Here is a 57671-nt window from a genome sequence, read left to right as displayed (position 1 = left end):
CAATTTTTGCTCCCATAATTTCCATGATTTCGACTAAACTTGCGACATCAGAAATATCTGGAACTCCTTCAAGCGTTACAACATCGTTAGCCAAGATAGTTGCTGGAATCAAAGCGACTACTGAATTTTTTGCGCCAGAAATTGGGATGGTTCCTGAAATACGCTTCCCACCATTAATTACTATTTTTTTCATATTATTTCAAAATCACTTTTCACATTTTTATTGTCTTAAAAAAATTATATTTTTAAGAACCGCTCTCTATTTTAACATTTTATAGTAGTTTTTCATAGACTTTTTTATCTAAATAAAAAATCACAGCTAAAATTTTAACTGTGATTTTATTTTCCATTGCTTAACTGAATAATCTCTTATTCAAAAACAAATTGATTGTGATAAAGTTCAGAGTAGAAGCCACCTTGAGCAACGAGTTCATGGTGATTTCCTTCTTCAATCACTTCACCATCTTTAAGGACAACAATCTTATCGGCATTAAGAATTGTTTTCAAACGGTGAGCAATAACGAATGAAGTACGACCAGCAATAGCAGCTTCCATCGCCCATTGAATTTGTTGTTCAGTTACTGTATCCACATTTGAAGTTGCTTCATCCAAAATCAGAAGTTCTGGATTTGTCAAAATGGTACGTGCGATAGAAATTTGTTGTTTTTGACCAACTGAGAAGACTGATTCATCATCTGAAACATGTGTTTCGTACTTGTCAGGTAAGCTATCAATGAAATCATGAATGTGAGTTGTCTTAGCCACTGTTTCAATTTCTTCTTGAGTAGCGTTTGGTTTACCAAACTTGATATTATCAGCAATCGTTCCATCAAAGAGAACAGACTCTTGCAAAACAATTCCGACATTTGAACGCAAGCTATCTAAATCAAATTCACGAATATCAGTTCCATCAAATTTAATTGCTCCACCATTAACATCGTAGAAACGGTTCATCAAGTTCATAACTGTTGTTTTACCTGAACCAGTTGGACCAACGAGGGCAACCATTTGTCCTTTTTTAACATCAATATTAACTTTTTTGAGGACTGGTTTTCCTGGAAGATATTCAAAATCAAGATTTTCGATTTGAATTCCGTCTTTAATCGTATCAAATTTCTTACCATTTTCAGGACGAACTTCTTCTGGTTCATCAAACATGACATTCAGACGAGTTGCCCCTGTGATGGCAAGTTGAAGTTGACCAAAGTTTGATGAAATTTGCATGATTGGGTTGTAGTAACTTTGAACGTATTGAACAAAGGCAACCAAAAGCCCTAAACCTGTGGCAATTGACATGCTATCATCGTTAAGAACATAGGCCGTTCCACCAAAGATAACAATGGCAATTGATAAAAGTTGGAAACCATTCATCAATGGGAAAATCATACCAGACCATGCTTGAGCAGCAAAGGTACGTTTTTTAACATTTTCATTGTGTTCCAAGAAACCATTAATAGAATCTTCTTGCAATCCTTCAACGATAATTGCTTTTTGCCCAGAGATTTTTTCATCCATATAGGCATTAAGTTGTGAAACTTCTTCTTGTTGTTTGTCTGTTGCTTTTTTCGATTGACGAATGATAATCACAGCAGATAGAATAGCAACTGGTGAAGCCGCCACAGTCAACCAAGCAAAAGTAATATCTTTGTTGAAAATTTGGATAATGACACCGATGAAGACGGCAGCATTTGAAACAACCGATACAAGCGCTTGGTTCAAAGTATTTTGAATGTTATCCAAGTCAGAAGTAAAACGAGCAAGGATGTCCCCGTCTTGATGACGGTCAAAATATGAAATTGTCAAACGTTCAAGTTTACCAAACAAACCTTTACGCATGCGATTTGTTGAATGAGCAACGATACGGCTAAAGAGGAGGGTATAAATCAACATTGACACACCAGTTGCGATGTAAACCGCAAGCAATTGCCACATTCCTTTCATGAAGGTCCCTGTGCTTGCTGCATGAGAAGTTGCAACAGTGTAAAGACTTTGCAAAGTAGTCCCTTTTGGTAATTGAGAAGTCAATTGTTCTTGGGCAGCTTGTGGCAATGATTTAGCAAATTCTGGAACGTGTTGCCATGTAATATTTTGGTGAGTTTGTTGACTCAAAGCTTGAGCCATTTGTTCCAAGGCTTTTCTGGCATCATCAGCGTGTTGATGAGTAAAGAAATCCCCAACATATTTACTCAAGTTCGTAATAGCATCCCCCAAAAGTGACGGAGCAATAACTTGAAGCCAAGTTGCAGCAATGATGAAAATCATAATTACAGCAAATTGAAGTTTATATTTTTTGAGATAGAGGTAAAAAAAACGGATGGCACGTGTGGTGTCAGACATTTTTTTTGTTGATTTGGTATTTTCCATGTCTTAGTCCTCCTGTGCTTTCTGTGTGTCGTAGATTTCTTGGTAAATTTTATTCTCAGCAACTAATTCTTGGTGAGTTCCTTGACCAACAAGTTTTCCTTGGTCAAGAACCAAAATATTATCTGCATGAACCACTGATGAAATCTTTTGAGCAATAATAATTGTGGTTGTGTCTTTAAGGTCTTTATTCAAAGCTTCTTGAACAAGTTTTTCAGATTTAGCATCAAGGGCTGATGTTGAGTCATCTAAAATTAAGACATTTGGATTTTTTACAACTCCACGTGTGATTGAAAGTCTTTGCTTTTGACCACCTGAGAAGTTATTTCCGCGTTCTTCAACTTCAGAATCATATTGACCATCCTTAGTTGTAATAAATTCTGCGGCTTGGGCAATGCGTGCAGCACGAGTCATTTCTTCATCAGTTGCATCGGCTTTCCCTTGTTTAATATTTCCAGCAATTGTTCCTGAGAAGAGAATGGCTTTTTGAAGAACAATAGAAATATTTTTCTTCAATGTTCCACGACTAACTGTTTTAAGATCTTTTCCACCAACTGAAACGGTACCTTCTGTTGGGTCAAAGAGTCTTGGAATCAATTGTGCCAATGTAGATTTACCAGCACCAGTCGCTCCGACAATCCCAACCATTTGACCAGGTTCTACTTCAAAGCTAATATCTTTAAGTGTTGGTTCTTCATCATTAGGATAAGAGAATGACACATGGTCAAATTTGACAGAACCTGAAAGAACTTCGTCTTTAGCATTTTCATCAAATTTCATGGCTGGATCAGTATTTAACACTTCATTAATACGTCCAATTGATACCATACCACGTGAAGCAAACATTGAAATCATACCACCCATGATAATGGCAAACATAATCATTCCCATATAAGTCATGAATGTAGCAATCCCACCAATACTATCTTGGGCAACTGTTGTTGACTCTGTTACAAAAGTTGAAACAAAGTAAATAGCAAGCCAAATTGCTCCTTGAGCAATCACAGTAAAGAGTGGAATCATTGCTGAGAAGAGTTTTCCTACTGCCCAGTTATGATCGTAAAGTTCATCAGAAGTTTCATCAAATTCTTTGATTTGATTTTTTTCTTGAACGAATGATTTAACGACACGTGAACCACGCAAGTTTTGTTTAGCAATGGCGTTAATACGGTCCATCAATTTTTGGAAAGCCATAAAGTGAGGGCCCATGCGTCCCATTAAAACGGCTGTAACTAATACAATTAAAACAATTAAAAGAACTGTAATCCACCATAATCTTGGAAGAGTTGTGATAGAAAGAACAACCGCACCAATCAAAAGGACTGGAATCCGCATCAAAATTTGGAAAACCATCATCATCAAGTTTTGAACTTGTGTGACGTCATTTGTCATCCGAACAACAAGGTTTCCGGCATTGAACTTTTCAACATTTTCATAAGAAAATGTATTGATTTTTTTGTAAGTCGCTTCACGAACGTCTGCTCCAATTTCTTGGGCAATACGTGCCGCTGAAAGTGTACTAAAGATAGCAAAAATTATCCCTATCCCAGCAACAACCAAAAGCTCAACTCCATATCCTGAAACCTTGTCAGCCATTTGATGACGGCTATAAGTTGCTGATGACATTACGGTCATAATTCGTTTCATGATTTGGGGCTGGTAAAGCTGTACTCCTGCATAAATAAAGGTTGAAACGATTGAGAATAAGGCAACCCATTTATGCTTCATGATTGATTTGAAAATCATAAAATTCCTTTCTAGAGTTAAATAATGTAAATAAGTTTACATTAAATTGAATTTTCAATTTCATTTTACTTCAAAATAATTTCAATAAATTTTTTGAGAAAATAATTATAACATTATTTTTTTTAGTAAACAAGCATTAATTGTTAATGCTGTTAAATATTACAATAGTTAGTTTCACAAAAGATAAACTAACAAAAATATTGTAACGCTTTTCAAAGTTTAAGTCAACAATTTGCGACGAATATTTTTTACCTTCATCCCTTATTTAGTAACTTAAATTTTAATTGGAAATTATTTATTAGATTCATCTTTTTTATTTGCTTCTAAATTTTCAATAATTTCATCGACTCTAGACCAAGATTCAAAAGCAAGTCGCATATTTTCATGACCAATTTCTGTCAAGCGGTAGTATTTACGACGACCACCTTGGCTTTCGTCTCCCCAATAAGAACTGATAATCCCATCCTTTTCAAGTCGTTTAAAGATTGTATAGAGCGTGGCTTCATTAAGCTCCATTTCTCCATTTGAGGCTTCTTTGACTTGCTTGATAATGCCATAAACATAATTATCCCCTTGTTTTAAGACATTGAGCAAAATGACATTGGTTTGGGCGCGTAACATTTCCTTTGGTATTTCTGCCATTCTTTTTCCTTTCTATCATTTTAAACAAAATATATTATACTTCACATTACTATGTAAGTCAAGGTACTTGAATTTTTTATATAATTTTTTTATTTTTTGACTGATTTCTACTACATTAATATAGTAGAAAGTGGGCATTTTTATATAAATTAGTCAGCCCTTATTTTTTATTTATATTTTGTGAGTCCTTGTTATAAAAGCTTTTTTTGGCAATAGATACAAACTTTCATTCAAAATTTTGTTATAATGGAATGATGTAAATTTGGGAGGATTCATATGGCAGCTTCAAGTACAAACAATCTGAAACTCGCTGAAAAAGGAGTTTGGGTTTCTATTATCGCTTATATTGTTTTATCCATTGGACAAATTGCTTTTGCAGCAATTGTGCATTCTAGTGCTCTTCAAGCTAATGGTTTTAACAACGTGACTGATATTATGGGAAATATTGCAATTTTGATTGGTCTTCGACTTGCTCGAATTCCAGCAGATAGTGATCATGTTTATGGTCACTGGAAAATTGAATCAATCGCTAGCTTAATTTCTAGTTTTATCATGTTTTTCGTTGGTTTTGAGGTTTTAAGAGAAACAGTTATGACACTTCTTTCTGGTAAAGAAGAAGCCATTGATCCACTGGGAGCTCTTGTTGGTTTATTCTCAGCTTTTGTCATGCTGGGCGTTTATCTTTATAATCGGGCATTGGCTAAAAAAACGAATTCACAAGCACTGTCAGCAGCAAGTAAGGACAATCTCTCTGATGCAGTGACTTCTATTGGAACTGTGGTTGCTATTTTAGCAAGTAGTGTAGGCTGGGAGTGGCTTGATACTGCGATGGCTGTAGTTATTTGTGGTTTCATTTTAAAGACTGCCTATGATATTTTCCATGAATCTGTTTTTAGTCTCTCTGATGGTTTTGATGAAAATCTTGTTGAAGAATATCGCGAAGCAATTTGCTTAGTTCCAAAGGTAAAAGGGGTTAAGCTTGTCCGAGGTCGTTCTTATGGAAGTAATATTTTCCTTGATGTAGTGGTTGAAATGTCTCCTGATTTAAGTGTTTTTGAGAGTCATGAAGCGACCGAGTTCATTGAGAAAATGTTAATTGACAATTATGGTGTTTATGATGTCGATGTCCACGTTGAACCTGCTGCCTTACCTGAAGAGGAACATTACGCCAGTCGCTCACTTGAACTTTTGGCAAAAGAAGAACAGTTTTTAAATCTGGAAAATTTGGACAAATTAACTGACAGCACTTTTCAAGAAATTCTTGCTGATGGAAAAATCATCAGTGCTTCTGATAAATTGAAAGATTTTGCAAAAATTACTGACGAAAATTCTGTCAGTAAAAATAATGACTCTAAAAATTCATTGACAAGTCTGTCAGTAATCCCATTAGCAATAAATCACTATAGTAGTTCACAAGTCAGCAAGAAAACATTTATTTTAACTTATGATTACTGGAAAAATGAACAAAATTTTGTGGTTACAAGTATCTGGCGACGCAATGACTATTGGCGCTGTATTTATAGACAGACAACTTTAAAAAGAGAGGAAAAGTGATTATGACCAATCTTCAGCAAAATCAGGAACAAATTATGACTTCTTTAACTGATTTATTTAATAAGATTGATGCCTATTACAAGCCGCAAATGGAGGCTGAATTCTCAAATATTTCGTTATCAGAAATTGAAACGATTGAATTTATTGCTAAAACCCCTTATCCAAATGTGACCAAATTAGCCCATCATCTCTACATGACACGCGGTGCTGCCAGTAAAATCGCTAAAAAACTGCTCAAAAAAAATCTCGTTGAATCTTATCAAATTCCTCAAAATAAAAAGGAAATCTATTTTCGCTTAACAAAAGAGGGTCAAGAAATTAATGACCGTCACGAAAGTTTGCACCAAAAATTTTCAGAAAATGATCAAGTTATCTTCGATGAATTAACTGATGAGTCTGTCAACAATATTTTAGAATTCCTCAATAAATACAATAATCATCTTGATTCTGCTATCCGGAATAATATTGAAAAATAATTCTGTCAGTAAATTAATTTTTACTGACAGTTTTTTTGTTTGCTTTTTGTTGACACGGAAACAATGTTATGGTATACTATTTTTGTTTCCGAGGAAACCGTTTAGAAAAGTGAAATCACAAGTCTATAGATTTCACTTTAGCAGACGCAAGTCTGCGCAAAAAACTTCCTAAGAAATCATCATCAATTATTGTAATTGAATTCACCCTCCTTGAAATGAATGAAATTAGACAAATTGGGAACCTGCCTGTTGGGTAGAACCACCAATTTTTCTAAATTTCATCACTTCAACACAGTCGGGCTCATATCTTATGGAGGTTTTACCTATGAAAATTAATAAACATGCCCTCACTTTTGGGCTTATCACCACTTTCCTGACAGGACTTGGTTTTACAATCATCTCACCAGTCGTTCCTTTTATGGTCGCACCTTTTGCTAATGCTCATGACCAAGCACTCATTGTCACTAGTTTAATGGCAATCTATGCACTATGTACTTTCTTTGCCGCTCCTGCTCTTGGTTCTTTATCAGACCGCTTTGGTCGTAAACCTATCTTACTAATTTCTTTAGCTGGCTCTGCTCTTGGTTATCTTATCTTTGGCTTAGCTGGTAGTCTCTGGATGCTTTTTCTCGGACGAATCATTGATGGTTTAACTGGTGGAAATATCGTGACCCTTTTTGCTTACTTCGCTGATATTACTGATGAAGAAAATCGAACTAAAGTTTTTGGTTGGACAGCCGCCGCTGTTGGTGTTGGAACAATTTCTGGCCCAACAGTTGGAGGACTTCTAGCTCATTTTGGCAATTCAGTTCCCTTTTACTTCGGCGCCCTAATCTCAATCGCCAATCTTCTTTACGGTGCATTCGTAATGAACGAGAGCTTACCCGAAACTCATCGCACACGTAATTTTTCCCTTCAACAACTCAATCCTTTCACTCAACTTTTTCAGCTCTTACGCATGAAAAATCTCAATCGTCTGCTCTTTGCCGGTATCTTACTTTGGCTACCAAATGGTGCACTCCAAGCAATTATTAGTCAATTTTCATTAGATTCTTTTGCTTGGACGCCTGTATTAATTGGTCTAGCCATATCCATCATGGGTTTAATGGATATCTTGACTCAAATCTTTATCATGCCCAGACTTCTAAAATTAGCTAATGAAGATAAACTCATCCGTTTGGCACTAGTCTGCGAAATTATTGCTTACCTTCTTTTCGCACTTTCTGCTTTTTCTAAAATGTGGCCCTTCTTCATTCTGGCAATGTTTATCTTTGCTTTTGGAGATAGTATTTTTGGAACTGCCTTTAACGGTAAACTTTCAAAATCAGCGACTTCTTCCGAACAAGGTAAACTTCAAGGTGGAAGTCAAGCACTTCAAGCACTTACTCGCGTGATAGGCCCTTTAATTGGTGGACAAATCTATATCAGCCTTGGTCATTTCGCTCCAGCACTCATGGGATTTATCTTTCTAATTATCGCTCTACTTGTGTTATCAAAAACAAAGTCAGACCAAGAATGAATAAAAAAAATCACCTCAAAAAGGTGATTTTTTATTTATTATAATTTTTCAGAAATTTCTTTGATTGATTTATCAACGTCAGCCTTTTGGCTATCAATCAAAGCAACACGTGCTGTGATTTGCTTGATTGCCATTTCGATTGAACGTTTCAAACCTTGATTTTCTAATTTTGGCTCAAAGAAAGCTTTATATTCTGCTAATTTATCAGCAGTTTTAAAAGTATTTCCTGGATAGATAACAAATTTATCATAACTCATATCTCCACCCAATTTTTCTTCAAGGAATGCCCAGTTTGCTTTTTCCCAAGCCCAAGCAGCATCTTGTGAGAAATCATTGCGCAAAAGGTAGAACCAAGAGAAAGCAATATCTTGTGGCTTAACAATATCAGCATTTTTGAAGCTTTCAAGCAATTCAGCAATGACTTTTTCATCCTTGATTAATGCGACAGCCCCTTCAAGCTCACGTTTAAATTCTTGCAAGCTAGTTTTAACATAAGTTTCACGATAAGTTTTAACCAATTCAGCAGAATTTGTCGTCTTAATTTCATTATTTAAAACAATTGGACGAATATCAGCCGGAATTCCTGCTAGATTTTCTTTATGTGCTGCAAAGATTTGACTGGCTTTTGCTTTGGCATCTGCATTCTCAGCATACAAAGTCTTACTCAAAACAATTCCACGAAGGCTCTCATCACCAGCAGATTCGCCAGCAACTTTATCCCAACCTAAGCGAGCATAGTTTTTAGCGAAAAGTTTTCCTACCAGACTTTGGAAAGCTTTTTCAGTTTCTGAATCTTCATCAACAAAAAGTTCCAATTCGCTAATGAGTTGACTCAAACCAGTATTGACAAGGTAAGATTCTTCATTAGTAAATGCCGGCAAGATATTTACGACATCCGCATAAGAAATTACACCTGCTTTAGCCAATAATTTACGATCTTGCAAGATTTGGAATTTAGTGACATTCTCCAAAGTCTCAACTTCTGAGAGAAGGTCTGTTAACAATTGTCCTTTGTAATCAATAATGTAATGAGCCATATTTGCATCATTCAAAAAGAGGGCTTTACCATTATTTTTTGCTTTCAAAGCAGCAAAACCTGGAATTTCAACTTTTTCAGAAGAAAGTAAGTCTGGCAATCCTGACCAATTTGTATTCAAAGGAACATTCCACAAACGTCCTTTATCAGCACCCTCACCAACGAAGAATTGTTTTTGACTCAAAATTAAAGTATCATCAATGACTTCGGCAGTAACGACAGGGTAGCCTGGTTGGTTAACCCATGAATGCATAAATGCTGCTACATCTTTTCCAGAGACTTCAGCCAAGGCATCCCAAAGATTATCTCCGACTGTATTTCCATATTGGTGGCGTTTGAAGTAAAGCGCTAAGCCAGCAGCAAAATCTTCATCTCCAAGCCATTTACGAAGCATAACCATCAAACGTGAACCTTTGGCATAAACGATTGCTGGGTCAAAGAGTGTTCCAATTTCATCTGGGTGAGTCACTTCAACGTGGACAGATTGGACGCCATCAGTTGCATCACGATTCAGTGCCATATTGGCTTCTGAGATTGAGAATGATTCCCAAACGTTCCAACTTGGTTCCAAAGCATCCATACAAACATATTCCATGTTGTTGGCAAATGATTCATTGAGCCACAAATCATCCCACCATTGCATTGTTACAAGGTCACCGAACCATTGGTGTGCCAATTCGTGTGCAATAACGGTTGCTACATATTGTTTGCTTTGAATGGTTGCATTTTCAGGGTCAACAAGCATGCAGACTTCACGATAAGTGATACATCCCCAGTTTTCCATTGCTCCTGCCGAAAAGTCAGGTAAGGCAATGTGCCAACTGTGTGGGAGTGGATATGGCGTTTTATAGTAGTCTTCATAAAATTCAATTGAACGAATAGCAATATCAAGCGGGAAATCAAGCGCAGCTTCACTATGAGCTTTCGTTGCAAAAGCACCTACTTCAACACCAGATTTTGTTTTTCCTTTTTTATATTGAAGTTCACCGAATACAAAAGCCAAAAGGTAAGAACTCATTTTGACAGTACGTTCAAAAACGTGAATTCCATTAATATTCAAGAGTTCTGGCATGTTTGAAACAATAATGTCGCCTTCTTCTTCATCGAATTTTACTGACAAATCAAAGGTTGCTTTTGCTTCTGGTTCATCAATAGAAGGAAAGGCTTGACGAGCAAAGTGGCTTTCAAATTGTGTACCAATGAGCATTTTCTTTTCGCCATTGACTTCATAGTATGAAGGATAAATTCCCATCATGTTGTCAGTCAATTCAGCTTCATATTCAAATGAAACAGTCACGCGCCCTGTTTCACCAATTTTAACAACGATTTCTTCATCTTCTTCATTTTCAATGAAGTTTGTGTCGACACTAAAAGCACGAACTTTATTAAAGTGTAAACCTTTGGCATGAAAGGCAATAACACTATCTTTCGCTTCCCCAGTAATTGCCACTTGACCTTTTATTTTCTTGGTTTTACGGTCAATATCGAGGAAAATCTTATAATTTTCCGGAACAAAAGTTTCAATTAAACGTTTTACAGCCATGTTTTCTCCTAAATATTCAGTATTAATCTAATTATATCAAATTGAATAGAAAATTTCGAGTACAAAGAAAAATTACATCTATTCTTTTTACTACTAAAAAAGCTGCCTGTTGACAGCTTATAAATAGAAGACAAGCATCAATTGCAATTATCCCCTATTTTGTCATTTATAACTATTTAGTAGCTGCTAGTGCTTTTTCATAATTTGGTTCATCAGAAAGCTCTGACAAAACTTCACTATAGACAATTTGCCCATTTTTTATAACAAAGACGCTTCTGGCAAGACGTCCTTCAAGAGGACCACCATTTAAAATAAGACCATAAGCCTTTCCAAAAGTTCCATCATCAGCAAGAATTGTCATGTCAACATCTTCGGCTGCACACCAATTTTTTTGCTCATCTGCTGTATTATTTGAAATACTCAAAAAGTCAATTTCAGAATGTTTTGCTGCTTCAAGATTAAAATGTTTGGTTTGAAGTGAACAAACTCTAGTATTAATATCAGGAAAAACACTAATCAAAACAGGTTTTTCAAGTTTTGATAATTTAATTTTATTTCCTTTTAAATCTGTCAGTTCAAAATCAGGTGCATCACCACTTATTGTCGGATTTATTGTTGCTATTTTTTCACCATGAGATGTGATATTCATTGTCATTAATGCTCCTTTGTTAATCTTTATGACTTCATTTTATCATAGAATCTCAACTCATCTGGCTCTTATTGCTCATATTTTACTGTTAAATATTGACTTTCTAAAGGACTTGGAAGTAAAAGTGAGTCATCTTCTGATTTCACAAATTGATAATTGATTTTTGGAATTATTACTGTATGTTTCATGCTAGGCTCCTCCTTTTGATAAATAAAAGTATATCAGTAAAAACTTTAGAAAAACTTAGCTCATTCTCAAGTATAACTTAATAAAAAAAATACTGACAGATTTTTTTAGCACCTATTATTCTGCTAAAATTTCTGTCAGTAAATTTATTTTAGAACTGTGAAGTTATGATTCACACTTGCCTTAATTATCGGATGTTTCTTCAAATAATCAGCAATCAATTCGGTCATATCAACAGTAATTTCTCTAACAATCTTGTCCGCAGAAAACATTGGATAATTTCCACCCCCAACTGCGCGATATTGATTGACGACAATTTCTAAAATTTCGTCATTCTTTACCTGATGTCCCTTGAAATTTAAATGTACAATTCGCTGACCAATTTCTTTTTGCAAATCGATAGCATATTCAATTCCTTCATACATATCATAATTATAATATTCAGGTTTTGGTTCAATAAAGCGTGGACTAAAAACAATTTCGCCACTTTTGTCAAGTTCAAGATGTTCCGCTGTCCGCTCTAAGGCAGCCTTTAAATCTGCACCTGTCACTCTTAAAACAGCTAAAGTGTTGGGATAAATATAATTTGTCAGAATCGATCTCATCGTAATTTCTTTTGCAAAACCCTTAGCTTCATTATTAAAAAGTGCAGTCCCGGAAATATCGGTCCCTGTCGCTTCCATTTGTATTTTATTAATTAATTCAATATAAGGATGTTCAATCAGTCGAGCAGTCATTGGATCACGAATAATCATTTCTCCATGAACTTCTCCCATTGGCTGGTCTAACCAATCCTCTGCTTCTGTACTGACATCAGATATCAGCTGATTGACCTCCGATGAGACTTTGCAATTCTCCGTTTTATGAAGTCTAGCGTTTGAAGCCACAACTTTTTTATGATTGTCTAATTCAAGTTCTATTTCCCCAACAAAAGCACCACGATAGCCTGGTTGAATAACTGGAACTCCAAAAAGATGGTCAGCAATTTCACGATGCTGGTGTCCAGTCACTAAGGCATCAATATAATCTTTATACTCTTCAACTAACTGATAAGCCTCATTTTCCCCTGTCAAACTTTCTGTCGGAAGACCTGTCTGTAAATCTCGCTCAAAGCCTCCATGATATGCAACAATCAAAAGGTCAACTGATTGGCGCAAATCGGGCAGAATATCTTTTGCAGTTGTCAGAATAGATTGGAAAGTCAAATCTTTGATAATTGACGGTTTTTCCCAATGTGGAATATATTGTGTCAAAAAACCAACAATTCCAATTTTCACCCCCTGCGCTTCAATGATTTTATAAGCAGGGCCAAAAGCAGGTTGACCTTCATTATTCAATACATTCGCAGCCAAAATTGGATAATTTACCTGATTAACATAACTTTTTAAATAATCAATCCCATAATTAAACTCATGATTACCAAGCAATCCCACATCATAACCAAAAGAATTAGTGACATTGGCCAAGTCTTTAATACCGCGACTTGATTTTTTAGCTAGATAATAAGCCAAGGGTGAACCTTGCAATAAATCACCATTTTCAATTTTTACAATAATTTCACCCTGCTCTTGAGCCACTGCTGTCAGTTCATCTATTTTAGATTTGGCTTTGGCCATTGAAAATGGCAAATTCATTTCTCTTTCGGTGAAGTTTGTTGGGAGAACAAAACCATGTAAATCACTCGTTTCTAGAATTCTTATTTTCATATTATTTATCCCTTTGCTAATTTTTTCCGAATTCTTGATGAAATGAGTTCAACAAGGATAATTAAAACTAAAAGTCCCAACAAAATTGCACCAACGGCTGACCATTTATAACCAGACATTGCAAAACTCAATGGCGCACCAATTCCACCAGCACCAACTAATCCCAAAATGGCTGCATCACGCAGATTCATATCTAAACGATAAAGTAAAATCGAATATAAATCTGGTAATAATTGGGGTAAAACTCCAAAACGAATTTTTTGAAATGTTGTTGCACCAGCTGCGTCCATAGCCTCAATAACACCCATATCCAAATCTTCAATAGCTTCAATAAATAGTTTTGCAATCATCCCAATTGACTCAAAACCAAGCGCCATTACACCAGCTGAAGAACCTAAACCAACGACTGGAATAAATAAAAGGGCATAAACAAAAGAAGGAATTGTCCGAATCGCCATCAAGACAAAACGAATCAGATAAGCTAACCAATTCGGAACCAAATTAGTCGCTGCAAGAAAAGAGAGTGGAATGGCAACAATTGCACCAACCAAAGTCCCAAGCAAACCAATTGCAAAAGTTTGTAGCAAGAGATAAGGTAAACCAGTTTCAGTTAGGTTAAACATCAAACTGGTATCTGGATGAAAAATCCCTGTGAAAATATTTTTGGCGATTAAAGCTCCATGTTCTGAAACGCCATGATAATGGACGACTGAAGTCGACCAAATCGAAACTGCTAATAAAACAATAAATATCAAAAGATAATAAAACCAGTTTTTAGGTCTATGATTATATTCTTCAATAATTTGTGAATTCATTTTTCCTCTCATTCCTAGGCAATTTTCTTACGAATTAATGCGCTGATTGAATCAATAATCATGACTGTAGCTAGAATAGAAATTAAAATCATACCAACAGAGGAAAAGTCGCGAAAATTCACTCGGTCATTTAAGATATTTCCTATCCCTCCAGCCCCAACATATCCTAAAATTGCAGCATAGCGAACATTTCCCTCAAATGCATAAAGTGCAGTTGAAAGATAAGTAGGTAGGACTTGAGGAAAAACAGCAATGAAAAAGGCTTTTAAAGGACTGACCCCTAAAGCTTCTGCCGCTTCAAAAGGTCCCATATCAACGGTTTCAATCACCTCAAACAATTGTTTTCCTATGAAAGAAAAGGTAAATACAAAAATTGCAACAACTCCAGCAAAAGTTCCTAGACCAAAAATATAGGTTGCAATTAAAGCCAAAACCAAAGTTGGCAAAGTTCTTGCTAGCATGAATATCAAACGAATGATGCCATTAACAAAACGATTTTTAAGGATGTTATTTGCCGCTAATATCGCAAATGGAACTGACAAAATTGCTCCAAGTAAGGAAGCAAAAAAGCTCATCTTAATCGTATCTAATAATGGGGGAAGAACTTTATGAAAGTAAGCCCAATTTGGGGGAATCATACTTGCTAATTTTTGAAAAAAGAGACCACTTCTGCTAAGCGCACTAAAATCAAAATTTGTAAGAATAACAGAAAAAGCAATCAGTAAGATGATAATTAACCAAGTCAACCAAGTTCGACTGACTTTCTCTTCAACAACTTCTCCTGTAATAAGTTTTATTTTTTTAGGCTTAAAAATTTTATCGTACATTTAGGCCTCTTTTCTATAAACTTCATCCAAAATTTCTTTGGTTACCTCTTGCGAAGGACCATCATAAACAATTTTCCCTTTTTTTACAGCAATAATCCGCGAAGCGTATTCTAAAGCAAGTTCAACATGGTGAATATTCAGTAAAATTGTTTTATTGAATTCTTCATTAATTCTTTTAAAATCATCCATAACTTCTTTAGCTGTGACTGGGTCAAGTGCTGAAACAGGTTCATCAGCGAGTAAAATTTCACTTTCTTGACTAAGAGCACGAGCGAGTGATACTCGTTGCTGTTGCCCACCTGAAAGTTGATCTGCTCGGATATAAGCTTTATCTAAAATCCCTACCTTATTCAGAGAATCTAAGGCAACGAGTTTATCTTCTTTTGAAAATAAACCAAAAATGACCTTAAATAAACTCATATCTGGTACACGAGCAAACATTACATTTTTCAAAACCGTCACTCTAGGAACTAAATTATAGGATTGAAAAATCATTCCCACATGTCTCCGAAATTTTCTTAACTCTTTTCCTTTAAGTTTTGACACTTCTGTATCATTCACAATTAACGAACCCGAAGTAATATCATTTAAACCATTAACACAACGAATCAGAGTTGATTTTCCTGCTCCCGATGTTCCAATAATAGCTACGAATTCTCCTTGATTGATTTGTAAATTAACATCCGTCAAACCTTTTGTGCCATTTGGATAAATTTTTGACACATTTTTAAATTTTATCATTACTTCTCCATCCTTCTTCACTAATGAAGGCTTTTTAATTAATATTAGTCAATTTCCACAAAAAGAGTCTGGAACTCATTGAGTAACCCAGACCCTTATTAAATGATTTATTTGTTCATTAGTTGGCTTTACTCATTGAATTTGCCACTTTAATGGCTGTTTTATAGTCAGCTTTTGTTGAATCAACATAGCCATCATGTGAATAAATGGCAATGACTTTCTTTCCTTCATCAGTTTTAGCCATATCTTTAATTGCTGCTGAGAGTGCTTTTTTGAAGTCGGCCGTCATGATTTTTGATTTTTCTGAAACCATGATTCCATCATTGGCAATGGCAGGTGTCACACCAATCACATTTGTATCATCCCAAATACTTTCTTTTGCACCGAAAGTTGTGGTCCACTTAGTAGCGTCATCCATTCGTGCATCAGCATATTCTGGCATTACATCAATTTGACCTGAAGCAAGTTGAGCCATTGCTGAATCATAAGAATCCATAGTAACTGTATTTTTTAAATCACGAATTGAATGTTTAAAGTTCTCAGTTAACCATTGCGAAGGATACATATAGCCTGCCGCAGATGAAGTTGATTCAAGCCCCCATTTTGCATCGTTTAAATCTTTCCACGTCAAAGTTCCGTCGTTAGCTTCTTTAGCTAACTTTTTGCCCATTGGAGAATTACCAGCAATGATTAGCGAACGGTAAGAAGTCACTTCTTTATCAGTTTTAGTTGTTGGTTTATGTTCATTCCAATATTTTGCAGAATCTGAGGCATCATTTGAAAGTCCCTTACGTGTTGCCATCAAGAGTGGAGTTGAACCATCTTGATACATGGCATAGGTTGTCGCTGACATTCCATAACCGACGTCAACTGAACCAGCATCGAGTCCTTCACCAACCGCTTGATAATTTGTACCAACACTAGTATCAATATTTTTTACTGTATAGCCTTGTTTTTTCAATTCAGATTTCAAAATATTTGCGATTGGTTTAGTCGCTGTGGTAATATCATCCGGATTTTTGGATGGAATAAATGAAATCTTTAAATTTGAAATTGTTTTGCTATCAGATTTTGATGCAGAGCTACTATTTCCACAAGCTGCAAGTAATGATACTGCAATTAGTGCGCTTGCTGTAAGTCCAATGACTTTCTTCGATGTCTTTTTCATTATAAAAATGAATCTCCTTAAGATTTTTATCAATCGGTTGATGAATCGGTGTGCTTCACAAAATAATTCTAACCCATTTTAATTTATCTGACAATGACCTTTTTGTAAATATTCTGTTAACAGTTACCATTGTACGTAAATACCGAACTTTGTTTTATAAAACTACATTTTTTTGTTTTTTTAAAGATTTGTTTTTTATAAAATACAAAAAAACAGCTTATATTGTTTGTATATACCAAACTTTAGCTTAATGATGTATTGTTTGATAAGGCTGTCAAACTTTCTGCTATAATAAAGTTATGAAAAATTTAACTTTTACGGTCAGCATGTCTGACCTTGGTTTAGAAATTCGTCTTCCATCAACTGCCTTTTTACGTATTTTTGATCAAAATAACGCACGTTTTGATTTGCAAAATGATGAGCTATTCTTTTTACTAAAAAAAGGGCAGATTAAAATGATTGCCAATGATTTAGAATTAATTCCTAAGTTAGAATTTGATAAAGTCGTGATTTTAAATATGGCTGCCTATGATTTAGAGCTGGAATATCTAACGCAATATTTAGTTAATTTGGCTGAGGAAGCTGGCATTATTTTACGTGATAAAGCCGAGCCAATTAAAATTCCAAGCAATATCGAAAAAGCTTGTGCCATTTCTGCTGACGAGTTTTTGACCGCTTTAACTGCTTTTGGCATTAAATTAGAAAAGAAAAAAGCTTTTTCTCCTAAAGCACAACATCGCTGGAAAAAAGGACTTTCTGAAGTTGAATTTTTTGTTAATCGTTCCGACAGTAAAGCGACCATTATTTGGGAAAAATCCAATCAACTCGTGATAAAAGCCGGAGCAAAAATCGCCGAAAGCGGTGGAATGAAATCTGATGGTACACCAGGTTTAGCCTATCGTTTTACACAGACTTTAAGAGAAGAACAAAAAGCCAATTGGGATGCTAAAACATTCACAACTACTGAGGATATTGTCTTAAAATCAGTCAATGAAGTGGGACATTTCCTTTACTTCGCTGGAACAAATAGCTGGTTACAATTGGTCGATAAAGAAGGACGGACAATTCATGAATTATCTGTGGTCTAGTAATAATATGATTATGACAGACAAAAACTGTTCAAAGTTTAAAAAATTTATAGCAAAAATACTGATGGATAATCCTATCAGTATTTTTTGTATTCAATAAACTTTTTAAGTCTTCAATTTTTTTATTTCAACTTCCCAAAATAAATGTAGTGAATGTCCAATAAGCACCCATACCAACTAAAGCACCTAAAAGCGGTCCTAAAAATGGAATCCAAGCATAAGACCAGTCTGAATTCCCTTTATTGGCAATTGGCAACCAACTATGAATTAATCTAGGGCCAAAATCACGCGCAGGATTCAAGGCAAATCCTGTTGTTGTCCCTACTGAAAAACCAAGAACCATGATTAATCCACCAGTAAATAGTGGGCTGACTAAGGCGCTAAAATGATAAAAACTAAAAGTCAATATCATGCCAACAAGCAAGGCGGTGGAGAAAAACTCACTCATAAAATTTGACCACGATTTACGTATACTAGGAATTGTAGAAAAACATGACAAAATTTCACTTGCCTCCTTAGTTTCTTGCCAATGAGGATAAAAATAAATCCATAATATAATTGATGCAAACATTGCACCTAAAATTTCAAAAATGCTATACAGAAATGCTTGAAAAAAACTAATATGTCCAAGAACTGCAAAAACTAGAGCAATGGCTGGATTAAGTATTGCTGGTGAGTAAAACTGAACAGCATAAATTGCAAAACTCACAGCCAAACCCCAACCTATAATAATTGTTAACCAACCAGAATTTGTTGATTTTGTCTTCTTTAGTAGATTAGCACAAACTACCCCATTCCCAAGCAAAATCATCAAAAAAGTACCAAAAAATTCTCCAAAACAATTTTGTATCAGCATTTTATTTTTATCTCCATAAAAATTTTTCTTAATTCTATCATTTCACAGAAAAAAATAAAAGTTATCATTTACCTATTTACATTGAAAAATTATAAAATGTACCACTTTATTCATTCTAATCATAAACATTAGATATCTTACTTAAGGAGCCATATATGAGCATTTTTGGAAAATTGGATTTTACCAGTTTAACACCAACAGAAAAAGCAATTTACAACTATTTACAAGACCATATAAAAGAGATTCCATCCTCCAGTATTCGACAAATTTCAGCGGGTTCTTATGCTGGAACAGCTTCTGTTATGAGGCTTATTCATAAAATGAATTATAAGTCCTTTAATGATTTCAAAAATTTTGTCAAACAAACACAGAAAGATAATAAACCATCAAGTGACTTTTTTAATTCTTTATCTATAGACATTTATCCAAGCAATTTACTCCAAAAATTAGAAGCTCTTACTGAGATGATTTTACATTCAGAAAATATCTTATTTTTTGGAGTTGGAGCTTCAGGAGCAACCGCTACTTTGGCTACTCGTTACCTTGCAAATCTGGGAGTTCCTGGAGTTTTCTCATTACAAGATGCTTCTTGGCCAATTGCCAAGCAACTTCAAAATGTTGCCGATACACTTGTTATTATCTTATCTGTGTCAGGAGAAACTAGCGAAGTTCTCGAAGCAATGGCTGGTATGCGAAAAAACGCGGATACAAAAATTGCTGTGATTACGGCAAATCCCAGTTCTGAAGCAGCTCTTTTATCTGATTTATTTATTAGCTATCAGATTAATGAATGGCATGTTAATTTTTCCGATGATATGACCAGTCAAATTCCAGCAATGTTTATTTCAGAAAAACTTGCTAAAGCCGTTTATAAAAGGCTAAAAGAATTAATAAAATAAGGGAACACTCTGTCCCATTTATGGGACAGTTCCAAAATCAAAAAAAATAGTTTCAAAACGTTTTTACCTCTTGAAAAGGTAAAAACGTTTTTTTATACTAAAATTAAAAAAAAAATAAAGCGCTTTCTAAATGAAAAAGGAGAACTTTTTATGAACACATTTATAAATGAGACACTTATGCCTCCGATGATGAAGTTTTTGAATACTAAGGCAGTTACAGCGATAAAAAATGGTATGATGTATATTTTACCCGCAGTTATCGTCGGATCGATTTTTCTAATCCTTGGTCAACTTCCCTGGCAAGCTGGACAGGACTTCATGAATAAAATTAAGCTAGGACCACTCTTTCTTGCTATCAATAATGCTTCTTTTGGAATCATGGCTCTCTTTGCGGTCTTTGGAATTGCCTATTCTTGGGTAGAAGCAGAAGGTTACAAGGCTGCACCAGCTGGTTTAATCGCCATTATCTGTGATATTGTTCTTCAGCCAGATATCATGACCAATGTAACTTCTATTGCTACTGGAAAACCCAGCTCTAATTACTATATTTATAATGTCATTGACCGCACTTGGTTATCTGGTAAAGGAATGGTGCTAGCCATTATCGTCGGCTTAATTGTCGGTTGGCTTTACAGTTGGTTTATGAAACACAATATCACAATTAAAATGCCTGAACAAGTTCCTGAAAACGTAGCTGGTTCATTCACTGCATTAATTCCAGCTGCTGCAATTGTTACACTCTTTGGTATTTTAGAAGGAATTTACACAATTGCCTTAAATACTACTTTTGTTGAATGGGTTTATAAAGTCATTCAATCACCATTGCAACACGTTTCTGATGGACCTGTCGGAGTGTTCGTTCTTGCATTTTTACCTGTATTTATCTGGTGGTTCGGTGTTCATGGTTCTTCAATAATTATTACTGGAATAATGGCTCCTTTATTAGCTGCCAATGGTTTGGATAACGCTAAACTTTATGCCGAACATAAACTTTCTTTAGCAAATGGAGCACATATTGTTACTCAAGCTTTCAGCGACCAATTCATTATCAGTACAGGTGCCGGATTAACCTTTGGTCTCGTTGTCTATCTACTCTTTTTTGCAAAATCCCAACAAATGAAAGTTTTGGGGCGAATGGAACTTGGACCTGCAATTTTCAATATCAACGAACCGGTTCTCTTTGGACTTCCAATTGTTCTTAACCCCATACTTGCTATCCCATTTTTCCTTGCACCATTGCTTTCAGGATTTCTAACTTATTTTGCTATTTATTTTCAAATCATTCCGCCTTTTAATGGCGTTTATGTCCCTTGGACCACTCCTCCTATTATCTCAGGTTTGTTAGTGGGTGGCTGGAAAACAGCAATTTGGCAAGCTCTAATGCTTGTCATGACTATCTTTATTTATTTTCCTTTTGCTAGAAGTTACGATAAGATTTTACTGGCACAAGAACAAGAAAATCAAGCCGAAGAAGAAAGTTAGGAGATATTTATGCAAAGTAGTATAACTCATTTTAAAGCATGGAAAAAAGGAAAAGTTTGGCTTTATTCTGCAAGTTTAATTACTTTTCTCCTTTTGGGCGCTGTGACAACACAGCTAGCAAAAGCTGATGAATCTACTGCTTCACCGCTAACATCCCTTAATTCGCTAACCCCTAATTCATTAGATGCAAGTGCATGCTCAAGCAATAGTGAAACTTCTGAAATATCTACTGTTAGTTCAGTAATTTCAAGTACTCCGCAAATATCTGAATCCTCAAATAGCACCTCAACCGCTTCAATCAGTTCTTTATCAACCTCTCAATCATCGGATATGCCGACAAGTCAGGCTTTGGATTCTTCTATAGCTCTTTCGAGTTCATCAAGTATATCTAGTTCATCTACTACAGTTGACACATTAGATGCCACCACTTCTGCAAGCAACAGCAACATTTCTAGCCTAGCCGCTACACAATCAAGTCTGGCAGATTCATCTGTTAGAGATTCAAGCTCTAGTAATACAATCGCCAATGATATAAGTATCACTAATCCTGATACAACACTTTTAAATCAAACTAGTAATTCGGGTATTTCTGCGACTGACCAAACGACTCTTGCTAATACAACAACTCTTGATTTTTATAACATTGCAGGCGACGCTCTTTCTGTTGGTCAAGCCTATTCACAAGTTGCTAACCCTGGATTTAATTCTCTCAAAACCGGGGATATCCTTACTGTTCATCTGAATGGTCAAAGCACCGGACAAACTTATCAAATATTACTAGCCGTAGATTCTGATAACTCTCTTTCTGGCTATCCCGATAATGGCATGCAAGCAATGGCAGTTTCTCCAATCATAAACGGGTTTACAAATACTAGTAGCATTATTATTGCTTATGCAGCAACTAATCCCTATTTTAATGAAATTAATGATTGGATTACAGACATTGAAACTGTAGTAGGTGGAAGCCAGTATTTTGTACCATTAAATGGTGGACCCACCTTACCTAGTCAAGCTGTAACTGCTAAACAATTTGCTGACTCAATCATTTCACAATATCCAAAGTCTAGTTTTGCAGTAACAGGTATTTCTCTTGGGGGATATTTGGCACTAGCAATTGGGGCGCAAGAACGAATTCCAGTTGTTGCCTTTGTTGGACCAGACCCTTCAAATATTTTGTCAACTGCTGATATCGCTTATGTTCAAGCTCATCCTAATCTTTATTTTAATATTAGAAATATGTATGATGTCATACTAGGAGCTTATGGAGGAAATGGTTTAAACGCAGCAGTCTACTATGACGAAGGTAATAGTGGTCCTTTTTACAGCCATACACCTGACTATCAGTTTAATATCGATGGCTCACTTATAGAACCCGCTTCTCCAGTATGGGGACCAATTATCAACGATATTGTCACCGCTCCAGATTCTATCATAGCTCCAGTTGTTAGCCTGCTTACAACTGCTCTAAAGTATTCTAATGAAAACATTTTCCCTATTGTAACTCCGGCAATAAATACTATTGTTTCTTCAATTCAACCTATTACTACGTCCTTAACAAATGCTGTGGCAACAACAGTTAACACTGCAAATAATCTTATATCACTCGCAACGACAACTGTCACAAACACAATCTCTAGTGTCACAAATTCTATCGTTGCCTTACTGCCTAAATGGTGGTAAATTTGAATCAAAACATAAAAAAAATTACTGATGAAAATCGAACCTATCTGTAAAGTTTCAACAGTTAGGCTCTGACAATTCTGTCAGTAACTTTTTATTTATTTCATGAGTTCGTAGTAAAGTTGGCCCATATTTCCTTTAAAATCAAGGACTTCGTCAGCAATTTTTACTTCAACAACTTCAATTTCATCAGCAATGGCATTATAATCGCTTTGTTGAAGGGCTAGGAAATCGTTGACTCCGTCAAATTCTTCAGTAAAGGTCATGCCATTTTGAAGTTTTCCAATTAATTTCATCATTAAACTTCTCCTTCTTCTATGTCTTCAAAAACGAGACTAGGTTTTGCATTTAAATCTAATCCTGCTTGAACATTTTCCAAACCTTTTTTCCATTCAATATATGCTGCTGCTGCAATCATTCCAGCATTGTCACCACAGAGTCTTAAAGGAGGAATAATTAACTTTTCGTCAGCAATTTCTGCTGACAAACGTTCGCGTAAGCCTTGATTTGCTGATACTCCACCGCCAATTATTAGCGTTTTTACTGGATATTTTTCCATGGCTAATTTGGTTTTGGCCATAAGGACATCGACGACCGCAGCTTGAAAGGAAGCAGCTAAATTTTCTAAATCATCAGCAATCACGTCATTTCCTTTTTGATTTTCGTTATGAACGAGATTAATAAAGGCTGATTTTAAGCCTGAGAAGCTAAATTCTACTTCATGTGTGTTCATCATTGCTCGTGGGAAATTGTAAGTATCAGCTCCTTTGTGTGCTAATTCATCAATGACTTTTCCACTCGGATAAGTCAGGCCCATCACTCGACCAACTTTATCATAAGCTTCACCGGCAGCATCGTCACGAGTTTCACCAACTTTTTTATAGCTTCCTTCTTTTTCTACGTAAACAAGTTCAGAATGTCCACCTGAAACCAAAAGGGCCATAGCTGGATATTCAATGGTATCCACTAAACTTGCAGCCATCAAATGACCGGCCATGTGATTAACTGGAATCAAAGGAAGATGATTTGCCCATGCAAAAGTTTTTGCTGCCATGATTCCAACTAACAAAGCGCCATTTAAGCCTGGACCTTCGGTCACCGCAACGGCCGTCAGTTGGTCAGCCGAAATTTCTGCTTCTTCAAGTGCTGCTTCAATACAAACAGTAATTTGTTCGACGTGATGACGGCTGGCAATTTCTGGCACAACTCCACCAAAGCGTTTATGACTATTGATTTGACTGGCAATGATATTACATAATAATTCATTTCCATTCTTTAAAATTGCCACTGAAGTTTCATCACATGAAGTTTCAAAGGCTAATATATAATTATCTTTCATTTTTAAAATTGCTCTTTTCTCATTAACAAAGCATCTTCAAGAGGTTTGTCATAATAATTTTTTCTTGTATGATAAATCTTAAAACCAAATTTTTCATAACATTTTTGAGCGGCAAGATTGGACTTCCGAACTTCCAAAAATAAAGTCCCACTAAATGTTGACACTTCTGTCAGTAAAAAACTCGCTAGTCCTTGCCCCTGAAAATCAGGATGAATAGCGATATTTGTAATTTCTAATTCATCCATTATTGTTGAAATCGCTAAAAGACCAACAATTTGCCCCTCTTCTTCTAGGAAGAAATAATCGGAATTTTCATTGATTATATCAGCTAAAATGTAAGCTCGTGTCCACGGTGATTCTTCGTAAGCAAGTGACAAAAGTTCATAAATCTGAGCTGATAGGTTTTCTATGGTTGGAAAATATTTTTTATCTTCTAATTTTTCTTCAAAGTAAGAGAGATGTTTTAGTTTCATTTTTTCAATTTCTTAATCATCCAAATGGCATCAGCACCGTCTTCATAGTACTCTGGCAATAATTTGTCAGTGACAAAACCTTGCCTACGATAAAGTCCTTGTGCTTTAGTATTGTCACGACGGACTTCCAAAGTCATCTCATTTTTTCCGAGTGCGCTCATCAATACAATCAGTTGTTCAATCAAAGTTGAGGCAATTTGTTGTCCTTGAAAGGCTTTAAACACTGCGAGATTAGTGATATGTGCATCTTGACCATGGTGATTGATTCTAGTTCCAATAAAACCAATGACACTGCCAGAAATTTCGGCCACAATGAAAAAGGCTTCATCATTTTTGACAATTTCATGTTCAAAATGAGAGAAGGTCCATGGAATATCTCCATTGTAAACATCTCGTTCAATCGCAAGCAAAGCAACAATATCAACTCTGTCTGCCAATCGATAGTGAACACCTTCTCGGTCATGTTCAAGTTCAATGTCAGCCATTTCTAAATAACGACGAGGATTAAATTTTTTTCCACTAAACCCTTTGAACGTAGTCGTCAGGAGTGTTTTCAGCTTTTTCATGACTTTCCAACCATTTCTCTTCGGCCTCAACTTTTTTGAGGTAATTTGGCACAAAAGCGTGCACATTTTCAGGAGTTAATTTTTCGGCAATCTTAGCAATTTCATAGGCTGACGGGAGCTTTTCTAAACTGTCAGAAATGATTTGTTCTTCAGAGAAACCAGCATTTTGAATTGCTTCAACGAAATTATCAGTTTCTCCTGTGAAAATAATTTGTTCAAATGAAGAAACTTTTTCTGATAAATCAGCCAAAAATTCACTAAAATTACAATGTTGATCCGCAATTATTTGCTGACCATTTTTATAAAGAGCTGCATAGGCATTTCCACGTCTTGCATCAATTATCGGAAGCACGTAAGCATTTTTGTCTTGAACACGATTAGCAATTGCCAATAAACTTGATAGACCAACAAGCTCTTTATTTAAGCTAAAAGCCAATGTTTTTCCAACTGTCGCAGAAAGTCGCAAACCTGTATAAGAACCAGGGCCTTGTGCTACCGCAATCCGGTCAAGTTCTTTGGCTTCAAGACCAACTTGAGCCATCAAAAAATCAATGCTTGTCATCAAAGTTGTACTGTGATTTTTTTTCAAATTTAATGTTACTTCACCAAGTAATATTCCGTCAGCAACCACAGCTACTGACAAAGCCTTTGATGAGCTATCAAATGCTAATATTTTCATTTTTTACCTATAATATTTCTGAAAGTATGTTATTTTTTAATTACTGATAGACTTTTACTGACAGCCACTTATCCAATGCGACCTATCTACAAATAATTTTTATCTTCTCTGTCATCAGTTCTACTTCCTTATATTTTACCACGCTTGCCTTGCAAGTTCCACCATTATTTTTTAGGAAGCGCTTCATTTTTAAAATTAATGAACTCAACTTTCCATTTCCTTGCAAATATGCTAAAATGATAGTAATTGCAAAGAACAGCAAACACGAACTATTAAGAAAGGAACGAGCTTTTGCTCGTGATTTATAGAATGATTTTTAAAGTTTTCTACCAAAAAGATAATACCCGCTCACCACGTCGTGAGACTACTGAGGCTCTTTACCTCGACCTTGATGTCGCTACTAAAGAAGAAGGAGTTATCCTTGCACGCGAACTTCTTGCTAAAAATACTGCCTACCACGTAGAGTTTATTGACTCACTTTCTGATGAATCTGTCGAATATGAAAAAGAAACTGGCGTATTTGAAATCACAAGCTTCTAAGACTGACTGGAGTGTAAAGGAGAGCACTTTAGATTTTTGTCAAAAATGACAGCAATCTAAAGTGATTTTCTTGTACCTTTAAAATTCTGTCAGTAAATATTACATTAAAAAACCGAACTGACCAACTTGTCAGTCAAAAAATAAAATAAAAAATCCAAAGAATAGGAGAAACATGCCAAAGCAACTTAAAATAAAAGCTGATGAAGTCGCAGTTTACGCCATTGGCGGACTGGGCGAAATCGGTAAAAATACTTACGGCGTTGAGTATAAAGATGAAATTATCATCATTGACGCCGGAATTAAATTCCCAGAAGACGATTTATTAGGTGTTGACTACGTCATCCCTGATTATACTTATATCGTTGAAAATATTGATCGTATCAAAGGTCTCTTCATCACTCACGGACACGAAGACCACATCGGAGGAATTCCATTCCTCTTGAAACAGGCCAATATTCCAATTTATGCTGGGCCATTGTCACTTGCGCTCATTCGTGGAAAGCTCGAAGAACACGGGCTTTTACGTGATGCTAAACTTTATGAAATTCATGCAGATTCAGTCATTAAATTTAATCATTTAAGTCTTGACTTCTTCCGCACGACTCACTCAATTCCAGAACCTTTAGGGATTGTTGTGAATACTCCTCAAGGTAAAATTGTGGCTACTGGTGACTTCAAGTTTGACTTCACACCAGTGGGTGAACCTGCTGACCTTCACCGAATGGCTGAACTTGGAAGCGAAGGCGTTTTACTCCTTCTTTCTGACTCAACCAATGCTGAAATTCCAACTTTTTCACATTCTGAAAAAGTCGTTGGTGCAAGCATCATGAAAATTTTTGAACGTATTGAAGGTCGAATTATTTTCGCTTCATTTGCCTCAAATATTTTCCGTTTGCAACAAGCCGTTGACGGAGCAGTTAAGACTGGACGCAAAATTGTCGTTTTCGGTCGTTCAATGGAAAAAGCAATCGTGAATGGTTTGGAACTCGGTTATATCAAAGCTCCTAAAGGAACCTTCATTGAACCAAATGAAGTTAATCAATACGCTTCACATGAACTTTTGATTATGTGTACAGGTTCGCAAGGTGAACCAATGGCTGCCCTTTCAAGAATTGCCAACGGAATGCACCGTCACATTACCTTACAAATGGGTGATACGGTTGTCTTCTCATCAAATGCTATTCCTGGGAATACCCACGGTGTTAACCAATTGATTAACAAAATCGCTGAAGCTGGCGTTGAAGTTATTTATGGTAAAATGAACAACATTCACACCTCTGGTCATGGTGGGCAACAAGAGCAAAAACTCATGTTACGTCTCATCAAACCGAAATACTTTATGCCTGTTCACGGTGAATATCGAATGCTCAAAATTCACGCTGGACTTGCTCAAGATACTGGTGTCCCTAAAGAAAATTGTTTCATTCAAGAAAATGGTGACGTCCTTGCATTAACTGCTGACAGCGCAAGATATGCCGACCATTTCCCAGCCTCTGACACTTATGTTGATGGTTCAGGAATTGGTGATGTCGGAAATGCTGTTCTTCACGACCGTCATGAACTTTCAGAAGACGGAATTGTCCTTGCGGTTGCAACCGTTGACTTTGAAAAGAAAACCGTTCTTGCTGGCCCTGACATGCTTTCGCGTGGATTTATCTATATGCGTGAGTCTGGTGATTTGATTCGTAGTGGTCAACGTGTCCTTTTCAATGCCATTCGTGAAGCGATGCATGAAGAAAACGCAAATGAAGCTTCTGTGGCTCGTGCGATGCGTGAAGCACTCTCACCATTCCTCTATAAACAAACTGAACGCTCACCACTTGTTGTTCCAATGATTATGACACCTGATGAATAATATTTATTAATAAAAAAAGGCTGAATATATAATGATTCAGCTTTTTTTATTGTCCTAAAGCAACACCTTAGAAATAAAAATATCTAAATAAAGCTCATTCCAAAAATAGATTATACCCAAGTAGAAATATATTCTAAGATTATAGTAATCATAGCTAAATTTTACTTTATAAAAATTTACTGCTATTATTATAAAGTAATAAAAATGGAGAATAAATCTTATGAAAAAAACAATCCTTTGGTCAGCTACATTTTTGAGTTTATTTGCATTAGCAGCCTGTTCAAATTCTAAAAGTTCTGAGAATCAAACCAAAAAAGAAACTACTTCTAGTTCTAAAGTTACCTCAAGTTCAAAAACTAGCAATAGTAAAAATTCTGCTACTCATTCTACGAGCTCTTCTGCTTCAAGCAGTCAAGCAAATACCAATAATTCTGAAAAAGTACAAAAAATTTCTTCACCTTTATCTGGATATAGCGCTAAACAGGTTGAGTATGCACGCGTAACCGAAACCCTTCTAAGTTATTACAAATATGATTATCAACCTGTTTCTATCAGTGTTACTAAAAATGGAGCTAATCACCAAGTCTTTCCTTTTTCTGGTTCTGTAGTTGTTCCTCAGGACGCAGTAACATTATCTTTTAGTTCTGATAATACAATGGCTGGAACCACTTTTGTTACCTATAGTTCTAATCATAATGGGTCAATCAATTTTTATAAAGACCCAAATCATTACCAAGACGAAAGATATCTTAAAGATTCTGCTTGGGTAAAAGAAGAATCTCAAAAACTATTGGACAGTAGCCAAACGCTTGCCATTCCAACTTCATTTGATGAACAAGCTGCTCAAATCATTTCTAAGATAGAAATTAAATAATAATAATTCATCTAATATAAAAAACCTCTGATTATTCAGAGATTTTTTTGTATTCTTTGGTAAATCTTTGATGAAGTTCTTCTTTTTCTTCTTGACCAATAAAGGCGCCATCAATTGCGTAATGATTTATTTTTTCAAAATCAGAAAGTAAAAAATCTGGGTACCAAGCTGAGATTTTCTCATATTCTTTGCTTAAATTTGTAGCCGAAACCATTCGATTATCGGTATTTAATGTCACGTGTATTCCTTTGTCATAAAGTTCTTTAAAAGGATATTGCGCAAGCTCTGTCACCGCTTTTGTTTGAAAATTGCTAGTTGGAGCCATTTCTAAAACAATTTGTTTTTCAATCATCATTTTTTGTTCGGCTTCGGACAGATTTTTAGTCATAATTCCATGTCCAATGCGACTTGCCCCCATTGCAATTGAATCTAAAATATTTTGCTCACAGGCTGGGCATTCTCCAGCATGAAGCGTCACATTGACACCCTTAATTTTTACATCATGAATCAAATCTACAAATTTTTCCTGTGGATAATTTAATTCATCACCCGCCATATCAAATCCGACAAGATGTTCATCAGGAATCTTATCAAAAAGTGGCAGCAGTTTTTGTAATTTTTGAATTGGTTCTTGTTTTAATCCACAAACGAGTGCATTTGCTCTTATATCAAAATCATTTTCTGCACGTGAAAGTCCGGCGATGACAGCCTCTACTGCTTCTTCAAGGGTTAGATTTTCTAAGAGATGTTGACTTGGAGCAAAACGGATTTCAATATATTTAATATTATCATTTGCTGCCTGTCTGACAACATCATAAGCAGCTAACTCTAAATTCTTATAAGTTTGCAAAAGTGGTAAGACGAAATCAAAACGTTGCAGGTATTCTAGCAAATTTTTTGTATTTTCTGGGGCTTGTGCCTTTTCTAAAATTTCCTCATCGGACATTGTCATATGAATTCCAGCATTTTTAGCGAGTTCTTTAATGACTGACAAGCTAAGCGAACCATCAAGATGGCAATGAAGTTCAACTTTTGGCATTTGAGCAATAATTTCTGATTTAAGCACGAGTTTCTCCCTTTTCTTTTTCATCCAATATTATTTTACATGATATAAAAGATTTCGAGCTAAATAGCTCGAAGTCCTTTAAAAATGTATTTTTACTATTCTACGCTTTTTTGTGAGAAAAAGCAATTATCATCTTTACACATTTATTTTATCTTGTGGATAAGATTTTTTTTGCTCAATTAAGCCATTTTTTTGTAATTATCCCCAATTTATCTTAACTTATTCACAGTTTTTGGGGAAAAAGTGAAGAAAATGTGGATAAACTTCTTAATTCTTAATAAAAAACAAGCGGAATTTTTAATTTCCGCTTGTTTTTAAGATTAATTTCCCTCGACATTTTCCACAGCGATACTTTTTTGTATCAATTTTTCTTTGTCGAGGATAAAGTTGGCCGCAATTTTGACAGCTATAATAATATTTTATCTTCTTATCAATCACTGAGGGAGCATATCGTAAGCCACCAACTTGTGACAGAAGCCTTTTAAAATCAGCATCTCGATGTTTATAACCTCTTTTAGACCGATACAGATGATAATGAGTTAATTCATGAAGTATCACTCCTTCAAAATCTTTAAGTTCAGCCATTTTAGGATTAAAATCTAGATGTAAATCTTTGGGAAAGAAACGACCACCAGTTGTCCGTAAGCGTTGATTCCATTTTGCTTCGTGGTCAAATGATTGCTTAAAATATGTGAGTGATATTTCTTTTACTTTTGCTGTCAATTCTTGATTAGTTAACACTTTTCCTCCTTTGACAGGCTCGCACAAACGACTGTCAGTAAATTTTACTGACAGCTTCGCTTAATGAAACTAGAATCAAAAAAATTTATTGACAGATTATTTTTCTCGTGGGTTCACAAAGGTTAAATTAATTTTCCCTCTTTGTAAATCGAGAGATTTAACCCAAACCGTTACGATTTGCCCTACAGCGACAACATCACTTGGATTTTTGACAAAAGATTTACTCAAATCAGAAACGTGTGCCAAGCCATCATTTTTAATTCCGATATCAATAAAGGCACCGAAATCAACAACATTACGAACTACACCTTCAAGTTGTTGACCAATTTGTAAATCTCCAGCTGACAAAACATCTTGTCTTAAAATTGGGGCATCAAAACTATCACGCAAATCACGGCCTGGTTTTTGTAAATCATTGATAATATCAGTCAATGTTTCCTGACCAAGAGCAAGTTTTTCAGCCATTTCAGGAATATTTACTGACGAAAGTTTGGTCAGCAATTCTTCGTTACTGACAGGTTTATCAGCGGAAATTTCCGCCAAAAGTTGTTCCGTCACTTTATAAGATTCTGGGTGAACACCGGTGTTGTCAAGGAAATTTTTACCTTCTGGAATTCTTAAGAAACCTGCCGCTTGTTCAAATGCTTTAGCTCCCAAACGTGGGACTTTTTTTAGTTCCGCTCTTGTTTTGAGTGCGCCATTTTCTTCACGATATTTTACTACATTCTGTGCCAAACTTTTATTAAGGCCAGCTACGTGCGAAAGCAAACTAGGACTGGCTGTATTGACATTAACACCAACTTGGTTAACTACTGTTTCCACGACAAAATCAAGATTTTCTGTTAATTTTTTCTCAGAAACATCATGTTGATATTGACCAACACCAATGGCTTTTGGTTCGATTTTTACAAGTTCAGCCAATGGATCTTGCAAACGGCGTGCAATCGAAATTGCTGAACGTTTTTCAACAGTCAATTCTGGAAATTCTTCACGTGCCAACTCGCTCGCTGAATAAACAGAGGCTCCAGATTCACTGACAATCACATAATAAACATCAGAAAAATTATTTTCCTTGAGTACTTCTGCAACAAAACTTTCAGATTCGCGACTGGCAGTTCCATTCCCAATCGCAATCATATTCACACCATATTCTCGAATGAATTTTGCTAAATCTTTTTTCGCTTGAGCAATTTGACCTGCATTTGCTGGCTTCACAGGATAAATGACCGTTGTCATCAATAATTTACCTGTCTCATCAACAATAGCAAGCTTTGCTCCAGTACGGTAAGCAGGGTCAAATCCCATGACTACACGCCCTTTAAGCGGAGCCACCAACAACAGATTTTTCAAATTTTCGCCAAAAACTTCGATGGCAGAAGCTTCAGCTTTTTCTGTCAGTTCAGTCCGAATACTACGTTCCATAGCCGGAATCAATTTTTTCTTGACAGCATCTTTAATGGCCACTTGCATCATTGGATTATTTTGAGCAGCAAAACGGGCGGCAAAATAACGTAAAATTTTGTCTTCGTTATTTTCAAATTTTACTGACAGAATCCCCAATTTTTCACCACGGTTTAAAGCCAATACACGATAATTTGGTAATTCTGAAACTTTTTCTGAGAATTCATAATACATTTGAAAAACTTGCTTTTCATCAACGGCATCTTTTTTCAAACTACTTGTCAGTAAACTATTGTTTTTGATTTCACCAGTCAGCCATGAACGCAAACGCGCATCTTCAGAAATCGCTTCTGACAAAATATCCACGGCACCTTCCAAAGCTTTTTGAGGGCTTGTAAAATTCTCATTGACAAATTTTTCAGCTTCTTCTTCAAGATTCGCTGAATTTTTTACAATCAATTGAGCCAAAGGAAATAAACCATTTTCCTTTGCAATCGTTGCTTTTGTGCGCCGTTTTTCTTTGTAAGGCAAATATAAATCTTCAACTTCTGTCAGTTTTTCAGCAGCCAAAATTTGTGTTTTAAGCGAATCAGTCAACTTACCAAGCTCTTCAATTTTTGACAAAACAGCCGTTTTACGTTCTGATAATTTTGTCAGTAAATTATCTTCATCAATAATTTTTTTGATTTCAACTTCGTCAAGTGAACCTGTTGCTTCTTTACGATAACGAGCAATAAACGGAACTGTGTTCCCCTCTGCCGTCAATTCTAATACTTTTTCAACTTGTGAATTTTTGATATTCAACAATTCAGCAATTTTTTTAACATTTTCCACTTAGAAATAATCCTTAACTAGTTTTTGTCATCAATTTTAAAGGACAGTGTCCTACCTCTATTTTACCAAAAAAGTCACAAAAAAATCGCTCCCAAACAGGAGCGATTTCAAAATGCAAATAAGAAATTACATCATTTTGTTGTAGAATTCAACGATCAATGCTTCATTGATTTCTGGGTTGATTTCATCACGTTCAGGAAGACGAACAAGAGTTCCTTCAAGTTTATCAGCATCAAATGATACGAAGTTAGCGCGACCTTTAGTAGCTTCAACAGCTTCAAGGATTGCAGGAACTTTCATAGATTTTTCGCGAACTGAGATCACTTGACCAGGTTGTACGCGGAATGATGGGATATCAACGCGATTTCCGTCAACAAGGATATGTCCGTGGTTTACGAATTGACGTGCTTGACGACGAGTAGTCGCAAGACCAAGACGGAAAACAACGTTATCAAGACGTTGTTCAAGCAAAGTCATGAAGTTGAAACCAACAGTTCCTTCTTTAACTTTAGTTGCAGCAATGTACAAGTTACGGAATTGACGTTCAGAAAGACCGTATGAAAAACGAAGTTTTTGTTTTTCAGCCAATTGAAGACCGTATTCAGAAAGTTTTGAACGGTTGTTTGGACCGTGTTGTCCAGGTACGTAGTTACGACGAGCGATTTCTTTACCAGAACCAGAAAGTGAGATACCGTAACGGCGTGATTGTTTCCATGATGGACCAGTGTAACGTGACATAATTTATGTCCTCCAAATATTTTATTTGAAGAATATTGACAGCCTCGAATTCGTTCATTTTACCTTCGCTTATAGCTTCAGTTACTTGACACAAGGAGTATAATAGCTTACGCTCCCTGACATAACAGCAAAATGTTGACGAGCTTTCTAGCTGACTGCTATATTCAACTTTTCTATTATACCAAAAATCCTTATTTTGTCAATATTTTTCACATTAGAACGAGTGATTTAAATAAAAAACTCATCTGCAAGAGATGAGTTAGAAAATCAAGAGATTAGGATTCAATTTTAAGTAATTTAAAATTCCTAAACAAAAATTATTTTTCTTCTTTTTTAGCTTCTGGTTTTGGTGCAGTTCTTACGCCTACTGCGTTGAAATGTTTTTTACCGTTACGTTTACCAAATTTATGTGATTTATATGCCATGATGGCTCCTTTCATTTAATGCTCGCTTTTAGTAATTTTCTAAACTCACATTATCACTTGAATTTTATCATATCTTGATAACACTTTCAAGAATTATGGAAGATTATTTAATTTTGACATCAAAAAAACTCATCCACGAAAGATGAGTTAGGGTTAGTCGGTAATCGGGAAGACAGGATTCGAACCTGCGACACCTTGGTCCCAAACCAAGTACTCTACCAAGCTGAGCTACTTCCCGTAGCTAATATTAAATTTTTGAAACTTCTTTGTTCAGTATCTCCACTTTTAAAAGTACTTGTAAAGTAAATTTGCTTCGCAAATTCCTATCCACAGCCTCAAAGCATGCTTTGAGCTCTACCAAGCTGAGCTACTTCCCGGACATGAAGTGCTTGACGCTTTAGCGTTTAGCAATTCAGTTCTTCGCGCTTATCGCGAAGTTCCAAATATTATTTTAGAATTTTTAAATTCTTACCGATACTGATATTTTATATAAAATATCAGTATCAAACAAAAAAATGACTTTCGCCATATTCTGTTTATGCAAGCGGTAGGATTCGAACCTACAACCGCCTGATTCGTAGTCAGGTACTCTATCCAGTTGAGCCACGCCTGCGTTTCTCTCAAACGACTATATTAGTATATCAAGTTTCCCATAAGTTGTCAAGAATAAACTCATTGGATATGAATTTTTTAGAATAAACCTTCGTTAAAAACGAATAAAAAGAGCAGAATCACTTCTCCTCTTCTTATTTTATTATCTACCAAAATAAACTTGTTGAGCCTTAGCTCCCCCATCTTGTACTGTTAGCAAAGTGCTGACCGCTACAAAGGTATAACCTTGTGCTTTCAAATTTTGAATAATCTGCGGCACAGCATCTACTGACCATTGGTGAATATCATGCATCAAAATGATTGCTCCATCATGAGCGTAAGTCGAAACATTTTGAACAACTGGAGCACTTGTACGATAACGCCAGTCATTTGTGTCAACAGTCCAATTAACTGCACTTAAATTTGTTTGACTTAAAACAGATTTATTATAACTTCCATAAGGTGGACGGAAGAGTGTTACGTTTTTACCTGTAATTTTATTAATTAACTGATTTGCACTCTCAATTTCTTGCTTTTGTTGGTCTGGTGAGAGTGTTACCAAGTCTTTATGGTCCCATGTATGCGAAGCGACTTCATTTCCTCTATCAGCTTCTTCTTTAATAATTTGGGGGCAGGCTTGGGCTTGTTTTCCTAAAGCAAAAAAGGTTGCTGGAACTTGTGCATCTGATAAAATTTTTAATAATTGAGGGGTCGTATTAGGGTTTGGTCCATCATCAAAGGTCAAGGCAATCAATTTTTTATTTGCATATTGATTTTGAACGTTCGCAATACGCTCCGCTTCTTTTTGACGCTCAATAAGTATTTGTTTGTCAGCATTTACTTGTTTTGCCAATGCTTCTTTGTCTGATTTCTCATACGGAGCCTTTAATAATTCTAAAGCCTCTTCAGAGCTTTTTATTCCTTCTTCACTTATATTTTCATGGGCTTTTGCAACAATCTGGTTTACTTTGTCAATCTCTGACAAATAGTTTGTCAATTGGCTCATTGATTTATCTAAAGAAGTTTTATCTTTAACATGAAGCTTATCAATTAACTTATGAGCCTGTTCAATATCGTTTGCTTTTCTTGAATCATAGGCCTTGTCTTTTGCATTTCTCGCCTCATCTACTTGTTTTTCATAAGCAATTTTTTGCTTTTGAACTCCTTGATCATAATAATAGGTTCCTACTCCCGCTACCACTATTAATAACGCACCTATAAGCAAGGTAAGCTTCCAAAAAGCTTTTTTTGCTCCTTTTGATTTTAATCTTCTTTGTTTCATTATTCTTCCCTAAATAACTTTTATCATTTCAAAAAAGTTCAATTGTAACAATTTAACTACTGAATGATTTAAAAAAACTCTATTTTCCTATCTTAACATATCTATTCTTAAGATTAAAGCCATTAATTTATCGTTTTTTCATCTTCTGATAACCTATTAACTTTAAATTGTAAAAATTGGCTAATTGTATCAACAGCAAAATCAAGAACATTCTCGTCTGGATTCATTTTTTGTGAATGAAGGGGAGCATCACTATCAATTCCTAACCAGAACATGACTCCAGGAATTTTGCTCAAAAGGTAACCAAAATCTTCACCAGTCATGGCTGGAGCGATGTCAATAAGATTAGCCTTAGTTTCTTTTTTGAAAAAATCCATCAGTTCTTTAGCAAGTTCAGGATGATTTTCAACTGGAAGATAGCCGCCTTGTTTAAGTTTAAGCTCAATTTCCATGTTAAAAGATTGCGCGATTCCATTTGCAAGTTCTCTTAAACGTTTTTGAGTCAATTCATTGACTTCTTGGGTCAGACTCCGGATAGTTCCATGTAAAAAAGCACGTTCAGCGATAATATTATTTGTTGTTCCAGCTTCCATTTCCCCAAATGTAACCACTGCTGAAGCTAACGGATCCACATTACGGCTTACAATCGTCTGAACTTGAGTGATAAAATAAGCGGCTGCCACCAAAGCATCATTTGCTGTGTGAGGAAAAGCAGCATGTCCTCCTGTTCCAATAAAGGATAATTCAACTTCACAAGTTCCTGCAAAAAGCGTATGCTGATTCGTAGCGATATCTCCTACTTTTAAATCTGGTCTGACATGTAATCCATAAAATTCATCAGGAAGCCAATTTTCAAATGCTCCAGCATCATACATTAATTTTCCGCCCGCTTCATTTTCTTCAGCAGGTTGAAAGAGAAAGAGGAGATTATCTCTTGGTTGACTTTCTCTCATTTTTTCCAATAAACCAAGAGCAACGGTCATGTGAATATCGTGTCCACAAGCGTGCATTCGCCCATTTTTACTAGCATAAGGTAAATCGGTTAATTCCTCAATAGGCAGACCGTCAATATCTGTTCGCCAACCAATTGTCTTTTGACCCTGACTTCCTGCTAGATAAACTAGAATACCGGTTTGCCATGTTCTCACTTGAATAAATGATTTATTTTGAGTCAGTTCTTGAATAATGTCTAGTAAATACTTTTGAGTTTCGTATTCTTCAAGACCAATTTCAGGAATTTGGTGAAGCTGCCGTCTGATTTCGATTAAATTTATCATATTTTTTCCTCATTACTAAGCTAAATTTCAAAAGTTTTTTTATTTATTTTACTCTTTTTTGGCTGTATATTGCTCTTTTTAGCAAAAAAACTTTTGCTAAGATTAACAAAAGTTCAGAAATAAGCTATTTCTTTAATTTTACAAATTTCTAAGGGCATCTTCTAAAGCCGTTTTTTGTTGTGTTTTTTCATCTATTTCTTTGATAATTCGAGCTGGAACACCAGCAACAACAACGTTTTCTGGAACATCTTGGGTAACAATTGCCCCTGCTGCAACAACGGAACCTGAACCGACTTGTACTCCTTCGATTACAACAGCATTGGCTCCCACAAGGACATTATCCCCAACACGAACAGGTTCAGCACTTGCAGGCTCAATAACACCAGCCAAAACAGCTCCAGCACCAATATGAGAGTTCTTACCAACCGTTGCACGGCCACCCAAAATTGCCCCCATATCAATCATTGTGCCTTCACCAATTTCAGCTCCGATATTGATGATAGCCCCCATCATAATGACCGCACTATCGCCAATAGTTACTTGGTCACGAATAATTGCTCCTGGCTCAATTCGAGCATTGATTTCTCTGGTATCAAGGAGAGGAACAGCTGAATTTCGACCTTCAAGTTCTAGCGTGTAATCTTTATTCTCAGTCAAGCCAGAAAGCAATGGACGTACTGCTTGCCAATCTCCAATGATAATTTTTAAGCTGTAATGTGTGTGAAAATCTCCCAGAACTTGGATTCCTTTATTGGCTAATGCCTTAAAATTTGGACGCCCATTTTCAGCAAGAAAACCAGCTGCTTTAAAACTAGGCATTCCTGATAAGGTTACCTTGACACGTGTTTTTTTCTCAGCGTTCCCGATAAATTGAATTATTTCTTGTGCTGATAGTTTTTGTGCTTCCATTTTTACTCCATTCTAGGGCCATTCAGTTATTGATGACACTTTATAGGCCTTTTTATGATTCTGTCAGTAAAAAATTTACTGACAGAATCATTTTACCTACAATATTATTGTTCTATATTATAGCAAATTATCAAATATTTGGAAAATTTTCAATTCTGCTTAAAGAAAAAACAGCCGAAACTGTTTTTTTACTGACAGAACTGTCAGCATTTATTTTATAAACTCAGAAAGACTTTCTTTCTTTTTATCAAATTTGACAAAAGTTCCGTCAGCACTTCTCTTCATAAATGTTGGAACGGTTTCTACTTCGTGAGCTTTGCGAATCGCTTGTAATTCTGGATTGAGGTCTGTATTTTCTGTGTCAACGTAATAAATCATTTTGTCAGCATAGTCAGGAAGAGCCTTAACAAATCTTCTGGTCCAAGGACAAGTGACACGTCCAAAAAGAACAAATTGGCCTTCTGTCAGCTCTGACAGACGTTCTGGCGCAAGTGGAATTAGTCCTTTTACATTTTCAAAAAATTCAGTGCGCATTTCTCCAGTGTAAGGTCTTTCGACCCATTCACCAATAACAATAAAGGTATTGTCCTCAGGAGCAATAAAAGAAAACATGAATCTTCCATCAACAGCTGGCGTAATTGGACTTACAGGAAGTCCAAGTTCAATGATTTTATCATGAATTTCATCAATTGTCTCTACGAAAATTGCTAAAGTTTCAGGATTTGGGTCATAGGTTTCATTAAGTGCTACTTCATCTTCCAAACCTAATTCTTTCCAAAAAATTTCTGCATTTTCCAAGCTATTTACGTTTAAAGTAATCATTTTTTCTCCTCTTGAGCTTTTATTTAGGAAACTTTTGACCATAAAATAAGTAAAATTGTCATTATGATAATAGATACAACGAGCAAGCTATCTCGCATTTTCCATTTGAGTTGACGGTATTTTGTACGTCCATCTCCCCCTTGATAGCCTCTGCTTTCCATTGCGACTGCTAAGTCATCCGCACGGCGGAAAGAACTGACAAATAATGGAATTAAAATTGGAATGACTGATTTGATTTTTTTCAGTAAATTTCCTTCGCCAAAATCCATTCCTCTGGCTTTTTGAGCATTCATAATCATTGTTGTGTCATCCATTAGTGTTGGAATAAAGCGTAAAGAAATAGATAACATCAAACCTAATTCGTGAACAGGGACTTTGATTTTTTTCAAAGGTCCTAAGCCTTTTTCAATTCCATCAGCCAAGGTCAATGGTGGCGTGGTCAGCGTCAAAATTGTTGACATAAAAATAATCAAGACAAAACGAAAGAAAATATAAACAGCATTAATCAAAGATTCAGTTGAAATTTTGATAAACCATAGACTAAAAATGACATGTTGACCATTAGTAAAAAGCATTTGGAAAATAACTGTGAACAGAATTAAACCAATCATTGGCCGTAGGCCTTTTAAAAAATAAGAAACTGAAATCTTGGATAATAAAACACCCGCTAAAGTGTAAAGCACTAAAAGAAGATAACCTAACCAATCGTGAGCCAAAAAGATAATGACAACAAAAGCAATCATCACCAAAAGTTTTGACCGCGGGTCCATGCGGTGAATGATACTATCACCTGGAATATAACGTCCCATCAGCATATTTTGCATCAGTTTTCACCTCCTGATTTTACTGACAGACTTGTTAGTAAATTAACAAGTTCAGCTCGTGTGATTGGCAATTTTTCAAAAGTATAGGCCCCTGTTTTTTGAAGTTGGTCAGCAAAATGAGTCGCTTTTGGCACTCCCAATTCATGTGCTTTCAAAAAATCAACTTCTTGAAAAACATCTGACGGAGTACCACAGCTGATAATATGTCCTTTTTCAAGAAGATAAACATAGTCAGCATAATCGGCCACGTCATCCATTAAATGAGTGACTAAAACAACGGTTTGACCCGTCTGATGAATACTCTCAAAAAGTTTCATCATCTCAATTCTAGCTTTTGGGTCAAGGCCCGCTGTTGGTTCATCAAGTACCAAAACTTCTGGTTCCATCGCGAGAATCCCAGCAATGGCCACACGACGCATTTGTCCTCCTGAAAGTTCAAAAGGAGATTTTTCCCAAAATTCTTTTGAAAGGCCGACCATTTCCAGTTTCTCAGCAGCAATTTTCTCAGCTTCTTCTTTTGAAATTCCAAAGTTTTGTGGTCCAAAAGCGACATCTTTTAAAACCGTTTCTTCAAAAAGTTGGCTTTCAGGAAATTGAAAGACTACACCTACTTTTTTGCGGACAGGTTTAATCTCTTTTTGTTTACTTGTTGAAGTGACAACAATATCACCTACTCTAACCGTCCCTTGTGTAGGCTGCAACAATCCATTCAGATGTTGCAAAAGTGTCGATTTACCAGAACCAGTATGCCCAATCAAAGCCGTATAACTTCCTTTTTTGACTTCTAAATCAATGTCAAAAAGGGCACGACTGGCAAAGGGACTGTTGGGCTGATAAGTATAATTTACTTTTTCAAATTTAATCATTTTTCTTTTTTCTCAAATCCAATAATATCCATTTTTTCATTAATATGTGTCAAACTCCCAGTAGCTTGATAACCAAGTTTTTCATAAAAATGGATGTTGCCTGCTTCTTGCAAAATAGTTGATAGTTCCCACCCATCTTTAGGATGGTACATCTGTTCAAGTTTCTTTATGGTCATTTGCCCCAAACCTAGATTTTGATAATCTGGTAAAATGCCAAAGTCTCCGATATGAATTTTATCTTGACCTTCAAAATCCCAAGTCACATGAGCTAGACGAACAATACCTACAATTTTTTCGTCAAATTTAATAAAAAATAAGCTCATAAATTCTTTATCAAACCATCTTTCAATTTTTGTTATGGGAGTGTTTGCTGGGTTAATCTCATCATCATGATACTTTTTCAAATAGAGACTAAAAATGAACTGATAGAGTTTCAAAACATGGTTTGATTGACTTTTTTCCACTTTTACAAGTTCAATTTCCATGATCAAATCTCCTTTATTACTGACAGAAATTCTGTCAGTAAATTTAGCGCAACTTATCAGCCAAAAGCTCTACCAATTCGTCTTCTGACAGATACTTTTCTGGTAAATCAAAGCCATTTTTTCGCAGGTCTTTCATTAAATTTGAAGAGAAGGGAACATCTAGTCCAATTTCAACCATATCCTCACTCGTTGCAAAGAGTTCAGACGGTGCCGCTTCCTTAATTATTTTTCCTGCTTTCATCACTAAAATTCGGTCAGAGCTTGCTGCTTCATCAAGGTCATGAGTAATAGATAAAACGGTCAGTTGATATTTCTCTTTAATTTCATGAATCACGCGCATAATCTCTTGACGCCCGGTTGGGTCAAGCATTGAGGTTGATTCATCAAGAATAATGATTTCAGGTCGCAAAGCAATAATTCCAGCCACGGCTACCCTTTGTTTTTGTCCACCAGAAAGTCTCGCGGGTTCGCGGGTTTTGAAATCAAGCATATTGACAGCAAGCAAAGCTTCGTCAACTCGTTTAATCATCTCTTCCCGTGGAATTCCTTGATTTTCCATACCAAAAGCGACATCATCTTCAACCGTTGCCCCAACAAATTGGTTATCCGGATTTTGAAAAACCATCCCAATCTTTCGACGAAGATTCCAGACATTTTCAGCAGTCAAAAGCTCTCCATCAATTTTGACTTTTCCTTCAAATTCTTCAAAAAGACCGTCAATCAGTCGAGCAGTCGTCGATTTCCCAGAACCATTTTGGCCAATAATCGAAACCCATTCCCCTTTTGTAATCGAAAAGGAAACCCCATTAAGCTGATTTACATCACTTTCTTTTTCATATTTAAAAACTAAATTTTCTACTTCGAGAATTTTATTCATAGCCCTTATTATACCAAATTTTAAACACTTTTAAGCATTTAGTTTTATATTTCTACTAAAAATGACATTCTTTATCGCCAAAACAAAACATTTAAAAGTTATTGCTAAACAAGAAGAAATTTTGTTATAATATTAAGGAAGTCGGAGAAGTGTCCGAGTGGCCGAAGGAGCACGCCTGGAAAGTGTGTATACGTCACAAGCGTATCGGGGGTTCGAATCCCCTCTTCTCCTTTATAAATTCACATTCTTAAAAATAAAAAAACATTAATTATAAAAATTAATGTTTTTTTATTTTTATCTATCCTGGAAAACTAGCAAGAGCTACATCTTTTCCTAATTCTTCTTCAATTCGCAAGAATTGATTATATTTTTCAACCCGTTCACTTCGAGCCATTGAACCTGTTTTTATTTGGCCAGCATGCATGGCTACCGCAAAATCGGCAATGTAGCTATCAACTGTTTCACCTGAACGGTGAGAAATCATTGTCTTATAGCCTGCTTTTCTCGCTAAACTAATTGCTTCAATCGCTTCAGTTACTGTTCCGATTTGATTAAGTTTAATCAAAATAGCATTTGCTACGCCTTTTTTAATTCCTTCTTTGAAAATTTCGGGATTTGTCACAAAAATATCGTCACCCACTAATTGAATTTTTTGACCTTGAGCTTTCGTTTGAGCTGCAAAGCCATCCCAGTCATGTTCAGAAAATCCATCTTCAATGGAAATAAGTGCTGGATATTTTTCAACTAAATTTTCATAGTAAGTCAATAGTTCTTTAGAAGTCAATTTTTGCCCTTCAAAACGATAAACTTTTTCTTTATCATCATAAAATTCACTTGAAGCTGGGTCAATGGCAATCGCAATTTCTTCACCAGGAACATATCCTGCACTTTCAATTGCTTGATAAAGTGTAGCAATTGCATTTTCAGTAGAACCAAGTTTAGGGGCAAAGCCACCTTCATCACCTACGGCTGTTTCTAGCCCTTTGTCAGCTAAAATTTTCTTCAGAGTATGGTAGATATTTGCAATTTTTTCTAAACCATTGCGAAAGCTTTCCCGTTTGACTGGTGTAATCAAAAATTCTTGAACGTCAATTCCTGAATCGGCATGTACTCCACCATTAATGACATTGAAAAATGGTTGAGGAAGTTCTAAATCAACTCCACCAAGATAGCGATAGAGTGGAATTTTTTCACTATTCGCTGCCGCGCGAGAAATGGCCATTGAAACCCCTAAAATTGCATTAGCCCCTAAACGAGATTTATTTTTTGTCCCGTCAAGCTCAATCATCAAATGATCTAATTTTGCTTGATTAAATGGTGATTGTCCTTTCAAGGCTTCATAAATTTCGCCATTGATATTTGCGACGGCTTTAGAAACGCCTTTCCCTTGAAGACGGTCTCCACCATCTCTTAATTCAACTGCTTCACGGTCTCCGGTTGATGCTCCTGAGGGTACTGCTGCGCGTCCTAGTGTTCCATCTGTTAATCTAACATCTACCTCAACGGTTGGATTTCCTCTAGAATCAAAAATTTCTCTTGCGTGGATGTTTTCGATTGTGACTGTCATAATAAATCTCCTTTTCTTTTCCTTTAATGCCTTGTAAGTCAAAGAAAAAATGGCAGACTACAAGGCAAAAAAAGACTTTGCTTTGTAGGCGCCATTAGATTCAAGCTATTTCTTGAAACGGTTTCGGGTGTGCACCATACCCATCTGCTATTAATTTACCACTTTATTTTTATGAGGTCAAATTTTTGAAACTTATATTTAAAAAATACATTTATCATTAAGCAAAATTGTGTTATAATCACTATAATTCGCTCCTGTCAGTAAAGACAGAGCCATCAGTAAGGAATGACATGAAAACACTACTTGTTCTATGTGAAGTTAAATATTGGCATGATTTTAGAGAGGGCTTGGCAAAAGTTGGCGTTTCTTTTCTTGGCTTTGATAAGAAAAAGCCTAATCGATTTGAGATTGATCAACTTGTTGCCAAAGCTGATTTCGTCATTATGAGAAACCGCAATGTGGCTCATCATTCAGTTCAATTTGCTAAAGAAGCTTGTAAAGCAACCGATACACCCTTTTGGATTAGTAGTAACTTTGGTTTAGAAACCATTATCAAGCAACTTTCTCAAACTTTTCCAGATGAATCTTTTGAAAGCACCGACCAAAATAAGAAAAGCAAAAGGAAAAATGAAAATAGAGTTCTGCAAAAGCAAAATTCCTTAGCCGAAAGTGCCCAAAGCAAAGAAAGTCAAAATTATTTAAAAGGAAAAAAGAAACATCTCCCTCTAAAATCGGCGCTAAAAGATTTCAAAATTACTGACGACGAACCAGATTTTACAAAATTATTTAAAAAATAAGCGCTGATGCATTTGTCAGTGCTTATTTTTAGTGACAGAATTTCTGTCAGAAGATAGCCGTTGGCACTTTAGTGCTTACGAATATGCTCGAATATCCATAAGTAACTTTTAAATTAATTTTTCTTTATGAATTTGTTCAAAAGTTTTTTCACCATCATTGAGTTTTTCCCAAATGACAACTTGTCCTTGTTTTCGAGATTTTGGTACATCGATAATCCGCTGATTTGATGACCCACGGAATTGGAGCATTAAGTTTTTCTTTGATAATTCAAAACGACCGTCAACTAAAATATCTAACAAATCAAGCATTTCTAATTTGTCATCTGTTTCAAGCAACATCTCTTCCCATGTATAACCTGTCCATGACCAAATATCTTTATCCGGTAACTCACGACGAATCCGTTTGAGCAAAGGAATCAAAAATGTCGTGTTCAAGAAAGGTTCCCCACCAAGAAGCGTCAATCCTTGGACATAAGGTTGAGAAAGATCAGCCATAATTTTATCTTCAAGCTCTTTGGTATAGGGCGTTCCATAACGAAATGACCAAGTGGCTTGATTATAGCAGCCCTCGCAATGAAACATACAGCCGCTCACATAAAGTGAGCAGCGCACCCCTTCACCATCAACGAAATTGAAGGGTTTATAATCTGCAATATAATTTTGTGAGAGTTCATCAGCTCTCCATTCTCCTGGTTTTGGATTGTTCATACTTATTTCTCCGCAAAATATTTTGATTTCGCTTCGTCAACTTCGACTGAATCAATCAAATTTCCATCGTTCAAGGCTCCGACAGAACCATTCATATGTTTTACACGTGATGAAATTTCTTTGTGACGACCATGAACCATTGGACGTGCTTGCGGATTTCCAAGATATCCACAAGTTCTTTTGACAACGTCACAGGTTTTAGGATCATCATTGCCACATTGTGGACATTTAAATCCACGTTCCGTTGCCGCAAAATCTCCTTCAAAGCCACAAGCATAGCAGTGGTCAATTGGTGCATTTGTTCCAAGATATCCAATGCGATCGTAGGCAAAGTCCCAGACTGCTTCAAGAGCTTTCGGATTTTGTTGAAGAACAGGATATTCACAGTAATGAATGAATCCACCATTGGCATAAACAGGATAGTCTTTTTCAAACTCTAATTTTTCAAATGGAGTTGGATTTTTACGCACATCATAGTGGAAAGAATTAGTATAGTAATCTTTGTCAGTAATATCTGCAACTGAACCGAATTTTTCTTTATCCATTCGGCAGAAACGGTCAGTTAAACTTTCTGACGGTGTTGAGTAAACAGAATAATGATAACCAGAGGCTTTAGACCAATCTTCACAATCTTCATGCATTCGTTTCACAATTTCAATTGTAAAAGCTTTAGCTTCAGGATTATTTTCCCAAGTTGGGCCATAAAAAGTAGTCGCCACTTCATAAAGTCCAATGTAACCTAAACTTACAGTTGCACGTTCTTTATTGTACAATTCATCAACTGAACCTTCGGCATCAAGACGTCCCAATGCACCATTCATAAAGAGAATAGGTGCATTTTTAGGTTGTGCTTCTTTAGCACGTTCAACACGAAAAGCAAGGGCATCATGAGCAATTTCAATTCTTTCATTGAAGATTTCCCAGAATTTTTCTTTATTTCCAGCGGCTTCAAGAGCAATACGTGGAAGGTTAACTGTAACAACTCCAAGATTATTACGTCCAGCAGTCACGTCATTCCCATTTTCATCTTTCCAGCCTTGCAAGAATGAACGACAACCCATTGAAGCTTTAAATGAACCTGTTAATTCAACAATTTTATCATAGCTCAAAATATCAGGGTACATCCGTTTTGTTGAACATTCAAGCGCAAGTTCTTTGATGTCATAGTTTGGTGTCCCTACTTCAAGGTTAAGCCCACGTTTGAGCGTGAAAATTAATTTAGGGAAAATGGCAGTACGGTGTTCTGAACCTAAACCACCAATCCGTACTTTCAAAATTGCTTTTTGGATTTCACGCGCATACCAATCGTCTCCAAGACCAAAACCAACCGTTACAAAAGGCGTTTGACCATTTGAAGTAAACAAAGTATTAATTTCATATTCTAAAGATTGCATTGCATCATAGATATCTTTGGCTGTTTTTTCACGAGCATAAGCTTCTTGTTTTTCAGCACCATCAATCCATTTTTGTGCATCTTTTAAATGTTTTTTATAATTTAATTTCGCGTAAGGCGCCAATACTTCATCGGCACGGTCAAATGAACAACCACCATATTGTGAACTAGCCACATTAGCGATGATTTGACTGGCTTGCGCAGTTGCTGTTTGAATTGATTTTGGCGAATCTACTTGCGCATTTCCAAGTTTAAAACCATTTTCAAACATATTTTTAAAGTCAATCAAACAACAGTTAGCCATTGTAGTAAATGGACTATAATCAAGGTCATGATAATGAATATCACCTTTTTGGTGAGCATTTGCCACATGTGGCGGAAGAAGTTTCAATCCAATTGCTTTGGAAACCGCACCAGCTGTCAAATCACGTTGAGTATTGAAAACGTTAGAATCTTTATTGGCATTTTCATTAACGACAGTTTGGTCGCGATTAATTAATTTTTCAATCGTGAAATTGATATCCGTTGCTTTGGTACGGGCCAAATCACGGTTAGCACGATAAGAGATATATTCTTCAGCCAATTGAGTTTCACCAGACTCAAGGAGTTCTTGCTCAACAATCGATTGAATTTCATAAATTTTGACATTTTCAGAAAAACGAGTAAAGATTTCACTGACTACTCTGTCAGTAAGTTCTGAAAGAACCGACATATCTGTCAGTTCGACTTTTTTAGCCGCTTTAGTCAAAGCATCAAAAATTTTCTCACTGTTAAATTTCACTGAGCGTCCGTCACGCTTTATCACATTAATTTCTTCTAGTGTTACATCTTGATATTTTACTTCACTTTTCATATTAACCATCCTCTTCAATTACATCATCTATTTTATCAAATTCTCGGAAATGACACAATATATAGGTTAAATTATGTAAACACACACAATATCTTGTGTTGCTTGTTTTCATTCCCTTTTCTCAATTTCGCAAAGCAAAATATAATCTCCTTGTATTCAAAACGTAATCAATGCGTCTTAAATCAGACTTTTTCTCTAAATCCTCACATTTTCTAGCCAATATAAAACATTAAATAAAAAACGTTTACAAACCGCCACATAATTGTCATCTTTTTCTTCCATTAAGCGTGGTAAAATAGGGTAGTACTTATTTTATTCTGTATTTTCAGGAAAGGAATTATTTATGCCAGTTTCTCGTATTAAAGTTAAAAATAGACATTTAAAAAAGAAAGCCAAAAAACCACTGGCTTTTTATAAACCAGCGACCAAATTTGCTGGCGCTGTTCTCATTGCAGGAACTTTGACGACCACTCATGAGCTTTTGCTCCAACAAACAAGCCCAATGGTTCAAGCTGCAACAAATTCGACAGAAGCTTTTATTGAAAGTATTGCTGCATCAGCAAAACCAGTTGCCGATAGCAATGGTCTTTATCCTTCAGTTATGATTGCCCAAGCTATTTTGGAAAGTAACTGGGGTTCAAGCCAACTTTCTCGTGCCCCCTATTATAATTTATTCGGTATTCAAGGAACTTACCAAGGAAAAAGCGTTGTTTTTAAAACTCAAGAATATCTCAATGGTAAATGGGTCACAAAAGATATGCCATTTAGGGTTTATCCTTCCTTTAATCAAAGTTTCCAAGACAATGCTTATGTTTTAAAAACTACAAACTTTGGAAATGGTCCTTATTATGCTAAAGCTTGGCGAGCAAACGCAGCAACTTATCAAGATGCAACTGCAGCTTTAACAGGAAAATATGCAACTGACCCTAATTATGGTGCTTCCCTGAATCGAATTATCTCCCAATATAATTTGACTCGTTTTGACGGGGCTTCTTCAGCTGGTACTTCTAACACTGGTGGTTCGACAGTTACAAATACCAATAATAATACAAGTATAAGCTCAACCACTTATACGGTTAAATCTGGCGATACACTTTGGGGAATTTCGCAAAAATATGGAATTAGTGTTGCTCAAATCCAAAGCGCGAACAATCTTAAAAGTACAGTCATCTATATTGGGCAAAAGCTTGTATTGAAAACTTCAAGTTCTTCGTCTAATACAAATAGTTCAACTTCTTCAGGAAATTCTGCCGCAACTACAACGCCTACTACTTCGGTAACTCCTGCCAAACCAGCTTCACAGACGACGATTAAGGTTAAATCTGGTGATACGCTTTGGGGACTCTCTGTCAAATATAAAACGACGATTGCTCAACTCAAGAGTTGGAATCATTTGAATTCTGATACAATTTTCATTGGACAAAACTTGATTGTTTCACAATCTGCCGGTTCTTCAAGTTCTTCAACAGGTTCAAGCTCAGCCTCTACGAGTTCAACTTCTAACTCTTCTGCAGCTTCAAATACCTCTATCCATAAGGTTGTTAAAGGAGATACACTTTGGGGACTTTCACAAAAATCTGGTAGCCCAATTGCTTCAATTAAGGCTTGGAATCATTTATCAAGTGATACCATTTTAATTGGTCAATATCTTCGTATTAAATAAATTGTAATTTATAAAATATAAAAAGAATGAAAGTTAATTCATTCTTTTTTTAATTCTTTTAAAACAGACTGAAGATGAATCGATTGAGTCGGTTCAGACATGCCAACAGTCATTTCCCAAGGTGTTGTTTCTTTTTCAAGCGCGAGTTCAAGAAAAACGCGTTGAAAAGAAGTTAATTCTTCAGAACTCATTAAATAATCAATATCTGTCTTTGAAAGTAAAATTTTGTCCCGTTGAATCACTTTATTTAAATAACGGACCCAAAGTTCTAAATTCCATTTAGACTTTTGAGCAGCATTCAGGAGATATTCAATCCACGTCATTGCAATAACCTCAGTATTTTTGGATTTTTTCGTAAATAATTTTTTAAGGCTTCTTCACCGTAAGCTAAACTAAAAGCCTCTAAAATGACCGCTGGGTCTGCTGAACCATCTGTATGTTTAAATCGTTCTAAGAGAGGATCTGGGCTTTCAATTTTTAATTTTTTCATTATTTTTGCGATGTCTGGAACATCTTTGGTTCGGCCAGCCTGTATTTTATCGATAAGAATAGATTCGAGTGATGACAGACCAACAGTCAAATGACTTTCCACGAAAATAATTGTTTCATCCGTTTTTGAATGAGACATGACTTCGCCAACTGCTTGACTCAACCAAGGTTCATTAGAGGTTCCGACATGAAATTCTTCACCAATTTCTTGAATGATTTTTTCAACTTTTTCGGTACTTTCATAAAAGGCATCTATATCCTCTGTTGCCTTCATTCCATAGTATTCAAGGACGAAACCACCAACACAGTGTAAGTGAAGTTGCAAATTTTCTTCTGAAAGTTTTTCGTTCAAGCGGGAAAATAATTGATGATAATCCAAATTTATACCTCGCACTCACCTTCAAAATTTTTCTTATTTCTCACTCCATTATCAATTATCATAAGGATTTTGTCAAGTTGAAATTACTGACAGACCTGTCAGTAACTTTTTACCAAAATTAGGCATTCGTGATTTCTATTTGACAAGAACGCATTGTTTCAAGTGCTGCCAAATGTTTTTCAGGTGAAACTCCAGCACAGCAAGAAGCATCAACACTTATTTTTACTTCTGGCGCATAGGCTTTGATTAACAAGGCATTGGAAACAACACAAATATCCGTACAAATTCCGACAAGTTCAACTTCATCATAATTTTCATCTCGAATAAATTCTGCCAATGTTCTTGAACCAAAAGTTGTTTTTTCAAAAATTTTAGCAAAGCCAACTTGAGCTTCTTTACGAATTTCCCAACCAAAAGTACCATTTTGACAATGAATAACTGGCAGATTTTTGCCTTCTTGTGTCGTTAAATAATCTTCAAAATGGGTGTCTTGGGTTGCTAGACGATTTTCTTTAGAATATTGAGAGAGTTTTTCAATGACATTTGGGATAATGGCTTGTGCTTCTTTTGTGCCCAAACTTCCATCAATAAAATCATTTTGAAAATCAACTAAAACAAGTGCTTTTTTCATCATTTCTCCTTGATATTTGATCATTTTTCTTTATTATAGCAAAAATCTAAAAAGCCTGTCAGCAAAATTTTACTGACAGACCTTTTTTAAATTACTGACCAAATTCTCTGCTGTCTTTTAAGAGATGTAAACAATCTGTCAGTAAAATATGTTCATAATTATTCTTTAGAAATCAACTTCATCAGGGTTTTTAGCCAAACCAGCTTTTCCATGAAGGCTGTCAATAAAAGCAATATCTTCAATACTTAAATCAAAATCAAAGATTTCTGCATTTTCTTTAATTCTTGCAGGGGTTACTGATTTAGGAAGTGGTAAATATCCTTTGTGAAGAGACCAACGCAATACCACTTGAGCAATACTCTTGTTGTATTTACTTGCCAAGTCTGCAAGTTCTGGAACTTCAAAGATTTTACCTGTTCCAAGTGGGCTGTAAGCCTCAGTCAAGATATTGTTGTCAACATTAAAACTTACAATTTCTTCTTGTTGATCACTTGGGTTGACCATAATTTGGTTAACTGCTGGTTTAATTTCAGCAAATTTCAACAATGGTTTTAGGTGACGTGGGTGGAAGTTTGAAACACCAATTGCACGGATTTTACCAGCTTTTACGCCTGCTTCCATGGCTTTCCAAACTGCAAGATTACGTGTTTCAAAATCAGGGCGGAATGCTTTAGGATTTGGCCAATGAATGAGGTACAAATCAACATAATCAAGTCCCAATTTTTTCAAGGATTCATCCAAGGCTTTCGCAGCGTCCTCTGTTGTTCCTACACCCCAAAGTTTTGTTGTAACGAAAAGTTCCTCACGGGGAATTCCTGAATCAGCAATTGCTTGACCGACTGATTCTTCATTTTTATAAACTGCCGCTGTATCAATATGACGATATCCTGCTTCAAGTGCTGCTTTTACCGCATTATAAGCTTCTTCTCCGCTCGCAGATTGCCAAGTTCCAAAGCCAACTTTTGGAATTTTAATGCCATTGTTTAGTGTGTAAGTGTCTGTTAATGTCATGTTTTTTTCTCCTTAGTAATTTTTGAAATACAACAACTCGTCATCAATGAAACTATTTGGACTTTTATATTCTTTCAATTGGAAACCAAAGTTCTAACTCTTCAGGATTTTCTGCTGAAATTGATTGATGTTCTTGTACTGCTCCAACAATTTCTAAATCATTTTGAGTTAAATAATTCCACATGTCTGAATAAGTCTTGTTCATTTCATAAGTTGTTGTTTCAACAACGAAATAACGAAAGCCTGGAAGTGTCCATTTAGTCCAATTTTCAGGCTTTTGCGCTGAATTTTCAACTTCAACGCCTGCCAGATAGAGTCCACCATTATTCCATGGTTTAAATTGCCCTGATTCATCAGACATGGCCCCCAAAATTGTGAGTGGCTGCTTAATCAAATGAATAATTTCCTCAAAAGCGTTGGTTGCTTCTTGCCAGAGTGGTGGAATCCAAATGTCAGCTTCTTGTGCTTTACCTAAGCCTTCTTTTCCAATGATGGAGAAAGATGACTTTTCAACTTCTCTGATGTTCACTTCCCCTCCTCACTCTTTTTGACAATGATGTTTCTTGCTTTTTTAAGCAATAAGGCTTCTTTTGAAACCGTTATAAAGTCATTTTACCACTTTATAATTAAAATGAAAAAATATTTCGCTCAAAAAATGATAGAATAGAATTAGAATTTAAAATAAAGGAGGAGATACTAACAAGGCTGACTTTTATCAGCTGAGTTTTGTATCCTATATCTTATGGCTGAAGTAGAATCTTTTCAATTAGACCACACAAAAGTACTTGCCCCTTATGTCCGCTTAATCGGTAGCGAAACTGGGCCTAAAGGCGATGTTATCACTAATTTTGACGTTCGTTTTGTTCAACCTAATGCGAATGCCATTGGAATGGCCGCTTTACACACTATTGAGCATAGCATGGCTAGTTTAATTCGCGATAGAATTGATGGCATGATTGACTTTTCACCTTTTGGATGTCAAACTGGTTTCCACATGATTATGTGGGGTGAACATAGTTCAGAAGAAATTGCAAAAGTAATTAAATCTTCTCTAGAAGAGCTTGCAAGTGATGAATTTGGTTGGGATAATGTCCCTGGTGTTGCTGAAAAAGAATGCGGAAATTACCGTAATCACTCACTTTTCGGTGCTAAAGAATGGTCTAAGAAAATTCTTTCTGAAGGAATTTCTACTGACCCTTACGAACGTATAGTAATTTAAAGTTTATTCTAAAAGTTCAGCATTTTTAAATTACAAGTGCAACTTCATTTCCTTTAGTAAGGAATTTAATCGGTCAAATTTTTACTGACAGCTCTGTCAGTAACTTTTTGACTTTTATCAGTCAAATCCACTTAGAAAGGAACTGAATTCAGTAGGCACTTTACTTACTGAAACCTAATTTATCTTATGGGAAAATATCAACTTGATAATAAAGGACAGAAATCTGTCGGAAAATTTCACGAAAAAAACTCAACGGTAGGCGGAAAAGGCATCAATACAAAGAATGCCACTCAAGCTAAAATTGAAGCCCTCCGTGCCAAAATGGAGAATAAAAAGAATGACAAAAAAGCTTAATATTGCCTATGTTGGTTTTGGTAAATCAACAAATCGCTATCATATTCCTTATGTGAAAGAACGTGAGAATATTGTGATTAAACGAATTGTCAACCGGACTTTAGGAAAACGTCCTGAACAAGCAGAATTAGAAGCAAATGGAACTTTGTTCTCCACTGACATCGCTGATATTATTAATGATGATTCAATTGATTTAGTAGTCATTGTGACTCCAGCTTTTGCTCACTATGACTATGCTAAGGAACTCCTTTCAGCTGGAAAAAATGTACTCTGTGATAAACCATTAGTCGAAACCTTGGAACAAGCTAAAGAATTGGTAGCTCTTGCCAAAGAAAAAAATCTTTTCTTCATGCCTTTCCAAAATCGACGCTTTGACAGCGACTTTTTAACCGTCAAAAAAGTGATTGAGCAAGGTTATTTGGGTGATTTGGTAGATATTACTGTCAATATGGACCACTTTAGACCTAATGATACCAGTCAAGGTGGAAATTTTGATGGCGCTTGGTATGGTCACGGTGTTCATTTAGTGGACCAAATGGTTTCACTTTTTGGCGCTCCCAAAGAAGTTCAATATGATATTCGAGCAACAAGAGATTATGACAGTGTCGATGACTATTTTTCTGTCAATCTTCTTTATCCAAACTTGCGAGCAACTGTTGCTGCTACTGAAGTCGCTGCTCTACCACATCCAAAATGGCTTGTTTATGGTACGAGAGGAACTTTCATCAAAATGGATGTTGACCAACAAGAAAATGATTTAAAAGTTGGCATGTTCCCAGGTGATGAAGGTTTTGGGCAAGACAGTCCAGCTGATTTTGGGCAACTTACCTATTTCAATCAAAATGGTGACCGTATTGTGAAACATATTCCAACGGTTGCTGGTGATTACGGCAGAGTTTATGATTCAGCTTATGAATCAATTATTAATGGAGCTGACAAATTGGTTTCCGATGAACAAATTTTGGCTGTCATTAAAACTTTGGAAAATGGTTTTTCTAAATAATAATAAAAAGACTTATCAACTGATAAGTCTTTTTTTACTGACAGCCTATTTTTTCTTATTGGCTTTTTGTAATTTACTGACCAAACCTTTGAATTGACCTTCAAAAGTCAGGACATTATTGAAAATATCTTCGCCATCATTAAGCATTTTGACAGTTACCCAGCCTAGGGCTTCTGTAATTGTTGTCGCCACTGTGGCATTAATTGCTCCACCTGCAATTGTTCCCACCGCAGGAACAAATTTTAAAACATTCCCTACAAGGCTTCGACCTAAACCAACAACAACTAATTCCTTAGTGATTCCTTTTGCCAATGCTTCTGACCAAGAAGCCCCAAATATCTTATAAAGTCGCATCATCATTGTCAATTGAATCGGAACAAGCAAGACGGCATCTGAAAAGGGAATTGGTGAAAAGCCAACAATTGCCGCCGTCAAGGTAGCGAAATGAATGGTTTCATGGCATTTCCTTCGCGTTTGACTGTCCACTCCAACCAAAAATTCATCAAAGAGGTGGTCAAATTTCTGAGAATTGCTAGCTAAAAACTGCTCTGCTTTCGCTTTTGAAACAGTTAAAGAAGAACTGATTATTTTTGCGGAACGAGCAGGCATTTTTTTGAGCACTTGATTAAAAAACTCCTCAAAAGCTGCATTGCTTTCTTGATCATTTTCTTTTATTTTCTTATCTGATTGTTTAAACATTATCGCTCCTTCTCGCCTATTTTTAACTCATTATAACAAAATAGACGCTTAATAAACAAAAAAATCAATCAAAAAGAGACTGATTTTTTGATATCTTATTTTGCAAATTGTGAATTATAAAGGCTAGCATATAATCCATTTTCTTTAAGGAGACTTTCATGGTTCCCCATTTCCACAATATTTCCATTTTCCATAACCAAAATCTGATTGGCATCACGAATAGTAGATAAACGGTGAGCAACGACAAAGCTTGTCCGTCCTTTTAATAGACGATTCATCGCTGATTGAATCAGGCGCTCCGTTCTTGTATCTACACTGGACGTGGCTTCATCCAAAATCAATATTTCTGGATTTGCTAAAAAGGCACGGGCGATGGTTAATAACTGCCTTTGCCCCTGAGAAATATTGCTTGCGGCTTCATTCAAAAGGGTTTGATAACCTTGAGGTAAAGTGGTGATAAATTCATCAGCATGTGCCATTTTAGCTGCTTGAATCACTTCTTCTTGTGTTGCTTCAAGACGACCATACTGTAAATTATCCATAATTGTCCCTGAGAACAACCAGGTTTCTTGTAAAACCATTGCCATTCGTCCACGTAATTGTTCACGGTCAATTTCGCGAATGTCTTTTCCTTCAAGTAAAATTTTTCCCGAAGTGACATCGTAAAATCGTTCGAGCAAGTTAATCATTGTTGTTTTACCTGCTCCAGTTGGTCCCACAATGGCAATCATTTGCCCAACTTCAACAGAAAAATTAACGTCTGTCATTAAGGATTGATTTTCATTATAAGAAAATGCGACTTGGTCAAAATTGATGAAATCAGTCTTGTCAGTCGCTCCTAAATTACTGACAGCTTTTTTTGAACTTTCGTCAGCAACTTTTTCACTGACAGGAATTCCGTCAGTCATTTCTTTTTCATCTAATACTTCAAAAATTCGTTCGGCTGACGCAACTGTAGCCTGAATGGTGTTGAGCATATTCGAGATATTTGTGATTGGCTGTGCAAATTGATTGGTATATTGCAACATGGCTTGAACATCTCCGAGATTAACCGTCCCTGAAATAACCTTAAGACCACCAATTACGGCCATGGCTAAGTAATCTAAATTATTGATAAATCGCATGGTTGGATAAATCAAAGTCGATACAAATTGAGCTTTCCAAGCTGATTTATAAAAATTATCATTTCTTTTTGCGAATTCTTTTTCAGCTGAGGCTTCATGATTGAATGTTTTAATGACCGTATGCCCTGCATAATTTTCTTCAATTTGGTCATTCAATAATCCCAGATTTTTTTGTTGTTCAGCAAAGAATTTTTGAGATAAAGGTGCAACAATCCTTACCGTAATCATTGCCAAAGGAACTGTGATAAAGGCAACAAGTGCCAACTGCCAAGAAATGGTCAACATGAAATAAATAGTTCCAACAAATTGCAAGAGACTTGTGATAAGCTGAATCAAAGTTTGATTTAAAGTCCCTGAAATATTATCCATATCATTTATCATTCGACTCATGATATCCCCATTACTATGGCTATCATAATATGAAACTGGCAATTTTTTCATTTTGTTTTTAAATTCACGACGTAAAGTATAAACTGTTCGTTGCGAAATGCGTGTCATAATGCTTTGTTGCAAAATCCCAGAGATAAATGAAATCAGATAAATGACCATGACATAAAGCAAAATAGATTCGACCTTAGCCATGTCAATTTGAATTGCGGTATGATTTTTTAGACTTTTTGTTACGCCATCAAATATCACTGTGGTTGCATTTCCCAAAATTTTGGGTGCCTGAACCGACAAAATGACTGACAGCGAAGCAATTAAAATTGAAAAAAGGAGTCCCCATAAATCTCTGCGCATATATTTGAAAAGTCGAATAATCGTTGGAAAGAAATTTTGAGCTCGCCGACCTTTTTGAAAACGATCAGCCCCTTTGCCACCTCGATTGAGATAATTTCCTCTCATCATTGGTCATCACCTCCTCTGGCGGTCAAATGTGCAATTGAAACACCCATCTTGACCAAATCATCATCCGAGAGTTGAGATTGCATTGTTTCTTGATATTGCGGACATGATTTTGCCAAACTTTCATGAGTACCAAGTCCTACGGCAATTCCATTTTCTAAAACTAAGATTTGATCAGCTGACATAACGGTTGCGATTCTTTGAGCCACAATCACCTTGATTTTATTTTTATGTTTTTCCGAATGATTAATAGCTGTTCGTAATTGTCTGTCAGTAGCAAAGTCCAAGGCCGAAAATGAATCGTCAAATAGATAAATTTCTGCCTCTTTAATCAAGGTTCTAGCAATCGAAATTCTTTGTTTTTGACCACCAGAGAAATTTGCGCCATTTTGTTCGACCGCCAGCTCAAGTCCACCTTGTTCACGAACGAAATCAGCAGCTTGTGCAATTTCCAAAGCTTGCCACATTTCTTCATCTGTTGCATCACTTTTCCCAAA

56 protein-coding genes, 3 tRNA genes and 1 riboswitch (2 of these 60 running past the window's edge) are annotated in these 57671 nt (G+C 35.9%); of the genes, 17 read left to right on the top strand and 42 right to left on the bottom strand.

Going from position 1 to position 57671, the window contains the following annotated elements; genetic code table 11:
• From LDP15_RS09135 to LDP15_RS09120, 4 genes are all read right to left on the bottom strand, one after another.
• On the bottom strand, window positions 1-193 hold the 5' portion of the coding sequence (locus LDP15_RS09135; protein WP_015425777.1) for a UDP-N-acetylglucosamine 1-carboxyvinyltransferase. 1073 nt of this gene lie to the left of the window's left edge; 193 of the gene's 1266 nt are visible here — the first part of the coding sequence; it begins with the start codon at window positions 191-193; its stop codon lies off the left edge, out of view.
• Window positions 194-369: 176 nt separating this feature from the next.
• Window positions 370-2364, bottom strand: coding sequence for a multidrug efflux ABC transporter LmrCD subunit D (gene lmrD, locus LDP15_RS09130; protein WP_015425776.1), 1995 nt, complete (start codon window positions 2362-2364; stop codon window positions 370-372).
• Window positions 2365-2367: 3 nt separating this feature from the next.
• Complete coding sequence (lmrC, locus tag LDP15_RS09125) at window positions 2368-4089, bottom strand: multidrug efflux ABC transporter LmrCD subunit C (RefSeq protein WP_225513397.1); 1722 nt, start codon at window positions 4087-4089, stop codon at window positions 2368-2370.
• 309 nt (window positions 4090-4398) lie between these two features.
• Window positions 4399-4749 carry a PadR family transcriptional regulator gene (locus LDP15_RS09120; protein WP_003131688.1) on the bottom strand — a complete coding sequence of 117 codons (351 nt, stop codon included), beginning with the start codon at window positions 4747-4749 and terminating at the stop codon, window positions 4399-4401.
• A 276-nt stretch (window positions 4750-5025) separates the two neighbouring features.
• Between LDP15_RS09120 and LDP15_RS09115 the strand changes: the two genes are divergently transcribed.
• The 3 genes from LDP15_RS09115 to LDP15_RS09105 all read left to right on the top strand — a co-directional run bounded on the left by LDP15_RS09115 (window position 5026) and on the right by LDP15_RS09105 (window position 8298).
• Window positions 5026-6303 (top strand): cation diffusion facilitator family transporter, encoded by a 1278-nt coding sequence (locus LDP15_RS09115; protein ID WP_012897165.1) that lies wholly within the window; start codon window positions 5026-5028, stop codon window positions 6301-6303.
• A gap of 2 nt (window positions 6304-6305) precedes the next feature.
• A complete protein-coding gene (locus LDP15_RS09110; protein WP_042230046.1) occupies window positions 6306-6779 on the top strand; it encodes a MarR family transcriptional regulator in 474 nt (157 codons plus the stop codon).
• Window positions 6780-7104: 325 nt separating this feature from the next.
• Entirely contained in the window at window positions 7105-8298 is a 1194-nt protein-coding gene (locus LDP15_RS09105; RefSeq protein ID WP_042230043.1) for a tetracycline resistance MFS efflux pump, read from the top strand.
• Between the two features lie 38 nt (window positions 8299-8336).
• Here LDP15_RS09105 and LDP15_RS09100 read toward each other — a convergent pair whose 3' ends face one another.
• The 7 genes from LDP15_RS09100 to LDP15_RS09070 all read right to left on the bottom strand — a co-directional run bounded on the left by LDP15_RS09100 (window position 8337) and on the right by LDP15_RS09070 (window position 16969).
• A complete protein-coding gene (locus LDP15_RS09100) occupies window positions 8337-10877 on the bottom strand; it encodes a M1 family metallopeptidase (RefSeq protein WP_015425772.1) in 2541 nt (846 codons plus the stop codon).
• Between the two features lie 172 nt (window positions 10878-11049).
• Entirely contained in the window at window positions 11050-11532 is a 483-nt protein-coding gene (locus LDP15_RS09095; RefSeq protein ID WP_015425771.1) for a peroxiredoxin, read from the bottom strand.
• A gap of 326 nt (window positions 11533-11858) precedes the next feature.
• Window positions 11859-13418: a bifunctional UDP-sugar hydrolase/5'-nucleotidase gene (locus LDP15_RS09090; protein ID WP_015425770.1), complete on the bottom strand. Its 1560-nt coding sequence runs from the start codon at window positions 13416-13418 to the stop codon at window positions 11859-11861.
• 5 nt (window positions 13419-13423) lie between these two features.
• Entirely contained in the window at window positions 13424-14233 is an 810-nt protein-coding gene (gene phnE / locus LDP15_RS09085) for a phosphonate ABC transporter, permease protein PhnE (RefSeq protein ID WP_010905273.1), read from the bottom strand.
• A 14-nt stretch (window positions 14234-14247) separates the two neighbouring features.
• On the bottom strand, window positions 14248-15060 hold the full coding sequence (gene phnE / locus LDP15_RS09080; protein ID WP_012897159.1) for a phosphonate ABC transporter, permease protein PhnE: 813 nt from the start codon (window positions 15058-15060) through the stop codon (window positions 14248-14250).
• Window positions 15061-15801, bottom strand: coding sequence for a phosphonate ABC transporter ATP-binding protein (gene phnC / locus LDP15_RS09075; protein WP_038599011.1), 741 nt, complete (start codon window positions 15799-15801; stop codon window positions 15061-15063). It abuts the gene before it with no gap.
• Between the two features lie 118 nt (window positions 15802-15919).
• Window positions 15920-16969: a phosphate/phosphite/phosphonate ABC transporter substrate-binding protein gene (locus LDP15_RS09070; protein WP_104142899.1), complete on the bottom strand. Its 1050-nt coding sequence runs from the start codon at window positions 16967-16969 to the stop codon at window positions 15920-15922.
• 299 nt (window positions 16970-17268) lie between these two features.
• On the opposite strand from LDP15_RS09070, the gene LDP15_RS09065 reads away from it, so the two are divergent.
• Window positions 17269-18057: a hypothetical protein gene (locus tag LDP15_RS09065; protein ID WP_015425767.1), complete on the top strand. Its 789-nt coding sequence runs from the start codon at window positions 17269-17271 to the stop codon at window positions 18055-18057.
• Between the two features lie 127 nt (window positions 18058-18184).
• On the opposite strand, the gene LDP15_RS09060 is transcribed toward LDP15_RS09065, so the two are convergent.
• Window positions 18185-18913: an MIP/aquaporin family protein gene (locus tag LDP15_RS09060; RefSeq protein ID WP_015425766.1), complete on the bottom strand. Its 729-nt coding sequence runs from the start codon at window positions 18911-18913 to the stop codon at window positions 18185-18187.
• Window positions 18914-19068: 155 nt separating this feature from the next.
• Here LDP15_RS09060 and LDP15_RS09055 point away from each other — a divergent pair, with 155 nt between their 5' ends.
• The 3 genes from LDP15_RS09055 to LDP15_RS09045 all read left to right on the top strand — a co-directional run bounded on the left by LDP15_RS09055 (window position 19069) and on the right by LDP15_RS09045 (window position 22974).
• Entirely contained in the window at window positions 19069-19812 is a 744-nt protein-coding gene (locus LDP15_RS09055) for a MurR/RpiR family transcriptional regulator (protein ID WP_015425765.1), read from the top strand.
• A 150-nt stretch (window positions 19813-19962) separates the two neighbouring features.
• Window positions 19963-21294 (top strand): PTS sugar transporter subunit IIC, encoded by a 1332-nt coding sequence (locus LDP15_RS09050; protein ID WP_015425764.1) that lies wholly within the window; start codon window positions 19963-19965, stop codon window positions 21292-21294.
• A gap of 9 nt (window positions 21295-21303) precedes the next feature.
• Window positions 21304-22974 (top strand): hypothetical protein, encoded by a 1671-nt coding sequence (locus tag LDP15_RS09045; protein WP_015425763.1) that lies wholly within the window; start codon window positions 21304-21306, stop codon window positions 22972-22974.
• Between the two features lie 98 nt (window positions 22975-23072).
• Here the strand turns inward: LDP15_RS09045 and LDP15_RS09040 are convergent, their stop codons facing one another.
• Genes LDP15_RS09040 through tsaB form a run of 5 tightly spaced genes read right to left on the bottom strand, consistent with a single transcriptional unit; the run spans window position 23073 to window position 26031 of the window.
• Complete coding sequence (locus LDP15_RS09040) at window positions 23073-23273, bottom strand: DUF4649 family protein (protein ID WP_003131704.1); 201 nt, start codon at window positions 23271-23273, stop codon at window positions 23073-23075.
• On the bottom strand, window positions 23273-24313 hold the full coding sequence (tsaD, locus tag LDP15_RS09035) for a tRNA (adenosine(37)-N6)-threonylcarbamoyltransferase complex transferase subunit TsaD (protein WP_015425762.1): 1041 nt from the start codon (window positions 24311-24313) through the stop codon (window positions 23273-23275). Before tsaD ends, LDP15_RS09040 begins: the two co-directional genes overlap by 1 nt.
• Before the next feature lie 2 nt (window positions 24314-24315).
• Window positions 24316-24786, bottom strand: a complete 471-nt coding sequence (gene rimI, locus LDP15_RS09030; protein ID WP_012897153.1) for a ribosomal protein S18-alanine N-acetyltransferase — start codon at window positions 24784-24786, stop codon at window positions 24316-24318.
• Window positions 24783-25352: a ribosomal protein S18-alanine N-acetyltransferase gene (gene rimI, locus LDP15_RS09025; RefSeq protein ID WP_010905268.1), complete on the bottom strand. Its 570-nt coding sequence runs from the start codon at window positions 25350-25352 to the stop codon at window positions 24783-24785. The genes rimI (LDP15_RS09030) and rimI (LDP15_RS09025) overlap by 4 nt, the downstream gene beginning before the upstream one ends.
• On the bottom strand, window positions 25306-26031 hold the full coding sequence (tsaB, locus tag LDP15_RS09020; protein WP_015425761.1) for a tRNA (adenosine(37)-N6)-threonylcarbamoyltransferase complex dimerization subunit type 1 TsaB: 726 nt from the start codon (window positions 26029-26031) through the stop codon (window positions 25306-25308). Before tsaB ends, rimI (LDP15_RS09025) begins: the two co-directional genes overlap by 47 nt.
• A gap of 309 nt (window positions 26032-26340) precedes the next feature.
• Here tsaB and LDP15_RS09015 point away from each other — a divergent pair, with 309 nt between their 5' ends.
• The 3 genes from LDP15_RS09015 (at window position 26341) to LDP15_RS09005 (ending at window position 29300) form a co-directional block, all read left to right on the top strand.
• Window positions 26341-26571 carry an RNA polymerase epsilon subunit gene (locus LDP15_RS09015; RefSeq protein WP_003131711.1) on the top strand — a complete coding sequence of 77 codons (231 nt, stop codon included), beginning with the start codon at window positions 26341-26343 and terminating at the stop codon, window positions 26569-26571.
• A 172-nt stretch (window positions 26572-26743) separates the two neighbouring features.
• Window positions 26744-28426, top strand: a complete 1683-nt coding sequence (gene rnjA, locus LDP15_RS09010) for a ribonuclease J1 (RefSeq protein ID WP_003131712.1) — start codon at window positions 26744-26746, stop codon at window positions 28424-28426.
• A 220-nt stretch (window positions 28427-28646) separates the two neighbouring features.
• A complete protein-coding gene (locus tag LDP15_RS09005; protein WP_225513385.1) occupies window positions 28647-29300 on the top strand; it encodes a hypothetical protein in 654 nt (217 codons plus the stop codon).
• A 31-nt stretch (window positions 29301-29331) separates the two neighbouring features.
• Here LDP15_RS09005 and add read toward each other — a convergent pair whose 3' ends face one another.
• The 9 genes from add to dapD all read right to left on the bottom strand — a co-directional run bounded on the left by add (window position 29332) and on the right by dapD (window position 38564).
• The gene (gene add / locus LDP15_RS09000; protein WP_015425757.1) at window positions 29332-30390 is read right to left on the bottom strand and encodes an adenosine deaminase; all 1059 of its coding nucleotides are present in this window, start codon (window positions 30388-30390) and stop codon (window positions 29332-29334) included.
• Window positions 30391-30663: 273 nt separating this feature from the next.
• On the bottom strand, window positions 30664-31107 hold the full coding sequence (locus tag LDP15_RS08995) for a SprT family protein (RefSeq protein ID WP_010905264.1): 444 nt from the start codon (window positions 31105-31107) through the stop codon (window positions 30664-30666).
• Window positions 31108-31203: 96 nt separating this feature from the next.
• Window positions 31204-33342 (bottom strand): Tex family protein, encoded by a 2139-nt coding sequence (locus tag LDP15_RS08990; RefSeq protein ID WP_225513384.1) that lies wholly within the window; start codon window positions 33340-33342, stop codon window positions 31204-31206.
• Window positions 33343-33468: 126 nt separating this feature from the next.
• Window positions 33469-34080 (bottom strand): 30S ribosomal protein S4, encoded by a 612-nt coding sequence (rpsD, locus tag LDP15_RS08985; RefSeq protein WP_015425755.1) that lies wholly within the window; start codon window positions 34078-34080, stop codon window positions 33469-33471.
• 589 nt (window positions 34081-34669) lie between these two features.
• Window positions 34670-34743: transfer RNA gene (locus LDP15_RS08980), tRNA-Pro, on the bottom strand.
• Between the two features lie 301 nt (window positions 34744-35044).
• A tRNA-Arg gene (locus tag LDP15_RS08975) sits at window positions 35045-35118 on the bottom strand.
• Between the two features lie 141 nt (window positions 35119-35259).
• Entirely contained in the window at window positions 35260-36378 is a 1119-nt protein-coding gene (locus LDP15_RS08970; protein ID WP_015425754.1) for a polysaccharide deacetylase family protein, read from the bottom strand.
• A gap of 122 nt (window positions 36379-36500) precedes the next feature.
• A complete protein-coding gene (locus tag LDP15_RS08965; protein ID WP_015425753.1) occupies window positions 36501-37655 on the bottom strand; it encodes an N-acetyldiaminopimelate deacetylase in 1155 nt (384 codons plus the stop codon).
• Between the two features lie 138 nt (window positions 37656-37793).
• On the bottom strand, window positions 37794-38564 hold the full coding sequence (dapD, locus tag LDP15_RS08960; RefSeq protein ID WP_010905260.1) for a 2,3,4,5-tetrahydropyridine-2,6-dicarboxylate N-acetyltransferase: 771 nt from the start codon (window positions 38562-38564) through the stop codon (window positions 37794-37796).
• A gap of 32 nt (window positions 38565-38596) precedes the next feature.
• On the opposite strand from dapD, the gene LDP15_RS08955 reads away from it, so the two are divergent.
• Complete coding sequence (locus LDP15_RS08955; RefSeq protein WP_042230033.1) at window positions 38597-38785, top strand: hypothetical protein; 189 nt, start codon at window positions 38597-38599, stop codon at window positions 38783-38785.
• Here the strand turns inward: LDP15_RS08955 and LDP15_RS08950 are convergent.
• The 5 genes from LDP15_RS08950 to LDP15_RS08930 are packed head-to-tail and all read right to left on the bottom strand — an operon-like array spanning window position 38775 to window position 42438.
• Window positions 38775-39386, bottom strand: coding sequence for a thiol-disulfide isomerase (locus LDP15_RS08950; protein ID WP_225513383.1), 612 nt, complete (start codon window positions 39384-39386; stop codon window positions 38775-38777). The two genes, LDP15_RS08955 and LDP15_RS08950, sit on opposite strands and share 11 nt — an antisense overlap.
• Before the next feature lie 23 nt (window positions 39387-39409).
• A complete protein-coding gene (locus LDP15_RS08945; protein ID WP_004255779.1) occupies window positions 39410-40210 on the bottom strand; it encodes an energy-coupling factor transporter transmembrane protein EcfT in 801 nt (266 codons plus the stop codon).
• Window positions 40210-41076: an energy-coupling factor ABC transporter ATP-binding protein gene (locus LDP15_RS08940; protein WP_015425751.1), complete on the bottom strand. Its 867-nt coding sequence runs from the start codon at window positions 41074-41076 to the stop codon at window positions 40210-40212. Before LDP15_RS08940 ends, LDP15_RS08945 begins: the two co-directional genes overlap by 1 nt.
• Complete coding sequence (locus tag LDP15_RS08935; RefSeq protein ID WP_052312050.1) at window positions 41073-41561, bottom strand: GNAT family N-acetyltransferase; 489 nt, start codon at window positions 41559-41561, stop codon at window positions 41073-41075. The genes LDP15_RS08940 and LDP15_RS08935 overlap by 4 nt, the downstream gene beginning before the upstream one ends.
• 43 nt (window positions 41562-41604) lie before the next feature.
• Window positions 41605-42438 (bottom strand): energy-coupling factor ABC transporter ATP-binding protein, encoded by an 834-nt coding sequence (locus LDP15_RS08930; RefSeq protein WP_012897143.1) that lies wholly within the window; start codon window positions 42436-42438, stop codon window positions 41605-41607.
• Window positions 42439-42581: 143 nt separating this feature from the next.
• On the opposite strand from LDP15_RS08930, the gene LDP15_RS08925 reads away from it, so the two are divergent.
• Window positions 42582-42669 (top strand) — tRNA-Ser (locus LDP15_RS08925).
• A 67-nt stretch (window positions 42670-42736) separates the two neighbouring features.
• Here the strand turns inward: LDP15_RS08925 and eno are convergent.
• Entirely contained in the window at window positions 42737-44005 is a 1269-nt protein-coding gene (eno, locus tag LDP15_RS08920) for a phosphopyruvate hydratase (RefSeq protein WP_015425750.1), read from the bottom strand.
• A gap of 78 nt (window positions 44006-44083) precedes the next feature.
• Window positions 44084-44156, bottom strand: a riboswitch (Fluoride riboswitch).
• 139 nt (window positions 44157-44295) lie between these two features.
• Here eno and LDP15_RS08915 point away from each other — a divergent pair.
• Window positions 44296-44802, top strand: a complete 507-nt coding sequence (locus tag LDP15_RS08915) for a DUF2325 domain-containing protein (RefSeq protein ID WP_015425749.1) — start codon at window positions 44296-44298, stop codon at window positions 44800-44802.
• A gap of 108 nt (window positions 44803-44910) precedes the next feature.
• On the opposite strand, the gene nrdG is transcribed toward LDP15_RS08915, so the two are convergent.
• Together nrdG and nrdD are read right to left on the bottom strand one after the other, a co-directional pair.
• The gene (nrdG, locus tag LDP15_RS08910) at window positions 44911-45516 is read right to left on the bottom strand and encodes an anaerobic ribonucleoside-triphosphate reductase activating protein (protein WP_171052460.1); all 606 of its coding nucleotides are present in this window, start codon (window positions 45514-45516) and stop codon (window positions 44911-44913) included.
• Window positions 45513-47756 (bottom strand): anaerobic ribonucleoside-triphosphate reductase, encoded by a 2244-nt coding sequence (gene nrdD, locus LDP15_RS08905; protein ID WP_029344778.1) that lies wholly within the window; start codon window positions 47754-47756, stop codon window positions 45513-45515. The genes nrdG and nrdD overlap by 4 nt, the downstream gene beginning before the upstream one ends.
• A 343-nt stretch (window positions 47757-48099) precedes the next feature.
• Here nrdD and LDP15_RS08900 point away from each other — a divergent pair, with 343 nt between their 5' ends.
• Window positions 48100-49419 (top strand): LysM peptidoglycan-binding domain-containing protein, encoded by a 1320-nt coding sequence (locus LDP15_RS08900; protein ID WP_015425746.1) that lies wholly within the window; start codon window positions 48100-48102, stop codon window positions 49417-49419.
• Between the two features lie 38 nt (window positions 49420-49457).
• Here the strand turns inward: LDP15_RS08900 and LDP15_RS08895 are convergent, their stop codons facing one another.
• The 5 genes from LDP15_RS08895 to LDP15_RS08875 all read right to left on the bottom strand — a co-directional run bounded on the left by LDP15_RS08895 (window position 49458) and on the right by LDP15_RS08875 (window position 52458).
• Window positions 49458-49742, bottom strand: coding sequence for a hypothetical protein (locus tag LDP15_RS08895; protein WP_003131192.1), 285 nt, complete (start codon window positions 49740-49742; stop codon window positions 49458-49460).
• Window positions 49739-50287 (bottom strand): DUF6036 family nucleotidyltransferase, encoded by a 549-nt coding sequence (locus LDP15_RS08890; RefSeq protein ID WP_003131191.1) that lies wholly within the window; start codon window positions 50285-50287, stop codon window positions 49739-49741. The genes LDP15_RS08895 and LDP15_RS08890 overlap by 4 nt, the downstream gene beginning before the upstream one ends.
• 118 nt (window positions 50288-50405) lie before the next feature.
• A complete protein-coding gene (locus LDP15_RS08885; RefSeq protein ID WP_023189990.1) occupies window positions 50406-50918 on the bottom strand; it encodes a cysteine hydrolase family protein in 513 nt (170 codons plus the stop codon).
• A gap of 165 nt (window positions 50919-51083) precedes the next feature.
• The gene (locus tag LDP15_RS08880) at window positions 51084-51929 is read right to left on the bottom strand and encodes an aldo/keto reductase (protein WP_003131189.1); all 846 of its coding nucleotides are present in this window, start codon (window positions 51927-51929) and stop codon (window positions 51084-51086) included.
• A gap of 64 nt (window positions 51930-51993) precedes the next feature.
• Window positions 51994-52458, bottom strand: a complete 465-nt coding sequence (locus LDP15_RS08875) for a GyrI-like domain-containing protein (RefSeq protein WP_015425743.1) — start codon at window positions 52456-52458, stop codon at window positions 51994-51996.
• Window positions 52459-52671: 213 nt separating this feature from the next.
• On the opposite strand from LDP15_RS08875, the gene LDP15_RS08870 reads away from it, so the two are divergent.
• From LDP15_RS08870 to LDP15_RS08860, 3 genes are all read left to right on the top strand, one after another.
• Entirely contained in the window at window positions 52672-53148 is a 477-nt protein-coding gene (locus tag LDP15_RS08870; protein ID WP_015425742.1) for an S-ribosylhomocysteine lyase, read from the top strand.
• A gap of 186 nt (window positions 53149-53334) precedes the next feature.
• Window positions 53335-53502 (top strand): hypothetical protein, encoded by a 168-nt coding sequence (locus LDP15_RS08865; protein WP_003131184.1) that lies wholly within the window; start codon window positions 53335-53337, stop codon window positions 53500-53502.
• On the top strand, window positions 53486-54505 hold the full coding sequence (locus LDP15_RS08860) for a Gfo/Idh/MocA family oxidoreductase (protein WP_042230025.1): 1020 nt from the start codon (window positions 53486-53488) through the stop codon (window positions 54503-54505). Before LDP15_RS08865 ends, LDP15_RS08860 begins: the two co-directional genes overlap by 17 nt.
• 45 nt (window positions 54506-54550) lie before the next feature.
• On the opposite strand, the gene LDP15_RS08855 is transcribed toward LDP15_RS08860, so the two are convergent.
• The 3 genes from LDP15_RS08855 to LDP15_RS08845 all read right to left on the bottom strand — a co-directional run.
• Window positions 54551-55204, bottom strand: coding sequence for a YcjF family protein (locus tag LDP15_RS08855; RefSeq protein WP_015425740.1), 654 nt, complete (start codon window positions 55202-55204; stop codon window positions 54551-54553).
• 95 nt (window positions 55205-55299) lie between these two features.
• Window positions 55300-57177 (bottom strand): ABC transporter ATP-binding protein, encoded by a 1878-nt coding sequence (locus LDP15_RS08850; RefSeq protein ID WP_015425739.1) that lies wholly within the window; start codon window positions 57175-57177, stop codon window positions 55300-55302.
• Window positions 57174-57671, bottom strand: the 3' end of a protein-coding gene (locus LDP15_RS08845; RefSeq protein WP_015425738.1) for an ABC transporter ATP-binding protein. 1338 nt of this gene lie beyond the right edge of the window; 498 of the gene's 1836 nt are visible here — the last part of the coding sequence; the start codon falls outside the window, past its right edge; its stop codon occupies window positions 57174-57176. The genes LDP15_RS08850 and LDP15_RS08845 overlap by 4 nt, the downstream gene beginning before the upstream one ends.

The sequence above is a fragment of the Lactococcus sp. SK2-659 genome (genome assembly GCF_020218185.2).
Taxonomy (GTDB): domain Bacteria; phylum Bacillota; class Bacilli; order Lactobacillales; family Streptococcaceae; genus Lactococcus; species Lactococcus lactis.
This window is presented reverse-complemented; position numbering and strand designations above follow the sequence as displayed.

Coding starts and splice junctions, on each gene's coding strand:
- lmrD (WP_015425776.1), bottom strand. CDS start 2,364: ATGGAAAATACCAAATCAACAAAAAAAATGTCTGACACCACACGTGCC.
- lmrC (WP_225513397.1), bottom strand. CDS start 4,089: ATGAAGCATAAATGGGTTGCCTTATTCTCAATCGTTTCAACCTTTATT.
- LDP15_RS09120 (WP_003131688.1), bottom strand. CDS start 4,749: ATGGCAGAAATACCAAAGGAAATGTTACGCGCCCAAACCAATGTCATT.
- LDP15_RS09115 (WP_012897165.1), top strand. CDS start 5,026: ATGGCAGCTTCAAGTACAAACAATCTGAAACTCGCTGAAAAAGGAGTT.
- LDP15_RS09110 (WP_042230046.1), top strand. CDS start 6,306: ATGACCAATCTTCAGCAAAATCAGGAACAAATTATGACTTCTTTAACT.
- LDP15_RS09105 (WP_042230043.1), top strand. CDS start 7,105: ATGAAAATTAATAAACATGCCCTCACTTTTGGGCTTATCACCACTTTC.
- LDP15_RS09100 (WP_015425772.1), bottom strand. CDS start 10,877: ATGGCTGTAAAACGTTTAATTGAAACTTTTGTTCCGGAAAATTATAAG.
- LDP15_RS09095 (WP_015425771.1), bottom strand. CDS start 11,532: ATGACAATGAATATCACATCTCATGGTGAAAAAATAGCAACAATAAAT.
- LDP15_RS09090 (WP_015425770.1), bottom strand. CDS start 13,418: ATGAAAATAAGAATTCTAGAAACGAGTGATTTACATGGTTTTGTTCTC.
- phnE (WP_010905273.1), bottom strand. CDS start 14,233: ATGAATTCACAAATTATTGAAGAATATAATCATAGACCTAAAAACTGG.
- phnE (WP_012897159.1), bottom strand. CDS start 15,060: ATGTACGATAAAATTTTTAAGCCTAAAAAAATAAAACTTATTACAGGA.
- phnC (WP_038599011.1), bottom strand. CDS start 15,801: ATGATAAAATTTAAAAATGTGTCAAAAATTTATCCAAATGGCACAAAA.
- LDP15_RS09070 (WP_104142899.1), bottom strand. CDS start 16,969: ATGAAAAAGACATCGAAGAAAGTCATTGGACTTACAGCAAGCGCACTA.
- LDP15_RS09065 (WP_015425767.1), top strand. CDS start 17,269: ATGAAAAATTTAACTTTTACGGTCAGCATGTCTGACCTTGGTTTAGAA.
- LDP15_RS09060 (WP_015425766.1), bottom strand. CDS start 18,913: ATGCTGATACAAAATTGTTTTGGAGAATTTTTTGGTACTTTTTTGATG.
- LDP15_RS09055 (WP_015425765.1), top strand. CDS start 19,069: ATGAGCATTTTTGGAAAATTGGATTTTACCAGTTTAACACCAACAGAA.
- LDP15_RS09050 (WP_015425764.1), top strand. CDS start 19,963: ATGAACACATTTATAAATGAGACACTTATGCCTCCGATGATGAAGTTT.
- LDP15_RS09045 (WP_015425763.1), top strand. CDS start 21,304: ATGCAAAGTAGTATAACTCATTTTAAAGCATGGAAAAAAGGAAAAGTT.
- LDP15_RS09040 (WP_003131704.1), bottom strand. CDS start 23,273: ATGATGAAATTAATTGGAAAACTTCAAAATGGCATGACCTTTACTGAA.
- tsaD (WP_015425762.1), bottom strand. CDS start 24,313: ATGAAAGATAATTATATATTAGCCTTTGAAACTTCATGTGATGAAACT.
- rimI (WP_012897153.1), bottom strand. CDS start 24,786: ATGAAACTAAAACATCTCTCTTACTTTGAAGAAAAATTAGAAGATAAA.
- rimI (WP_010905268.1), bottom strand. CDS start 25,352: ATGAAAAAGCTGAAAACACTCCTGACGACTACGTTCAAAGGGTTTAGT.
- tsaB (WP_015425761.1), bottom strand. CDS start 26,031: ATGAAAATATTAGCATTTGATAGCTCATCAAAGGCTTTGTCAGTAGCT.
- LDP15_RS09015 (WP_003131711.1), top strand. CDS start 26,341: ATGATTTTTAAAGTTTTCTACCAAAAAGATAATACCCGCTCACCACGT.
- rnjA (WP_003131712.1), top strand. CDS start 26,744: ATGCCAAAGCAACTTAAAATAAAAGCTGATGAAGTCGCAGTTTACGCC.
- LDP15_RS09005 (WP_225513385.1), top strand. CDS start 28,647: ATGAAAAAAACAATCCTTTGGTCAGCTACATTTTTGAGTTTATTTGCA.
- add (WP_015425757.1), bottom strand. CDS start 30,390: ATGAAAAAGAAAAGGGAGAAACTCGTGCTTAAATCAGAAATTATTGCT.
- rpsD (WP_015425755.1), bottom strand. CDS start 34,080: ATGTCACGTTACACTGGTCCATCATGGAAACAATCACGCCGTTACGGT.
- LDP15_RS08970 (WP_015425754.1), bottom strand. CDS start 36,378: ATGAAACAAAGAAGATTAAAATCAAAAGGAGCAAAAAAAGCTTTTTGG.
- LDP15_RS08965 (WP_015425753.1), bottom strand. CDS start 37,655: ATGATAAATTTAATCGAAATCAGACGGCAGCTTCACCAAATTCCTGAA.
- dapD (WP_010905260.1), bottom strand. CDS start 38,564: ATGGAAGCACAAAAACTATCAGCACAAGAAATAATTCAATTTATCGGG.
- LDP15_RS08955 (WP_042230033.1), top strand. CDS start 38,597: ATGACACTTTATAGGCCTTTTTATGATTCTGTCAGTAAAAAATTTACT.
- LDP15_RS08950 (WP_225513383.1), bottom strand. CDS start 39,386: ATGATTACTTTAAACGTAAATAGCTTGGAAAATGCAGAAATTTTTTGG.
- LDP15_RS08945 (WP_004255779.1), bottom strand. CDS start 40,210: ATGCAAAATATGCTGATGGGACGTTATATTCCAGGTGATAGTATCATT.
- LDP15_RS08940 (WP_015425751.1), bottom strand. CDS start 41,076: ATGATTAAATTTGAAAAAGTAAATTATACTTATCAGCCCAACAGTCCC.
- LDP15_RS08935 (WP_052312050.1), bottom strand. CDS start 41,561: ATGGAAATTGAACTTGTAAAAGTGGAAAAAAGTCAATCAAACCATGTT.
- LDP15_RS08930 (WP_012897143.1), bottom strand. CDS start 42,438: ATGAATAAAATTCTCGAAGTAGAAAATTTAGTTTTTAAATATGAAAAA.
- eno (WP_015425750.1), bottom strand. CDS start 44,005: ATGACAGTCACAATCGAAAACATCCACGCAAGAGAAATTTTTGATTCT.
- LDP15_RS08915 (WP_015425749.1), top strand. CDS start 44,296: ATGAAAACACTACTTGTTCTATGTGAAGTTAAATATTGGCATGATTTT.
- nrdD (WP_029344778.1), bottom strand. CDS start 47,756: ATGAAAAGTGAAGTAAAATATCAAGATGTAACACTAGAAGAAATTAAT.
- LDP15_RS08900 (WP_015425746.1), top strand. CDS start 48,100: ATGCCAGTTTCTCGTATTAAAGTTAAAAATAGACATTTAAAAAAGAAA.
- LDP15_RS08895 (WP_003131192.1), bottom strand. CDS start 49,742: ATGACGTGGATTGAATATCTCCTGAATGCTGCTCAAAAGTCTAAATGG.
- LDP15_RS08885 (WP_023189990.1), bottom strand. CDS start 50,918: ATGAAAAAAGCACTTGTTTTAGTTGATTTTCAAAATGATTTTATTGAT.
- LDP15_RS08880 (WP_003131189.1), bottom strand. CDS start 51,929: ATGACATTAACAGACACTTACACACTAAACAATGGCATTAAAATTCCA.
- LDP15_RS08870 (WP_015425742.1), top strand. CDS start 52,672: ATGGCTGAAGTAGAATCTTTTCAATTAGACCACACAAAAGTACTTGCC.
- LDP15_RS08865 (WP_003131184.1), top strand. CDS start 53,335: ATGGGAAAATATCAACTTGATAATAAAGGACAGAAATCTGTCGGAAAA.
- LDP15_RS08860 (WP_042230025.1), top strand. CDS start 53,486: ATGACAAAAAAGCTTAATATTGCCTATGTTGGTTTTGGTAAATCAACA.
- LDP15_RS08855 (WP_015425740.1), bottom strand. CDS start 55,204: ATGTTTAAACAATCAGATAAGAAAATAAAAGAAAATGATCAAGAAAGC.
- LDP15_RS08850 (WP_015425739.1), bottom strand. CDS start 57,177: ATGATGAGAGGAAATTATCTCAATCGAGGTGGCAAAGGGGCTGATCGT.